Genomic DNA, 44584 nt, shown 5'->3' on the forward strand with positions numbered 1-44584 from the left:
AGATGCTTCTCCTCCAGATTATTCTACTCTTGGGTCTTTACTACACTGGGTCCATCACTTCTTAAACTTCACATCTCTAGGCAAAATAACACTCGTTCTTTCAGGCTTGTTTAAAAGAAGGGCATAGTCTTACCCTATAACAATTACCACCAAGTAATTTTAGATGAAGCAAAGTCAAGAAGTTGTAAAATCAGGTTCAGAAAGCAACCAGGACTAGTGGAGCCTATGCAAAGGAAGTGAAATAGACCATCAGCGGAAGTTCCACCAGAGCGTTTGGTGCCGTCCAAGCTGCTGATAAGGGAGTGTTCGCTTACATGTTGCGGGGCTTATTTAACTGTTAGATGCTTATCTGCGTAAACGAGAACCGCACCTAATGTTCGTAGTCATTAGTAGATAATTATGAATAAATCTAAAACTTATGTTCAGTCCCCCACAGTTGAAGGAGGTGCTGCATGAGCGTATGGATTTGGGTCCTTGTCTTGATTGCGGCCATATGGGCAGCGCAGTGGGGAGCAGAACATTTGGCAAAGCCCCTGAAGAAGCTGCGGAAGCAGTGGGGCTTCTCCGTAGCGGCTGGAGGAGCCTTGGTGGGCGTGGCCGCCGCGAGCCCTGAGATCGGCATCAACATTGCCAGCGCTGTTACAGGCGTAGCCGATATCGGCCTGGGGACTATGTTCGGATCCAATGTCATTGCTATTCCCTTCATGGTGGTAACCGCCTACATTGCCACCCGCCACCTTAAAAAGGGAAATGCGGGCAAAGACCATGAGCAGCATGTGAAGGAGCACCTGCTGAAAGTAGATCACACCGCCGTAACCGTACAGGCACTCCCTTACCTGGTAATAGTCGCCGTAGTGGCCATCCTCACCGTGCCAGCGCAGTGGCGTGGGCTGCAGCCCACGGATGGCTGGATCATGCTGGGCGTGTACCTGGTGTACCTAGCGCAGGCCCTGCTTCGGGGCAGGAAGGAAGGGGAAAAGGTGGAGTGGAAAAAGAAGGAAATTTACCTAGCAGTGGCTGGCCTTGTCGCCCTGGGGCTGGGGGCTTTCTTCACGGTAAAGGCTACCGAGAATATCGTCGCCGCTTTGGGTATCTCCAAGATAGTAGGCGGCCTGTTTATTACAGCTCCCATGGCCGCCCTGCCGGAGATATTCGCCACCTGGAGTGTGGCTAAAACTGGGCAGATCACCTCTGCAGTCACCAGTGTGATCGGGGACCACGCCGTCACGATGACCGTCGCCTTCCTGCCCCTTGCCTTGGTGACCGTGCCTGTTAAAGATCTCACCCTGTACATCACCATCCTGAGCTTTGCGGGACTAGTGGGCATTCTGTACTCCGCCTTTATCCACTGGGGTGGAAAGAACGGGCGGCACGGCTTTAACCGCTGGCAGGTCTACACCCTGGGGGCTGTCGTGCCGGTGTATGTTGGGGTCATGCTGTTTGGGGTGCTCCAGGTGTTTGGCGGACCGTCTGGTGAAGGAGCTAACCTTTTTAAGGTGTACAACGAGGATAAGAACGACTACCTGGAGGACGGGGAGTTCTACAAGGCCGTGGCCAAGATAGGTTACTTCGAGACCTGGAACCAGGACGGCGATGCGTCCCTTAGCGAAGAAGAGTGGCGGGCTGGCATCAGCGAGAACCTGGGCGGGTACAAGGTTAACCAGATAGAAGAGCTCGGTGAGTGGGACCTGAACGGCGATAGCCAGATTTCGGAGGAGGAGTTCAGGGAGGGCCTGTTCGAGGCTGTAGACAAGGACGGGAACAGGCAGATAAGCGAAAGCGAGTTTGTAAGCCTGTATAGGGAGGGTATCAGGTCGCAGAAAGGGAAATAAAGCAAAAATCAAGAACTCTCTGTTGATAAAGCTGAACCTATAATCTTTATTAAACAAGTGTTTCATAAAACCTCTCATGCTATGAAAAAAGAGTTATATGGCTTGCCTTTTTGGATACTGATAAGCCTTTTTAGTTTAGGTCTTTCTGCCTGTAACCAAGGCGGCGAAGGAAAAGAGTTATATAAGGCCTACAATAAGGACAAGAACGACTTTTTAGATGATAAAGAGTTCTACAACGCGGTTGCCGAAGAGAAGTACTTTGAGAGGTGGAACCAAGACGGAGACCGTTCTTTGAGCGAAGACGAGTGGAGGGCCGGGGTAAATAATTATCTGGGCGGGTACAAGGTTTCCACAGTGGAAAAGTTCGGTGAGTGGGACCTGAACGGCGACAGCCAAGTTTCTGAGGAAGAGTTCAGGGAAGGTCTATTTGAAGTGGTGGACAAAGACCAGAACAGACAAATAAGTCAAAGCGAATTCACAAGCTGGACCAAAGAGGGAGGCGGACAGGAAAGCTAACAGAAGAGCCTAAGCAACGGTCTTCTGACATGTGAATGTGCTAATGAATATTCCGGTGACGCTCAACCTTTTTTACGCATAGGTTTCAGCTTACTGGTAGCAGGGACCACCATTTCTTTTAGTCCGTGCCGTTCCACTCTATCACCGTCTTAATGTCATCCACAGACCTGAAATTGAGGGCACTGCTGAACTGCTGATAACTGACACGGGTAGTAATAATATTTGTAGTCAGGTTCCCCCACCGCTGCTTGGCCCGCTGCAGGTCCTCAATGGCCAGCTCAAAATGCTGTATTCCCGCGTTCACGCTCCCAAGGATAATTTGGTTCTTCAGAACCATCTGTTTTATGAGCTCTGCTCCAAGTATGCAGACGGGGCGGTCGCCGTGCGGAATGCCTGTCATCACATATATTCCGTTGACTCCCAGCGCGTCGATCAGCTCAAAGCCAAGCTTGGCTATACCCGTGGCCTCAAAGATAAAGTCAACCTGTCCGTACCGTTCATCTATCTCCAAGGCACTCACCTTTCGGCCATCTAAATACTGGCCTCCCAGTTCCTTCAGTATCAAAGGCCTCTTCGTAGTCTCGTCTACGATGTCCATTCCGATCACCTCGGCGCCACGAAGTCTTAGGGCTACCGCTGCAAGCAAGCCGATGGGACCAAGACCGGCCACCAGCGTTTTTTTCCCCGCAAGCCACCCTTCCCCGGCGACCTCTGGCAGGCGCGCCGCTTGCACATTCTGCGCCTCGTCGATTGCCTTTTCTGCCACAGACATCGGCTCCGTCAGCACGCCCAGCTCCCTTATACTTTCCGGAACCTTCACCACGTAAAGCTCCTCCTCCACCACGTACTCCGTCTCATAGCCATTCAGGCCTTTGATTCCCCTTTCCTTATAGAGACCCGTGTAGCACATGTCGCTGCGGTTATTCCTGCAGGGCTTGCACAGCCCGCAACCCCTCCTGACTGTTACCACGGCCAGGTCCCCTACGCGAACGCTTCTTACCTCTGTGCCTATCTCCACCACCTGCCCCAGCATCTCATGCCCTATCACCAGCCCTTGGGGCCCGGCAGGCTCTTCCACGTTCTTCTGCACGACCTGCTCCCTGTCTGTGCCGCAGATACCCACCTCCAGTACGCTTAGTTTAACCTGATTAGGGAAAACTATCCTGGGCTCAGGCACATCGATTAAATCCAGCTGCCAGGAATGAGGTGTTAGGGACAGTGCTTTCATGGTATCTTCCTGTTATATTTTTTACTTTCCCGACTCTGCCTGTTCAGGCAGAGGTATTATTCCGCTCATCGTTTAGCTGCTCATTAAGAGACAGAGCGGCAGAGATGAGCCCTAAGTGGGTGAAAGCCTGCGGGAAGTTGCCCAGGTGCTCCCCCTTCAGGCTAAGCTGCTCGGCGTAAAGGCCCAGATGGTTGCCATAGCCCAACATTTTCTCAAAGTAATGCCGCGCCTTGTGCAGCTGCCCCGCGCGGGCCAGGCACTCCACATACCAGAACGTGCACATGGAGAAAGTTCCCTCGCCCCCCGAGAGCCCCTCTACCTCCTCATTAGGCCGGTAGCGGTAAACCAGAAAGTCCGAGACGAGCTCTTTCTCGATCCTGTCGAGGGTGGAGAGCCAGCGAGGGTCCTTGGGACTGATGAACCTCACCAAAGGCATCAATAGGGTGGCCGCATCCACCGTCTTTGCCCCCTTAAACTGGACAAAGGTCTGCAACTCTTCGCTCCAGAAGTCTGTGTGGATGGAGAAAAAAATCCTGTTCCGCTCCTTCTTCCACCTTTTAGGAAAGGGGTAGGAGTGCCTGCGGCCGATTTTCATGCCCCTGTCGATGGCGACCCAGCACATGAGCCTGGAGTAGAGGAACTCCCGCTTCCCGCCGCGCACCTCCCATATGCCCTCGTCCTCCCTGTGCCAATTGTCGCACACCCACTCTACCTGGCGCGAAAGGTCCTGCCAAAAGTGGTAGGAGATGCGCTCCCCGTACTTATCGAACAGGTACACCGAATCCAGTAGTTCGCCGTAAATGTCCAGCTGTACCTGCGCATAAGCTGCGTTCCCTATTCTCACTGGGCTGGAGCCCTTGTATCCCTCCAGGTTCGGAAGGATTGTCTCCTGCAGCTCTTGTCTGCCGTCCAGGGTGTACATCAATCCGAGGGCGCCGGCGTTGCCTATGTCATGGCACTGCCGCTCCACCCAGTTTACAAAGCTTTCTGCTTCCTTGGTGTACCCCATGCGCAGGAGGGAATAGACAGTGAAGGAGGCATCGCGGATCCAGGTAAAGCGGTAGTCCCAGTTGCGCGAGCCTCCCAGCTCTTCCGGAAGGCTGAAGGTAGGGGCCGCGACCATAGAGCCGTACTTGCAGGAGGTCATCAGCTTCAGCACCAGGGCTGACCGGTGAACTGTCTCCACCCAACGCCCACTATAGGAGCACTGCGCCACCCAATCCTTCCAGAAGTTTACCGTCTCAAACAGTCTTTCCTCCACAAATTCGGAGAGATCATCCAGCGGGGTATTCGGATCGGTTAGCAGTTCCAGTGTAAAATCCACATGCTCATTTAGGTTCAGCGTGAACTCTGCGCAGCCGTCGTCCGCACGCACCTCAAGGGGAACTGAGCTGACCAGCCGGAGCACAACACCATCCGGACCCTCGCTGCGAAAGATAAGCTCCCGGTCGTTCTGCTCCAGCCGATGGGCGCTCCTGCCGTAGTTAAAGCGCGGCGCGCACTCCATTCTGAACTTCATGCACCCTGTCACGCCACTGACGCGCCTTATGAGTACATGGCCAGGGTACAAAGGATCCACGGGCATGAAGTCCGTGACCTCCGCCACGCCCTCATCCGAGAGAAAGCGGGTTAGGAGCACGTTCGTCTCCGGGAGGTACACCTGCTTGTTCCTCACCTCGCCATCAGTAGGGCAAATTCGGAACGCACCGCCTTTCTCACTGTCGAGCAGGGCGGCAAAAACAGAAGGCGAGTCAAAGTTAGGGAAGCAGAGGAAGTCGATAGACCCGTTCAGTCCGACGAGGGCAACCGTGTTAAGGTCACCGATCACGCCGTAGTTCTCAATAGGCTGGTATTGCATTCAGTTGTATCGTTAACAGTACATGACAGATGAGTTTAAAGCTTGACGCAGCTTACATTCCAGAGGGCGGTTCCGGTATGCTGGGATACCCGCCTAACCTGCTGGTGGAGCGGTAGGAGGCAATGTACTCGTTCGGCCCGAACGGGTGACCGCCAAAGCCGTTCCGCATCATGGCAATGGCCTTGGCCCATACCTTGTCTTTTTCGCGGGAGGCAATCAGTTGCATAACCGCCTGCGAAATGACGGGCACGGGCACCTCCATGTGCATGGCATCGTTTACCAGCCAATTGACCTCCCCGGTATCCTCCACATAACCCGGCACGTTCTCAAAGCCCCCCCGCTCGTGGTAGATTTTCCCGAGCAGCTCTATCAGCCAGGACCGGATGACAGAGCCATGATTCCATGCCTCTATGATACCGGGCAGGTTTAGTTGCTCACGGTAGCTGGCAAGCAGGTCCACACCTTCCCCAATCGCCTGCAGCATCCCGAACTCAATCCCGTTGTGCACCAGCTTTGTGAAGTGGCCGGCGCCCGGAGGGCCTGCATGGACATAGCCCCCCGGGTACAGCAAGGCTCTTGAACAGGGGCTCAAAGAGAGCTACCACCTCCTGCTCACCTCCGACCATAAAGCAGGCCCCGTTGCGAGCGCCCTCCACTCCGCCGCTCGTGCCGCAGTCTATGAAGTTGAAACCCTGTGCTTTTAGCCATTGGTGCCTTCTCAGGGAGTCGCCCCAGTAGGAGTTTCCACCGTCCACAACTGTATCACCCGGCTGCAGCACCTTGGTGGTTTCCGCTAGGATGTCCTCCACAATAGGGCCGGCGATGACATAGATGAAGATCACACAGTTTGCAGGCAGGTTCTCCCGCAGCTCCTGCAGGGAGAGACAGTTCTTCAGGCCAGCGGCGATCAGCTCGTTGGTTGCGCCCGCTTTATCGTATCCAACTACTCTGTAGCCTTTCTCCAGGGCCTGCAGGGCAAGGTTCCCTCCCATTCTGCCCAGCCCTATAATCCCGATGGTTTCTGTTTCCTTCATGTATGCTTTTTATCTAAAGCTTTCCGTTTTACTTATAAATAATTCGCTCACACACCACTATACTACAGGTGTGTCTCATTTTCCTCATACCCTCTGCTCTCCAGCTGAACTGTCGTGTGCGAGATTTTGAACCTGGAAGTGACGTCTTGGCTTATTCTTTTAAGCATCTCATTATTTAAGGCACTGTTGTCAGTGGCCACAACGACATGGGCACTCATGGCATTGACACCTGATGTCAGAGACCACACATGCAAGTCATGCACTTCCTCAACTCCCTCCAATGCCGCAATGCTTTTGCGCAGCTCCTCTATGTTCACGTCTGAAGGGGTACCTTCCAGCAATACTCCCACGGCCTCTTTTAGCAACACCCACGTGCGGGGCAGAATAAAAAGCCCTATACCAGCTGATAGAATGGGGTCAGCATAGTACCAGCCGGTCGTCCACATGATGACACCCGCTATAATAACCCCCACAGAAGTGAGCATGTCTGAGAGCACTTCGAAGTAAGCCCCCTTCATGTTCAGGCTCTCCTGAGACCCCTTGCGCAGGATATACATGCCTGCCAGATTTACCACCAAGCCAATGGTTGCCACAAGCAACATAGCTTTGCTTTCCACCTCGGGTGGGTCCAGAAAGCGCTGGTATGCTTCATACAAAATGTAAAGAGAGATACCGATGAGTATCACCGCATTAGCCAGCGCAGCCAGAATCTCTGCGCGATAATACCCGTAGGTGCGCTCAGGAGAAGCCGGCCGTTCGGCCAACATAATGGCAATGAGGGCAAAAGCCAGTCCCCCTACGTCGGTTAGCATGTGACCGGCGTCAGCAAGCAAGGCAAGGCTACCTGTTAAAAGGCCTCCAACCACCTCGGCGATCATATAAAGCAAAGTAAAGGTCAGTACCAGCTTGAGCCGTCCTTTGTTTTGGCTACTTGCAGATACAGCATGTCCATGTGCCATAAACTCATCTTTCATTGTACAGATAAGGTTGTACGGGGTGCGCTTTCAATATGTTAAGTGCAGACTCACGGGAACACACGAAGCAGTGTATACGTACAGGTCCAAGAGCAAACTGCGTTATGGTACAAGCTATAGAAACAGGTAAATCCGACTTGGTGGCCTTGAAGTTTACAGGCTCACTGGATAAAGAAGACTATACCCTAATCGTTCCGTCAATGGAGGAGAAGATCGACCGTTTCGGGAAAATCAGTCTTTACTGGGAGATGGATAATGTGGAAGGCTGGGAGCCTGGGGGGCTGTGGGAGGACCTTAAATTTGATATTCAGCACACAAACAATTTCAACAGAATCGCAATCGTCGGTGACAGGAATTGGGAAAATTGGATCACAAAGCTAATGAAGCCTTTCACGAGCGCAGAGGTTAAGTACTTTGACCTGCAGCAAAGGGAGGAGGCCATGGCATGGGTGCGTCAGTGATCTGATTTTCGCATAAGACCTCCTTCAGAGTCGGGTGGTGTATACTGTGCCCGAGCTTAAATTACAAATAAATGTATTGTCGCGGATGCAGCCCCAATTAATCTAAGAAACGGCATATCCTGTGGCTGCTCCCCTGATCGTGCTACATGCCTTAAAGGGAGACCGGAAGGCTTTATATAACGGCAGGAAGATCAGTTAGGCTTAGGCGAACAAAATTCCATTTTGCAGTGCAGCGTTAGGCTCAGACAGGTTCTTACTTGTGCGGCAGCTTTTACTGGTACTATCTGAAAAATTTATACTTAAGCTTTATATGTATACGCTGCCTTAACCATTCTCGGCAACTGCTCTTAAGCACATGCACAGCCAATAGAGTGGACGGTTACTAAGTCGCTGGCGAGCAATTCTGCAAATTATTTTTTTCCGTTCCCCTCGTCTTCCCCTGCATTTATATCCTCCTTCATATCCTCAATAGACTCCACGTTCTGGCTCCTTCCGCCCGCCACAACATGTGGTTTGTCACCTGTACTCGGGGTATGGCTGTCTGCGTGCGTCTCTTCACCTGCATGTGTCTCTTTATTTGATTTCAGCTGATCTCTTTTATTGTTTTGCTCATTCATACACTTGGCTATTTTGTTTGCTCTTCTCCTATACGTATCAAGGCCAAAGCATGACTGATCGTTATTTATATTTGTTGAATAAAAACCCAAATATTAAATTCTAAATACATACACATCTGTGCCTGTTCTAAAATCGCTCAGTATTTTTCCTTAAAGTACTATGTGAAGTCGGGAGCGGCTACTTGTTTGGCTCTGGCTAAAAGGAAACAAGCCACTATGGTGCGGTCTTCTCGGCTGTCTCCAGCTGCTCAGCATCCTAACTATTCTCATCTTAGGTCTACTTCAGAAAACAAGCCCCTTTCTTAAATGGAACTTGTAAAGACCTTCCTGAAATCTGGGCTGGAATGTATAAGCCTATGCGAGGCATGGGCATTTGATGAATTAACTGGCGCTCTCGTCGGAGAATCCCGTACAGAAAAATATTAATCAGGAAATTTATTCCCCGAAACTATTTCAAAATAGGAAGAAACACTATGGGAAAAGCATTGCCTCTTCAAATCGTCATCCTGTTATGCCCAGAGGGTAGCACGCATTTGCCAGCATGTTAAGCTCTATCTCAATCACCACATTCGCCCCTGTTAAGTGCTATTCTTCCAAATAAACTGCAAGTAACGTAAACAAGGCAAAACCTCCTGCCAGAGCGAACGCTGCCCACTTCGAGTCCGGCCTGTCATGGGCCTCTGTTAGCATCTCTTCGATAGATACCGTCAGCAGGATGCCCGCCACAAAAGCCAAAAGACTCAACTTTACCACTTCCTTGCTGTCTTTTACGCCCCAGTACCCCACAGTTGCCCCCAAGAAGATAGGAATGGCAAAAGAGGCGGAGAGCAGCAGGCGCTTCCCTCTCTTCACCCCCTTTGATTTAAAGGTGGCGATGGTGGCGAAGCCTTCTGGAATGTCTGCCGGAACCTGCCCAATGGCCAGCAGCAGTCCCAGGCTCGCGGCCACCGTGGAGCCCGTGCCAATCATAATGCCGTCGCTGAACAGGTCAATCGCCACGCCGATGTAGATGGCTATCGCCGCACTCATGCCTTTTTTGCTTTCCCCGCCAAACCTGCTCTGCACGTAGCCAACGCCCTGGTCCAGAAAGACAAAGAACACGCTCCCGGCCACAAACGCCAGCACCGGAATGAAGGGTTGCTCTGCCTCCAGGGCTTGCGGCATCAATTCCAAGCCGATCACAGCCAACACGATGCCTGCGGCTGTATGCAAGGCCAGGCTCAGAGTTTTCTCCGACACTTTAAATACTTCTGCCAGCACGCCTCCGAAAAAGTTCCCGAGAGCAGGCATGGCCGCGTATAGTAGCACCTGTAGGTAATCATTCATGGCGACTTAGCAAAGGATTTAGCCTCTATACTGGATTTGTACTTTACAGGTTCACATTACAACTGGGGCCGCGTTCCTTCCAGGCACAGGAGGAAACACATGCTGCCTAAGATCCTGTGCATGCTCAAGAGTGCATCGCCCTGTTATCCACGGCCAAACTGGCTTCTTTCACAGACTCATAAAAAGTAGGGTGCGCGTGAGAGAGCCTGGCGATGTCCTCTGCCGCCGCCCTGAAGGCCATGGCTGTCACGGCCTCCCCAATGATGTCCCCTACGCGAGGACCTATCATATGAACCCCCAGCACTTCATCCGTATCCTTGTCAGCAATCACTTTTATAAGACCCTCCAGGTCGTTGTTCATACGTGCCCTGGCGTTGGCGCGGAAGGGGAAGGAACCTGACTTATACGCCCTACCTGCTGCCTTAAGTTCCTCTTCGGTGTAGCCCACACTGGCTACCTCCGGCCAGGTGTAGACCACGTTTGGGATAAGCAGCGGATTAAGCTGTGGCTTCTGCCCTGCCAACAGCTCCGCTACAAAGACTCCCTCCTCTGAAGCCTTATGGGCCAGCATAGGGCCTGGTATCACATCTCCGATAGCATATACTCCCTTTGCGGTTGTCTCCAGGTTCCCGTCCACTACAATCCTTTCTTTGTTATCTAACGCTACCCCGGCTGCTTCCAGATTCAAGCCGCTGGTGTAGGGTTTTCTACCTACGGCCACCAGGCAAATGTCCCCCTCCAGTTCTAACTGGCCTCCTGTAGCGTTCTCTGCCTGCACCAACACCCTGTCCGCGTCTGCCAGTACCGACCTGACCTTGTGCTGCAGGTGGAACTTAATGCCCGTCTTGGACAGCGCGCGCTGCAGCTCCTTTCCCATAGTCCGGTCCATGCTCGGGATGACGGCATCAGCAAATTCCACAACATCTACCTTTGACCCTAACCTTGCATAAACAGAACCGAGCTCTGCTCCGATGACGCCTGCCCCTATAATAATTAGGGACTTGGGTATCTCCTTTAATGAAAGGGCCTCGGTGGAGGTAATCACCCGCTTCTTGTCTAGTTGGATGAATGGCAGGGAAGAAGGCTTTGATCCGGTGGCAATGATTACTTTCGCCGTGTCCACCTCCACAGGTGCACCTTCCCCCTTTACCTGCAACCTGCTGGGGTTTATGAAGCTGGCGACCCCCTGAATAACGTCCACCTTGTTCTTTTTCATCAGGTAGGCCACTCCATCTACTGTCTTCTGCACAACGTCGGCCTTATGGGCAACCATCTCCCCAAAGTCCACCCGGAGGTTATCCAGCCCAATGCCGTGCATCCCAAACTTGTGCTTTGCATCATAGAAACGCTCCGAGCTATCCAGAAGCGCTTTGGAGGGTATACAGCCAACGTTAAGGCAGGTTCCGCCAAGCGCGCTGTATTTCTCTATAAGGGCAGTCTTCATTCCTAGCTGGGCACAGCGGATAGCGGCCACATACCCCCCGGGGCCTGACCCGATCACAGTTACATCATATTTCATAATTTATCGCTTTGTTGTTTCTGTCCTTTTGCTCTTTTCCCTCCAGAGTAGGCCATTCTCTATGTCAGGCCCTGGTTTAACTAAACCCATTCCGCCATGGTGCGCAAAGTGTGCCACATTGTCGCCTCCCACACTGAGCACTTATTTATTATTACTAAGGACATCATACCCTCCGTTGACATAAATAGTTTGGCACGGCCCGAACTGCCTTGTAATAACTGCCAACACCCTAGCTATCACTCAAGATAGTTTCATAGAAATAATCTACTTCGGTCCAATAGAGATACCTTCATCGAAGAACAGTTTAAATTTTAGTCAAACTTCATCCGTTGGATTCTTACGACATTTTGGATAGGCAGAAAGGCAATGCTCCATCGGCAAACACCGTTACTAACTCAATAGCTATGCCTTCGAATCCTACAACCAGTACCATTGCTCTTCCCGCCAACCCTTATTCGCCAACCTACTCCTGTGTTAAAAACATGAAAGGCGCACATATACGCTAGAAAATACTACACTGCCTTTCAGGAAACTGTAAAATGGAACAAACAGATTAGTTCTACTTGTTCTGTTATTAAAGAACCATATGCAAAGAAAATATTTCATCCGATCCGTAAGTTTTATTTTAGCTGCCTTTGTTGTTTACTTTAGCATGAGCTTTATCCTCAAAGGCAGTGAGCCGACCTCAGTTAAGGCAGCAACAATAGAGCCAGTTAAGGCAGCAACAATAGAGCCAGTTAAAGTGAGCAAGATAGCAGGGTACGTACCTGCTAATACTTACAAAGCAGATGCCTTCCCTTTACAGACTTTTGAGCGATATGTAGAGAGCAGTTACCAAGCAGCTGGTTTAGCACAATCGGGGCTTTCGCTCGAAACATTTCGGGAAGCGGTAACGGGTTACCACAATATGATGTCTGCTGGCTTGCTATCTAAAGAAAAACCTTTGGTTACAGTTATCGATTTCAATCAGTCCAGCAAAAAGCGTCGCCTCTGGGTCATTGACATGGAAGCACGCGAGGTGTTGTACAATACCTGGGTGGCCCACGGCCAAGGCAGCGGTGGCGAATTCGCCACTACTTTCTCGAACACACCCGGTTCCTACCAGAGCAGCCTCGGCTTTTATCTTACCCGAGGCACTTATGAAGGGAAGAATGGTAATTCTTTGAAATTAGAGGGGCTTGACACGGGGTTCAACACCAACGCCCTGCAAAGATACATTGTCGTGCATGGGGCGGCTTATGCAAACGCAGATGGGATCAAGGTCAACGGACGCCTTGGGCGTAGCCAGGGCTGCCCTGCTCTGCCTTTGGATCTTGCTCAACCCATCATCAAGACTATAAAAAATAAAACACTGCTTTACATTGACGGCCCCTCTAAAACCTATTCTTCTTCCTATTTAGATATAGAGCAGGCAGCCCTTTGCCTCAGCATGGACAAAAAAGGCGAAGATCATCTTCAGGCATAACATAGGGCACAGAGGTATAAGTTATAGGCTAAAGTAGTAGACATTGATCAGCCTTAATGTACTGCCACCCATTGGTTTACTTAGGCTACTTCTGGCAGGAAAGTTGCACTAATTAGTGTATGGAACGGATAAAGCTAAAAGCGACGTTAGTACGACTTTAACTTCCTTCTTCTTTGTAAGGTGGAACGTTTGAGTCGGATAACATATTTACCCTAAAAAACTTAAAACAAAACCCAGTAGACTGTTAGCAAGCTTCAAATCCAGGAACTTCTTTCGACTCGAAGCATGGTTTTATTATTTGCCGCATTTTAATTACCAAAAAGTATGAAAAGAATATCAAACTTGATTTTTACTTTAGTTGTAGTGTTACTTTCAGCAATATCTGTACACGCGAAAGGAAATCACGGGCACCAGCCAGCCATTGAAAATTTGGAAGATAAATATAAGGAGATCGGGGCTACGGCTACCTATGTTGTCGCAAATGGCGTGCCGGTAGCTCAGGAGTTGCGTTTCTTGGAGGAAGAGGAAGTGGAGCTGCCTGCAAACAGCAGCCTTCGGCAAATAGCGCTGGTTCGCCATGGAGAGCCTGACTTGCTGAAAACAGGTAAATTTTCTTATAACCAGGCCAGGCAGTTCGTTCAGGACTATGATAGCGTGGGGATAGTAGTGCCGGATACTCCCTTTTTAAAAGTTGAGAACCCGGATGACATCGCTGTCTTCGCCAGCTCTATTAATCGCGCCAAGGCAACAGCAAACTATATTTTCGGGGCAGACAGGGAAATGACTGTTTCACCCGATTTTCGGGAATTTGAAACGGCTATGGGCAAGCACAGCCCCAACATGAGCATGCCCATTAATTTTTGGACCACCACAGCCCGTATTAAATGGATGCTGGGCATAGACCGGCAAGGAGCCGAGAGCTTTGCTGATGCCCGAAAACGGGCACGGAAGGCAGCACAGCAGTTGGCCAGTGCAACTGAAGAAACGTCTAAAGTGGTTCTGGTAGCACACGGTTTCCTAAACCGCTATATAAAGCAGAACCTAGAAGAGATGGGATGGCATGTCGTGCAAGACGGGGGAAGTGGTTACTTGTCCAAAATCATTTTAGCCAAGATAGAGCCGCAGGAAAGGGGGAGTGAAGGCGCTTCAATCGCAACCCGCTGAAATAACCGTTAAGCATTTTCGCAAATAGTTCGAGACAGAATAAGACTGAGGCTGGGGTACCGATTCTCTTCTCATTAATAGCGACAAGTAAAATTTCTACAACTAAGGCAAGCCTAAGTATTGTTAAACCTGTTTAAAGTTTTCGAAGACTCATTTCAGCTTTGGTGATGCCCCTGATAGCAACCTATACAGTTTGTAAATTGCCTACGTCGATTTCATCTTCATTGCGGCATTTAGGATACAGTCCCCTTATTTTTACTCTGATACATACTTTAAATAGGTTCTTCCAGTTGCAAGTTAATGCCATCACTACTACCGGTTCTGTTGGTAAATTTTCAGAGTTGATAATAAGCTGTAGTAGGTGCCAACTTTGGTGGTTCGCACGCGACCATTTGCATCAGGTTTATCTCAATCGTGTTTGCCAACGCTGTAACAGGTGTATCCGTGGGCATGTTCTCGAAAGGGTCTTGCATGAATATGGCCGTTCTTTCTATAAGCAGGAATACTCCCGCAAAGAGGGTAGTAACCACTACTTCCATCGCAATAGAATAGTCGCTAAGGCCAAGAGGCAGCAGTGTAGCAAAGATGTAGATCAGAAAATGTAGCAGCATACTATAATTCCCGGGGAAAACAGTGTTTTTGATACGCTCACATTTCCCCATGGAGTCGCATAGCCTTGCAATGGTGCTATCAATCTGAATCTGCTGAAATGGATTTAGCTGCCCATCCAGATAAAGCATTCTGACTTCCTCAGAATGCTTTGATAGTAGCGCATTTGGGATATTAGCATGATTTTCATAACCTTCAGCATACTGCTTTACCTTATCAGAGAATGGAAGCTTTCTCAGGGCTTCTCCTAAAGCATAGCACCAGGCTGCCTGTCGCTTTGCAAAGGAGTTGACCATATTATCTTGGGGAGACACAAAGGTTTGCAGCTGCCTTATGAGTGTGCGGGAATCGTTGACAATGGCTCCCCACACAGTTCTTGCCTCCCACCACCGGTCGTACGATTGATTGATCCTGAATGCCAGTAACAAGGACAAAGCCGTTCCCAGTAATGTCGGAATTGTCAACGGGAGGGATATTTCCTCCAGATATGAATGGTGATCGAGAATTCCAATTGCAACCGAGTAAGCTACGATAGCCAATAGCTCGTACTTCGTCTTACTGAGCAGCAAGCCAAGAGGTACTTTATTTGTTATTAACATTGTCTATTTTTTCTTGTACGCCAGCAGCCTGAGCGCATTAAACACCACCAGCAAAGTAGAGCCCTCATGTATTAATACTGCTACGCCGATGTTGGCGAGCCCCAATATGGTGGAAGGGATTAGTACTGCAACGATACCCAAGCTTACCCATAGGTTCTGTTTAATGATACTTTTGGACTTGCGGCTCAAGCCGATGGCAAAGGGCAGGTTCTCCAGTTTGTCCGACATCAGGGCGATATCGGCCGTTTCCAGGGCCACATCCGAGCCCGCAGCTCCCATGGCTATGCCGACGGTGCTATTGGCCATAGCCGGGGCATCATTTACCCCATCCCCTACCATGGCCACCTTACTTTCCTGTTGCCGAAGCTCCTTAATGGCCTCCACTTTCTCTTCGGGCAACAGGCTTCCCCATGCATCAGTGAGGCCGATCTGTTTGGCCACCGCATCCGCCACTTTCTGGTTGTCGCCGGTCAGCATAATCATCCGCCTGATACCAATCTTTTTCAGCTCTTCCAGGGTCGCTCTAGCCGCTGCCCGCGGCGTATCCATTAAGGAGATAATGCCGATGTAACGGTCGTTTTCACGTACTAGCATGGTGGTGTTGCCTTCTGCCTCCAGCAACTGCACTTTGCCAACCAGTTTCTGTGAGGGCTTGGTGGCATCCAACTCCTCAAAAAGCTCCAGATTACCTATATACACCTTGTTACCAGCCAGAGAGGCCTTGATGCCCTTCCCCAGTACAGCCTCTAGGTGTTCCGCATCAGGAACAGGAATATCCTTCAGCCTTTCTTTCCCGTCCCTGACGATGGCTTTGGCCAAAGGGTGGTCACTCAATGCCTCTACAGCTACGGCTTTTTTCAGCAGGCCATCTTCTGGCTCATTGTTCCAGGGAATAACATTGGTGAGTTTAGGTTTGCCTTCTGTCAATGTTCCCGTCTTGTCAAAGGCCAGGGCGGTCAGTACGCCCAAATCTTCTAGGGGCCTTCCGCCCTTGATGAGCACACCGCCACGGGCAGCCCGTGCCACTCCGCTCAGTACGGCGCTTGGCGTGGAAATGGCCAGGGCACAGGGACTGGCGGCCACCAACACGGCCATGGCCCTGTAAAAGCTGGCGCTGAATGGCTCGTCAATCACCAGGAAAGCGAAGTGCAGCAGCACAACGAGTATAAGCACGGAGGGAACGAAATACCTCTCAAATTTATCCGTAAACCGCTGGGTAGGCGATTTCTGGGTCTGCGCCTCGTTTACCAGTTTTACCAGCCGCGAAAGGGTGGAGTCTCTGGCTTCCTTGATCACTTTCACCTCCAAGGTGCTGTTCCCATTGATAGTGCCGGCGAACACGCGGTTCTCATCCTTAATCTCGCTTTCCGCATTATACGTTTGCTCCGGATCACCCACCGGCTCCTTATCCACCGGCACACTCTCTCCGGTAATAGGTGCTTGGTTTACGCTGCTCTGCCCTTTAACGACCACACCGTCAGCCGAGATTTTGCTGTTAGGCCTTACCATGATCACGTCGCCGAGGCGCAGTGTTTCGATGCCCACCTCCTCGGTTTTACCGTTCTTTTTGAGCAATGCTGTTTTGGGTGCCAATTCCGCCAGCGCTGCAATAGACTTGCGGGCCTTATTCATGGCATAATGCTCTAAGGCATGTCCCAGACTAAAGAGGAAAAGCAGCAACGCCCCCTCGGCCCATTCTCCCAAAATAGCGGCCCCAATAGCCGCCACCAGCATCAGGAAGTCGATCTCGAAGTTCTTTTTAAGTATCTCCTCTACCGCCTCCTTGGCCGTGAAGAACCCCCCGAAGAAGTAGGCCCCGATATAGAGCGCTAGGCTTACCCCGCCAGGCACCCCCTCTACAAAACTCAACCCGAAGCCAGTGCCCAGCAGAGCGCCGCAGGTGATAGAAAAGATGAGCTCTGTATTTTTTCCAAGGATCCCGCCGTGTCCATGTGTGTGCTCATGGCCGTGTTCATTATCTGGCTCCAGCTTTTCTTCTAATCTTTCCATCTCTTCCGCTACGGCCCCGTCCTGTCGTTCGCCAGTGCGGCTTGCATAATCTGCTGCGCTCAGGGAAGTATCCGTAATCCTTAATCCTTCTTCCCGGATGACTGAGAGTATCTTTTCTTTATTGGTTCTGGACCTGTCATACTCCAGGCGCACCATCCCCGAGGCGGCTACCGAGGCCTGCAGCACGCCATCGGCCTGCAGCAGAGTTTGCTCCAGGTGGCGGGCATGGCGGGCATGGCGTATGCCATCTATGGCGATAAGGCCATGCCCAACTTTTTCGGTAAGTGAAGCCCCCGTTTGCCTAGCCAGTGCCTCAATGCGGGCCATGGAGATCTCATCCGGATTGTAGTGAAAGCAGAGCTGCGGCACGCCGTCCTCCTGCCCGGTGGAGACATGTACGCTTTCTATGCCTTCCCGGCCCTGTAGCCGGCCCATTAGCTCACGCACACAGCGGTCTTTTTCATCCGGCACTTCAGGAAGAATGAGAGGTATTTCTATTTTAAGCTTTTCCATTGATCTTATACGTTTTATACAGCCTACGTGAATACCTTCTTGCAAATTACCTATCAGCCTGCAATGAGGCAGAATTTGGGTGGACTCAGGAGCGCCCGCTCTCTTCCAGCCAGGCTGTATGGCGCTTTACTGTTCTTAAGGCAAAGGCCAGTACAGCTGCCAAGAGGAGAATCGTGTAGCTCCCTTGGCTCAGGCCAAACCGGCCTGTAAGGAAATACTGCCGCCACATCTCCACATAAGCAAAGCCAATCACAGCGTTCAGCGCCCCCGGGTACTCCCGCCTTAAGACCGACTTGACAGAGAAGGGGATAGCGGTTGGCCGGTAAAGCCTGAGTGATGGTACAAAGGCGGGTGTCTTCTGCGCCCAGTGCAGGTAAGTCGCCCCAAACTTCCGCTCCAGGAAGCGTTCTTCTGCAAACATGATGCGCTTTTAATAAATCCAGAATAATAAGCTGGCTATCAATATAAAGCAAATGTTTCCGGCAAAAACGACTATCCCGATCCACATGAGGTAGTTGCCCAGGTAAAGCGGGTGCCGTACCATGGAATACATGCCTGCCTGGTTGAGTTCCTCTGCCACCTGCCCTTTGGTGTTTCTGCCGGAAGTGCCCCGCGGGGTCGTGCCAATCACGTAGGCCCGTATCAGAAATCCAACAAGCGAGAGCATAATCCCTCCCCAGCTTAGCAGGAGGCGGGTAGATGGGGCATAGGTAGAATAGGGAGTGAAGTACATAGCGGGCAAAACTAGCGCAAACAGCAGGACAGGTAGCCACCCTCTGCGCTTAAACAGAAAGTTACCAGTAGCTTCCAATGAAAACACAAGAGCCATATAGGAGATGTAATTGTTGCGAATTATTAAAATTGTTGTGAAATTATTTAAACTTCATCCGCTGTATCCGCACGGCATTAAGTATAGCCAGGAAGGCAACGCCCACATCGGCAAATACCGCCTCCCACATCGTGGCTAGGCCACCGGCACCGAGTATCAGCACAATCGCCTTCACGCCAAAGGCCAGCGAGATGTTCTGCCACACAATCTGCTTTGTTTTCTTCCCGATATTGATGGCCGTGGCGATTTTGGAAGGATGGTCTGTCTGGATCACGACGTCTGCTGTCTCAATAGCCGCATCTGAGCCTAAACCTCCCATGGCCATGCCTACATCGGCCAGCGTGATTACGGGCGCATCATTGATGCCGTCTCCTACGAATGCCACCGTGCGGCCTTCCGCTTTGAGCTTCTCCACCTGGCTTACCTTATCCTGCGGCAGCAGGCCGCCGTGTGCCTCGTCCAGTTTCAGCTCGCCAGCCACCTTCTGCACAATGGAGTCCTTGTCACCCGAGAGCATCACCAGTTTTTTCACGCCCAGTTCCCGCATTCGGCTCACGGCAAGCGGAGCATCTTCCTTTACCTTATCGGCAATAGTGATGTAGCCGGCGTAGGTACCACCCACAGCCACAACCACGATCGTTTCCACGATCTCCTTCAGGCTTGGGTCATAAAGAACACCAAACCTCTCCAGCAACCGGGTATTTCCAACTAGCAGCTCTTTGCCGTCCACCTTTCCTTTCAGCCCATGTCCGGATATTTCCTCCACCTGGCCAACTGTGTGCTGCCTGTACGTATCTCCGGCCTCGGCCACGATGGCCTGCGCGATCGGGTGCGTGGATTTACTCTCGAGCGCAGCAACCGCTGAGAGAAACCATCCCTTATCATCCAGAAAAGTTTCCACCTGCCGCACCTGAAACACCCCCTCCGTCAGGGTGCCGGTCTTGTCCATGACTACCGTGTCCACCTGGGTCATCAGGTCCAGGAAGTTAGAGCCCTTAAAAAGCAGGCCGTTGCGCGAGGCTGCCCCGATACCGCCAAAATAGCCGAGTGGAATGGAGATCACCAGTGCGCAGGGGCAGGAGATCACCAGGAAGATTAGCGCCCGGTACAACCACTGATTAAAGTCGTAAGCCTCCACGAAAAAGTACGGGATGAACACAAGGCCCACAGCCAGGAAGAAGACGATGGGCGTGTACACTTTGGCGAACCGGGTGATGAACTGCTGTGTTTTGGCCTTGCGGCTGCCAGCTTCCTCTACCAGCTTCAGTATTTTTGAAAGGGCGCTGTTCTCATAGGCAGAGGTTACCCGAAGCTCGATCACCCGGTCCAGGTTGATCATACCCGCCAACACTGTCTCGCCTTTCTTTTTTGTATCGGGCTTTGATTCTCCGGTAAGCGCGGCGGTATTGAAGGAGGAGCGCTCGGAGAGCAGCTCCCCGTCCAGGGCCACCCTCTCGCCAGCCTTCACCTGCACCACCTCGCCTACCTGCACTTCTTTGGCCTTCACCGTCACTATACCATTGTCCGTCACCAGCCCCACCTCATCAGGCCTGTTGTCGATCAGCGCTTTGATGGAGCGGCGGGAGCGCAGCACAGCCGCCTCCTGAAAGTGTTCCCCGATCACATAGAAAAGCATCACGGCTACACCCTCTGCATACTCCCCGATGTAGAAGGCACCCAGCGTGGCCATGCTCATCAAAAAGAACTCGTTAAAGAAGCTACTGCGAAGGCTCTTGATGGCGTGCCAAACCACACGCCAGCCCACCAGCACATAAGCAATGGCGTAGCTCAGGAACCGCACAGAGCCGGTGAACCAGGGCGTATCGAGGTAATCCAGGAGGATACCCCCCAGCAGTAAAACAAGGCTAATAGCCGTAGGAACATACGAGGACTTTGCCTCTTCTTCGGCATGATCATGCTCATCGGCTCCTGCAAACTTTGCTTTACCGTCTGCTGAGCAACACTCTGTGCCTACATTGGGTCCAGAAGCTTCGGCTGTTCGGGGCGAGGTGATCTCCAGGGGCTTAAAGTCCTCTTCTATATTCTTGCTTTTATTCCGTTCCTTTTTCATAGTTTATTGATTAGTTATTAACACAACCTTTTATAAGTCAATTGTAAGCGGACAGTTCGTGCAGCTTATTTTATTGAGCCTGTTCACTTTTGTGGTTATGTAATATATATGTGCAGGCCCTTTCCTGCATACGCCTCTAAACTTTCATTCAACTTGAGGCTCAATAAAACACCTTTTCAATATACTCCAGCACCTCCCTGACATCCAGTTCCAGTATACGCTTCTCTGCACGTATGTAAAAATGCGCCCGCTCCCCCACATGCACGTAAACAGGCGAGGGAGAGCGTTTCACCTGAACGCGGCATATATCTTTCCCACTAATTGTGTAAAAGTTAACCTTTAATAAAAGACAACAGCTAGGGTCTAGCATATCTTGCACCGCCTTCAGGAGATACTGATTAAAATGTTTCTGATGTGGCTTTCCCAACTCCTGATAATCCTCTTCCAGTCCACTGCATGTGCCTTCTTTGTTCACACCAATAAAGAGGTACCCTCCTTGCGTGTTCATCAGTCCGGCAATAATTTTGGCTACCGCCTGTTCAGGGCTTGAATAGGAGCTTTGCTGTCTATCAGGCCCCAACAGCCGTGGCAGTAAGGCTACCATTTGGCTTTCACCTTTCGTGAGGAGGGTAGCCATCTGGTGTGTGACATAAAGCTCCTTCATTGCCTGAAGCTTTTTATTGCCGATCAGCACTCTTAATATAAAAGCTGCTATTAGCAGTCCAATTAATACCCAGATTAGATACGGCTCTGATTTCTGAAACGGGGAGCTGCCTTTAAGTGTCAAGGCAGCTTTGCCCAGCCAGGATACTTCCTGATGTTGCGCCTCAACACCACCTATGGAAAGTATTAGGGGAAATAAGGACAACGCAGCTACAGCTATCCACGCCCCTATCCACACAATAGTCAGTTTTCTGCTCATTTTACCCTAATATCTATTTTGATAGACAACACCCTTGGAAATAACTCTTCCTGGTATATATTTCTGCCTATACATGCCTGGTAAAGCCCACATCTGTTAAACTGGGGAGAAGACTGCTACACCCTTAAGTGACACATTGGTCACAAATGCCTTTCACCACCATGTTTATCTCCTCTAACCGAAATCTGTGCGGGAGCTGTATACCAGGCACTTTAACCTTTGGAAGGCAGTAAGTTTCTTTGCAGGAGTTGCAGTAAAAATGCACATGCAGGTCCTCCATCGCACAAGTGCAGTCTTCCTGGCACAAGGCATACTTGGTTAGTCCCGCTCCGTCAATAATCTGATGTACCAGCCCTTTCTCCTCAAAGGTCTTGAGCGTGCGGTATAGCGTGACACGGTCCACTTGCTCAAAACCCGCTTCCATTTCACTCAGACTAACGGCTGTTTGCTGCTCAGTGAGTTTTTCCAGCACCAGCAGGCGCATGGCCGTAGGCCGGATGCCCCTGCTTTTCAGCCTAATTTCAAGATCTTCCGGCATTGCTTTTATCTGTTTACAACCAACCGAACCATATGTTTTTCAATCAAAGCGCTTTATCGATTCTCCCGTCTTGATGCGGTAAGCGCTTTCAATTTCAGTCGTGTAGATGATGCCATCGCCTGGTTCCGGCGACCGGCCGTTGTCGCTAATTAACTGCACAGCCCTGGCCGCTTCCTCATTCTGGCAGACAAGCTCCAGTTTCACGATTTTGCTGTCCGTGAAGCGAAAGTCGAGTGAAGGAAAGGCATCCTGGCGGCTGTAGGCCCCGGTGCCTTCTCCCTGAGAGAGGGTAACGCTCTCAAACCCGTTTTCCCGCAGCGCCTCCACTACCTTCTGTACCCTGGATGGTTTTATAAATGCTTTTATTTCTTTCATTATGTTGAATCTTATCTATGCTATAATTTAATTTCTGTCTCCTAGCGTATCATTTCTATTCTCCGAACCTTTTCCAGGCAATCGCCTGCCAAAGACATGGCCGCACACATGTGCGCGGCCATGCTCATCACTTAATCTTTAATGGCCGTGTTCCGTGGCCCCTTTATTCATTTCAGAAATAAGGTTGTAAGCACCGGTGTAGGCTATCTGTGCATTATCAGGAAGGGGCTGCAGCAGCTTTACCTCTATCCATCCGTTACTACTGGCTCCTGTTACAACAGGAACCTGCTTAAACACCCAAACCTTTCCAGCTGTTTGTTCTCCTGTAGCTGGTGCTTCTTCCTCTGCATGATTTTCTTCATCAGCATGGGCCTCGGCATCTGCTTCTCCTGTCTTCACAAAGATGAAGGACTGCTCTCCCTCCTGCACAACGGCTGTCTCTGGAAGGGCTAGCGCTGTTGTGGTATCCGTTGCTATACGGCCCTCAATGTACATACCAGGTATGAGGTTTTCCGTACTACCTTCTATGTCAGCATGCAAATGCACGGCTCTGACATCTTTCTCAAAGGCGGGGCTCATATTATATATGGTAGCCGTATACTCCCTACCTGCCGCGTTGGCAACACTAAATATTACTTTTTGTCCTACCTTAACCTTTGAAACGTCTTTCTCAAACACCATAAAGTCTGCATGAAGCTGTGACCGATCCACCACGGAAAACATCTGCTCCTGGGGCGATACATACTGCCCGTTGGTAATATTTACCTTCTGCACATAACCACTGATGGGTGAAACGACTGGAACTGACTGGAATATCTTGCCTGAGAGGATGCTGCCTGTGTTGAGCCCCAGGATGCGAAGCCTGGACTTGAGGCCTTCCACCTGGGCCTTACTGGTGCTATAATTCGACGTGGCCTCCTGCAGGTCCCGCCCAGAGCCCACCTTCTGCTCATACAGCCGCTGCTGACGCTGATACTCCTGCTCCAGGTACTGTAGCCTGCTGGCTGCCTCCTGCAGGTCTACCTGCATCTGCACCAACTCGGGGTGTGCCAGCAAAGCAAGCGTCTGCCCTTTCCGCACCTTGTCACCTTCAATAACTTTAATTTCCTGCACGTTCCCCCCAACCGTCGCACTTACGTTAGCCTCACTCTGAGGCGGTACCTCCAGCTCTCCTGTTACTTTTATGTTACCGGACAAATTTCTGCTCTGAAGCGTCCCCAGCTGAAGGCCAATAGACTCCATTTGCTGAGGAGACATGCGCACAGTACCTTCCTCCTCTGCATGTCCTTCAGCTTCCTCGCCTTGGGTTTCCTGCTCCGCCACCGGCTCTTCCGGAGAGCCACAGGCACCGAAAATTGATAGCAGCACGAATAGCAGCACGTTTATTTTAGATTTGATATGCATCGTCTTTAGTTATTTTATTGATTGGAAGATTGAAGAAAATAAATCAGGCGCGCCTTCGTATCCAGGTAGTTCCCAAGCGCCTCCTGGGCATTGAACTCCACCTGTATGGCATCCCGAATGATTTGCAGAAAACCAATGTAGTCGATGGCTCCTTCGCGGTAAGCAATGATGGCCCCGTTGCGCTGCTCTACGGCCAAAGGCAAGGCCTCCTGCTGGTAGTATTGCCAGGAGTTAAGCCATTTGCGGTGCTCCTCCAGCAGACTGCCGTAGCCAGCCTGCAGCTCCAGCTGCGTACGGCGCAGGTTCTGCTCTGCGATTTCACGCTCTATCTTGGCTGACTGGGCCCGGCCACGCTCCGCAAAAGGGAGTAGCGGGAAGTTTATCCCTATTTGGTAACTGTAGAACCCTGACTGGCCCGCTATCTTCTGGTCAGCGTACTGCCCGCTCAGGCTCGGCAAGTAAGCCGCTTTGGCCACTCGCAGGCGGGCCTGGGCCACCTCCACCTGCTGGCGGGAATAGTCCAGCAATGGGTGCTGGCTCAGGGTGTCTGCTATACCTGGTAGAGGGGCTGTCAACTGCTCAGGCTCTGTCAGTGCCGCAGTTAAGGGCGTGTCGTTTACCAGCCACTGATTCAGTTGGCGCAGGGCCGCCTGATAGTTACGGAAGGCCTGCTCCTGCTGTACCGTTATCTGCCGGGCCTGGTTTGTCGCTGCCAGATACTCCAAGTGGGAAATGGCCTCTGTTTCGTAACGTACCTTTGCAGCTCTGGTGAACTCTGAAAAAATAGAGTCCAGTCGCTGGTAAAGCAGGTACTGGCTTCTGGCCGCGTAGGTGTTGCTCCAGGCTATACGCACCTCACGCGCTACCTCCAGCGAGGTCAGATTCAGCGCCGACTGGGCCAGGTTAACCTGCTTTTGCTGCAGATTGAGCCTAGGCGCGATACTGAATACCTCTATATTCTGCTGCTGAATACCGATACGGTTCTGAACACCCTGGCTCTCATTTCCTACCTCTTCTTTTCCTGTGAAGACCTGGGTACTCCCCAAGTTCCAGGCCGTGCTTTTCAGCGCCTGCTGGTTTTCTATGCCAAGTCTGGCCGCTGTAACGGAGGGGTAATTGGCCACCGCCCGCTGCACGGCCTCCTCCATGGAGATAGCCGGCATGTTGTCCGGAAGCGCTTTTTTATCCTGTGCCGTGGCTGCGGCCGGAGAAAAGAACAACCCGGCACCGATTACCAAAGGTATAACGAGTGAGGGGGCCATGGCCATATTCCCTTTGCCTCCGCTTTTTCCAACCTTAGACTCAACAAAGAAGTACAGAATAGGCACCACCACGAGCGTGAGGAACGTCGCGGTAATCAAACCGCCGATCACGACTGTTGCCAACGGCCGCTGCACTTCAGCCCCAGCGGAGGCAGAAAAGGCCATCGGGATAAAGCCCATGATGGCGGCCGTGGCCGTCAGCAGGATAGGTCGCAGCCGTTCTTCTGTACCGATAAAGATACGTTGCTTCAGGTCCGTAATACCTTCTTCTTTTAAGCTGTTGAACCGGCTGACCAGGACCAACCCATTCAGTACAGCTACCCCGAAGAGCACGATAAACCCTACCCCAGCAGAGATACTGAAAGGCATCCCTCTAAGGGCCAAGGCAAATATCCCGCCGATGGCTGCCAGCGGCACCGCCATGTAGATCATGATGGACTGGGAAAGCGACTTTAAGGCAAAATACAGCAAGATAAATATTAAGGCCAGTGCGATAGGCACCACCACCTGCAGGCGCGCTTTGGCCCGCTGCAGGTTTTCAAAAGACCCGCCGTAGGTTACATAGTAGCCGGGCGGCAGGTTCAGCTGCGCATCCAGCTTTTGTTGTATTTCATTCACCATGCTCTCCACGTCACGGCCACGCACATTTACCCCCACGTTTATTCTTCGGGAAGTATTGTCGCGGGATATCTGCATGGGGCCCGGCTGATAACTGATGTCAGCCACCTGCTGCAGGGGCACCTGCTCCCCGTTAGGTAAGTCGATGTATAGGTTTCTGAGGTCCTCGATGCTGCGCCTGTTCACCTCCGAGAGGCGAACGGCAATATCAAAGCGTCTCTCCCCTTCAAAGACCACCCCGGCTACCCCACCTGCAAAGGCGGCGCTGATATAGTTGTTGAGCTTTTCGATGTCCAGCCCATACTGGGCTATTTTCCCCCGGTCAAAACGAACCGTCATCTGCGGCAGCCCGGATATAGCCTCCAGGTTCACATCACCCACGCCCGGCACGGTCTGGATAATTTGCGCCATCTGCTGACCTTTAGAAGCCAGTACGTTCAGGTCCTCCCCGTAAAGTTTCACGGCCACATCCTCCCGCACGCCGCTGATCAATTCATTAAAGCGCAGCTCCACCGGCTGGCTGAACACAAAGTTGATGCCCGGCAGCACCGACAGCTTTTCTTTGATCTTCCCGATCAGTTCTTCTTTTGAATCCGCGCTTTCCCACTTGTCCATGTCCTTTTCCAGGATAATGAAGGAGTCCAGGATATCCATCGGCATCGGGTCAGTAGGAATGGCCGACACCCCGATGCGGGCCACCATCGTCTTCACCTCCGGGAAGTTCTCCAAAACGATCTTTTCTATCTTCTTGGACTGCTCAATGCTCTCAGAAAGAGAGGATCCCGGGCGCAGCAGCGCCTGCATGGCAATGTCGCCCTCATCCAGACTTGGGATAAACTCACCGCCCATACGGGAGAAGGTAAGGACTGCACCTACCAATAAAACCACTGCAGACATCAGCACCACAACTTTGTGGTTAAGGGACTTGCGCAGCAAAGGCAGATAGCCTTTGTTTACCCCACCCATTAGCCTATTGCTAACATGTTCCACTTTGTTTTCAAATTTGCTGAGCAAGTTCTTCTTGCCGTGAGATGGCTTGAGAAATAAAGCCGACACCACAGGTACATACGTTAGACACAGAATAATGGCCCCCAGCACGGCAAAGCCGAAGGTATAGGCCATCGGCTGGAACATCTTGCCCTCCACCCCAGTCAGGAAAAGGATAGGGGCGAACACGATCAGGATAATGATCTGCCCGAAAAATGCGGAGTTCATCATCGTGCTACTCGACTCGTAGGCAATCTCATCCATCTGCTGCCCAAAGTTCCCCTTCCCTTCCTTCATTCTCTTTTCTATCATGTGCACAGTGCCTTCTACAATAATCACAGCCCCGTCCACAATTATCCCGAAGTCGATGGCGCCTAGGCTCATCAGGTTGGCCGATACATTGAAGATGCGCATCAGGATGAAGGCAAACAGCAAAGCCAGCGGAATCACCGAAGCGGTAATAAGGCCGCCCCGTAGGCTACCCAGCAACAGCACGAGCACGAACACGACAATCAGCGCCCCCTCGGTAAGATTTTTGGAAACGGTGCTGGTGGTACGCGCTATCAGATTGCTTTGGTCAATAAAAGGCTTAATCACCAGCCCCTCCGGCAGCGACTTTTGTACTTCTGCCATACGCTCCTTCACTGCATTGATGACTTTGTCCGGGCTCTCGCCGCGGAGCATGAGCACCATACCGCCCACAGCCTCCCTTCCGTCCTGAGTAAAGGCCCCGTAGCGTACCTGGCTGCCGAACTGCACGGCATCCGCCACGTCTCTGATCAAAATTGGTGTGCCATTCTCGTTCCGGACAACGATGTTGCGGATGTCATCCAGCGAGCGAACCAGGCCTTCTCCCCGGATGAAGTTGGCCATGCTGTTCCGCTCGATATAGGCGCCCCCGGTGTTGACGTTATTTTTCTCCAGCGCCTCGAATACCTCAGAAATCGACACGTTCATGGAGTTAAGCTTGCCGGGGTCCAGCGCGACTTCGTACTGCTTGATGTTTCCGCCAAAGGCATTTACCTCCACCACACCTGGCACTAGCGCCATCTGCCGTGCCACGATCCAGTCTTGTATGGTACGTAGTTCTGTGGGCGTGTACACGCTGTCATACCCCGGCTGTGGCTCCAAAACATACTGGTATATCTCCCCTAGTCCAGTACTGATGGGACCCATGGAGGGCTCCCCGAACTGCTCAGGGATCTCTACTTCGCTGAGCTTTTCCTGCACCAACTGCCGGGGCAGGTATGTGCCCATGCCCTCATCGAACACAACGGTCACTACGGAAAGGCCAAAGCGGGAAATGGAGCGAATCTCCTCCACCCCCGGAAGGTTCGCCATGGTCAGCTCGACTGGATAGGTCACAAACTGTTCGATGTCCTCTGTGGAAAGGTTCTCCGATGTTGTGATGACTTGTACCTGATTGTTGGTGATATCTGGAACGGAACCCAGATTAACGGTGGACATGGCCCAGACGCCCGCACCGATCCAGGCGACGATCATGAGGCCAATAATGAGCTTGTTCCGAATGGAAAAAGCGATGATACTGTTTATCATGTTGGGTTATTTTGTGTGAATAGCGAAGAAATGGTACGCCTTGGCTAGGACGGCTAAAATGCCCAGAAGGGTGACAAGTATCAGCACGGCTATTTTTAACCGCTTCTGCCACTTGGACTGCCGTCCCCGCCAATGGTACTGCCGTTTTCTCCTTTTGGATTTCTTTTTACTACTGGTTTTTCTTCTGTTGTTTTTCTTCAATTCCCGATAGACAAAAAGTTTTTTAAAACTGCTCTCGTCTGGTTCTTGTTTTGAATGGAGTAGGTAGGAACAGAAAGGCACATACACGCCGAGGCCGGCTATGTACGGGTCTGTCCACAAAAAAGGAAGGGGAAAGGGGTTAGGCTACCTTCGGCGGTTGCCAGATGGAATAGGAAAGGGAGGAGACAAAACTACTCTTGTACAGATCAACCTCTTGAGGCACCTCCTGCAAATCAGCGTATTCGGATACATCCGTACTTTGTGGCTGAAAATGAGAATGGCAGCAGTGACAGGCGCAGAATGGGGAACACCCGTCTGCAAAGTCATCCTGATGGTCCTGGTGTCTATCAGCTGTAGCCACTGCTTGTGCTTCACCTGGAGCCGCATTTGCCCTGTCCAGGCACGGTTTCAGGGAAAGTGTCAGCAAAAGCAGGATCAGTATGTAGAGTAGAGACCTCATGTGAGACAAAGATAATCAATAATTACGTGCAATGCTATTGCATATCCAAGACGTGTTAAGAAGATAATTTTCAATTCAGCAATCACAACGACGTTTACGACTACTTTGTTACTGATTATGCTCCTGCAAATATTAAGATTACCAACGTACCTCCTACATAATCACCACCTACCTTGCCTCAACTGACCTATGACTGAAATTATCAATATTTTAAAGATTACATACTAGCTAAGAGAAAGAGCTGAAGGTATGGGAAGTGTCTAAACCAGACCTATATCTATATGGCTACTACTTTTTGGAAACTTTAAACTTCAATAGCAGACCTTCTATTTTGAACAGATGTGTAAGGAGCTGTGACATAGGAGCAGTGCCACAAATCTTACAGCCAACAGGAATTTGTTTTATTTCACAAACTCAGCTTCTTCATCGATGTTGAAATGTAGAAATGGCAGCCGTGCTATATTCGTTTAATTCTCTTACTCTCTTGCATAGCTGGCTCTAGAGCTCTCCTAGGCTTAGAGGCCTCATTTTCCCACTCGGCGCTGCTTTCGCTTCCTGCCCTCGTGCCTCGCAATCACTCGTCACCGGAGCCTCTCGAGGCGCCTCCCGGTAAAACTGGAAGAGCTTTTACTTCGATTTGGTAGGCAAACCTATGTGCAGCTATCGTTCAAATGTTGATTGATTTCAGAATTCACATTATTAAAGCACTTTAATTCTTGGCAATCCTTTAAACACGTATTGACATGACAGTCAAGCTATTATGATGTTCGATCCTTTTTTATTAACCTTTCAGGTATACTAAATGGTATTACAAAGTTGGCTTCGGAAAGAAAATGCAGAATTATGGAACATCCAACAACCGTATCACCTCCTCAATTTGCGTGGAAAATTCACTTTGGACGAGCTTCAGCTTTTCAACGGCAATGCTGTTGAGGCTGTGGCTGTTGGATAGCTTTTCGTGCTTCTCCAGGATGTCGAAGTTGTCGGAAAAAAGAAGGTCAACGTGAAAGTGATTGCTGAAGAAGCTGAACAGAAGCAGAAGCAGTTCGATCGTCCCTCCTACCCCGTTCTCCAGCCGGGATATCTGGTTCTGGTTCACCCCCATAGACTCTGCCAGGCTCTCCTGCGATAAATCAAGCCGCTTTCGCAGCAGCTTTAGCCTTTGGCCTAACTCCTGTATGCTTACGCTCATACCTGTAACGCTGTGATTAGTGTCTTAACCTCATTTCTAATTTTATTGTAGTTTGCTCTCAGGATTTGGTCTTTTTGGTCGGGGGTACCAAAGTTATAAAATTTTGGCAGGTCAAGATACTGCTTTTCTTCCTGTTGTATGTTATCAAGGTCAAGATTAATTTTACAGTGATAGGTACTGGCAACATACTTCCCGCTATACTTTTCACTGTCGGAAGCCACCTGTCCTACCAGTTCACCAGCCTGCAAATTGGCTATTTTGGATGCCGGAATAAGCGGTCCCATCTCCTCATTCATGTTCACCGAGGTACGGTTCCGGTCCACACTGAGCCCCTCCTTTAGCTGCCTCACCCTGCCAAACAGTTTTTCCAGCCAGTCAAGGGTTTCTTTATGACGGGCAGAGCCCGAGAGCACATTGGCCGCTACCGAGCAAATGGTGTCGGCTGTTTCCCTGCCATACTGCTGCCGCAGCTGCGGTAGTTCCTGCAGGCCCAGCAGCACAGCTATCTTATTACTCCTGGCGGTGGCGATCAGGTTCTCCACCCGGTGTATGTAAAGCGTAGGAGACTCATCCACGATCAGCCCACATGGCAAGTTCCCCTTTGTATTGATCAGGCGTGTCATGCGATTGAGGATAAGCGCATTGCAGGCGCTGTTAATACTCTGGGTGGCCGGGTCATTTGCAATCACCAAAACAGAAGGGTTTTCCGGGTCCGTTATCTTTAAATTAAAGTCGTCTCCTGATAGTACCCAGAATGTTTCTTTTGTGGCCAGCCGGCCAATATTAATCTTTAAGGTGCCAATCTGCCCTTCCAGCTGCTCAAAGGCTCTGTTCTTATAGGCTGTGGCAAAAGGCGAAAGCAGACTCTCCAGCTCAGGTTCGGAAAAGAGCACCTCGAAAATCTGATCATAACTTAGGTTAATGAAGGAAAGTACATGCGGAAACGAAGAATACCGCCCCCCTTTGTGGCGGCTCAGAAAGTAGATGCAGCTAGCCAGGAAATTAACGGCTGACTGGTTGAAGAATTGCGCAGTCCCTGAGTCCCTGTCTCCTTTCCGCAGCGCCTCCAGCAGCGCCTCAGCCGTTTCGGTGGCATCAGCCAGGGTAGGCAAGTATTCCGGCTTTAAAGGATTAAACCTCCTGCTGTGCTCTACGCTGCTAAAATTGATGACATGGAACCTTTGGTTTTTCAATACCCCTCTCTTTCTATTGACCAGATAATGGTAATAAGTCGTTCTGGCCAGGTCTGGAAACTTGAAGTCGTAGACCATCATAGAGAAGCCTTTCCCCAGAAGCTGCTTGATAAAAGGCAACACCACCGAGAAAGACTTTCCAGAGCCAGGTGTACCGATCAGCAGTGTTGCCCGAAAGGGGTTCACCACATTAAGCCACCCGCGGTGTATCCGCTTTTGGTAATAGTAAAGCATCGGGATATTCACCGAGAAAGGCGTATGCACCAATTTCCTGGACTGCTCAAAGGACTCATTCTCCACGTTAAATTTGTCCTTCATCAATCGGTGCTGTATATGCTTGGAGATATTATCCAAGGCTATATGAATCATCATCGCACCTAAGAAGGAGAGCAGGATGTAAGCCGCATCAGACAGGGACACATCCCAGAAAAGAATACGGCTGCTTTCAAAGAAATAAAAGAAACCCGAGCCAAAGAAAAAGGTACAGCCGATGAGCAAGGGAAGGAAGATATGCCGGAGCGGGTCGAGGTTCAGGTTCTTCCTAGCCTTTGTGCCAATGCTCACGATCAGAATCAACCCGAAGGTAAAAGCTTTGGAGAAGTAGATGTGCTCATAAATAGCCATGCGCTTTACCTTGCGCAGTACAGGCTGCAGCTCATACATACTGCCCGAATCCATAAAGAGGAAAACAGCTATCTCTACCACAATAGTGAAATAGATAAGCCCCTGCAGGAAGGAGTAAAGTTTTTTGATTTCGCTGGATTCTTCCATATCGTTACTGACAAAGGTTATCCAATATTATCAGGTAGATGTGAGGGAAAGTCTTAGCAGAATTTCTTTCCTGTGGAAATTTCTGTCGACTAGCCAAATCCTGCTCACAATGGAATTTTGATGCCCGCCAGCAAACCAGCTCTGAAGTTGTGGTTTACCCGGAGTACACCCTCGTTTTTCTGTTGGAGCATCAGCACCAAATTTCCCGGCAGCACATAGCCCAGCTCCAGGCCTGCCTGTAGGGCTCCTATGAAGTGCTCGGTGTTAGAGCCAATGCCTGCTCCCAGGCGCAGCTTGAGAAACGTGTTTCTGGAACGGGTAAGCATGGATTTGTAAGCAACCCCCACTAACCAGTTTTTGCTGTCGTCCACGTTGCTCTTATAGGCATCACCGAAGATCTCATAGGAATTATAGTGGCGTTTGCTGAACTCCAGGGCAAGGTTAGCAGTTAAGGCATCCTTGTACATCCAGCCGCCTGCCAGGTTCAGGTGGGTGTAGCCCTCTTGCGCTCGGCACGGCAGCACAACTAAGAGCAGTAAGGAAAGGAGTAACGACTTTCTCATAAGGTGTCTGCATGAAGGATATCGGAATAGTCAATTTTAAGGGAGATGGTGCGTCCAGAAATCTGCTCCTCGGCCACTTCAATATTGAACACCTTTTCCTCCGGGAAAGTAAACTTCCTGAACACAAACACGTTCCGGTACTGGCGCTTGAAGTGACCCGTGTCATAAAGCTGGAAACTGGGCTGTAGCTCCACCTGCTGAAAGTTAGTGGCCTTCACGACCCTTTTATCCTCAATCTTAAACCGTATTTGATCGACCGTATAGGGAATGTTAGTGTCATTTCTAAGGGAGAGATCAATAAAGAAATAGTCTCCGACAGTATAGATGTTGTTCAGCCTTGCCCGCATCCCCTGCCCTTTCGTAGTCACACTGTTGAACCGGGATTTTCGCTGGAGAGTCAGTAGCGCAAACCGTGCCATGTCCTCCCGGCTCATGGCCACAGCTGGGTTCAGGTAATCATCCACCTGGGTAGGGTCTATACGCACCTCCGTGTCTGCCTGATCCGCTCGGCTATAGGCTAGCTTATACTGCACAAGGAAGCGTTCCCCAACGATGGTGATAACACCCGGTTTTGCGCCACCGTGCTTGGGTTTGACCCGAAGGATGTTGGCGACAGGTATGTCCCCGGCTACATCATCTGTGGAGATATCTACATACTGTATCGGCTCAGGGCTCACAATATGCGTGGAGATGCTTTCATGCACGTGCACTACCTGAAGGGAATCCTGTGCCGAGGCTGAAAACAGCAGGACAAACAACACATATAGAAGGAATAGCTTTTTCATATTACAGGGCTTTGTTATCTATCAAATAAACAATGGTGTTGTACTTCAACTTAGCTTTGTTCTTCCGGATGGCTTTGCCTGCGGCGCGGGTGGTGGTCTGAGAAACCCTTTCCAGCATAGAATAAAGCATTTGACTGCTATTGTCAGGTGAATCCTCAAAAGTAAATGACTGACCACTGCTCACATTCCCGGCAAGCTCTTTTGTAAAGTCCCGGAACTGCGAATCCGGGACATACAGACCAGCCAAGCCGTCGTTGTCGTAGACACTCAGGTCTACCGGGATGATTTGGTTGCCGTAGAGTATAGAGCGGATGGCTATCTCAATTCGTTGGGCACTGAAACCGGAGACCGTGCCGTAGAGGTAGCTGCCTTTCTTTATTTCGTAATCCCGCACATAGATGTCATCCAGCAAGCGAATCCTGATCCTGCCGCCTTGCATCACCTTCAACCCTTCGTCCAGAATAGCTCTGATAAACTGCTCCTCACTGTCGGCTGTAATGGTATTGAAAAAGGCTTTATTCGTATTTCTGCTTTTGGTCACGGGTAACGGTGTCGGCTCTTGCTTCTCGGAAGCCGGTGTATGGGCTTTCAGCGGCTGTGGCCCCCTACGAGAAGGCACAGGTTCCTCTCCTGCCCTGCTCAGGCTGTCAATAAACATCATCTGCTCCCGGAACAGCCGCATCTCCTCTTCATATGCCGATTCAACTTTTCGCATAGGTCGGGTTGACCGTCCAGGCACAGAGGCAGTAGCCGATGCATGGCGCTCTGAGCTGAGGCGCTGCCGCTGGCTTACCCGCTCCAAAAACCCCTCCGGCTGCTGATCCGATAGGATACGGTTATTGAGACTGTCGAGCATCCGCCGCTCCTGCTCCGTGTACACGCTGCCATAGGCAATGTCCCTGGGATCTACCCTGTCCTCCCCGATTTCCTGCATGGCCGAGTAGTCGGTCCTATACTTAAACTCGTCCCGAAAAGCCGAGAACTTATCCTTCATTTCCCGCTTTCTGAGGCTAGCATCCGGAAGGGAGGTATTAAGGGCTGTTGTCTCGGTGAGTTCCACTTTCGCTTGTGCGGCGGTGGCCGCCGGTGTCATGTCCAGCCACAGGTAATTAAGCAGGACAAGGAAAGGGAGTATGATGAGCGGGATGGCATACCTGGGATGCCGAAAGTTAATTCTCTTCATGGATGATTCGGTTTAAACGCTGATCAATATCTTTGAGAAAAACACTGTCTTGGGCACGCAGGCTGTCAGGATTCAGCTGCCTGGCCGTGTTGTAGAGCTTTATCAGCTCCAGCATATCTGCGGTAGTCGACCTGCCTATAGTCATCTTGTCGCCAGAAGTATCAAGTTGCCTGTACAGCTTGCCAGCCGACACCGCATAGTTTCCCTGGTGCAGGTGCCGGTCGACTAATAGCCCCATGACAGCCACAGACAGTGAAACCAGCATGGCCAGCAACACTGCTTTAGGATTCGAGGCACAGTAGTCCCTGACACTTTCCTTGAGGTATGAAACCCTTTGCTTTATGTTACCGCTAAAAGGATTTCTTTTCGACATACTCCAAGTCCTTGTTCATGACCGTTTTCCAGTTCTTTATCAAAAGTCCATGGGGGTTGTTCTCTGTGCGCGGCACTTCCTCCAAATCCCCCTCTGTGACAAGAAGTCTTTTCATCACAGAGGTCTCCCGCTCAATGCGCTGTGTGGCGTAGTAGGTAAAGTGCCTGTTTTCGTCCACTTTAACGCTATCGGTTTTGATCGTCAAAACCGCAGAACTAGCCAGGATCTGGTTGTAATAGCCCTTCTCCTTCAGGTTGTTGTATTGTGCCAGACCGGACTCATCCACCAGGTACATAGCCTTGGAGATGTTATTCTTGATGTAGGCGTCATCTGGAGGTAGTGTGAAGAAGAGCAGGTGAAACATGTTCACGTGCGACTTGTACTCTACTGTCCGGTTTACCCCCAGCTCGGTCTGCTCCACCAAGAGCGGCACCGAGTGGTCGATCACATAGATCTTCTTCCGCTGCTCCTCGGCATAACGAAAGGCAAAGGCGCAAACCGTACCTACTATAATGATGGAGGATATAAAGCTGCCGATACTCACGGCAAATGCCAGCTTCATTTTCTTTTCGAGGTTGTGTATCATAGCAAGCGCTTTAAGGTTTATTTTAGAATTCCTCCGGCCGCCTTCGCAGCTCCCCCTGCCATTGTACCAATGGCATTACCCACACCCGTGGTGTGCACGATCCAGGTGGAAATAATAGGAATGGTCAGCATGGCCAATCCTCCCACAATCAAGGAGACGATGTAGAAACTGATGCCGCCAGAGGGGAAGGAAACGTAGGCAATGAACATCTCTTCGTTGCCCAGTACTGCCTTCAGGATATCTATTTCCTTCATCAACCCATACTTGACCAGCACAAAGGAGATGGACATAACGATATAGCCCAGTCCCGAGTACAGCCCCACGGAGACATAGCGGGCAATCCAGGTCAGGTAGGAGTCTCGAAAGCCCGGCAGCACGCTAAGGGCAAAGGAGAAGGGGCCCAGGATCACCAGAATGCCGGCAAAGATGATCTGCAGGAAATAGATAATGTAGGAGCATACCTGAAAGATGCTGATCACCATCCACTCCACCACCATCATCGCCGTAAAGTGCAGCTTGGCCATCAGCATCAGGTAATAGCCTTTCATTTTGTTAAACAGGGGTTGCAGGTCAATCCCCATCGTTTCGTACCAGCTCGCGTCACTGGCCTCACTCTCAATCCGCTCAAACTCGGCGCTGCTCTCAGAGAGCTTTCTGGCCACACTGTCCACCAGCGCGAGGCGTTCCCGGTGCAAATCCTCCACCTGGTCTACCTGTGCGCCGTACATGCCTTTTGCCTGATCATTGACTAGCTGCAGCGGCAGGTTCACCGCGTCGATAAACCCTGGCCAGAAAACAATCACCAGTGTCAGGGCGAAAGGGCGCAGCAAAGGCATGATGCGAAGCGTTTCATCCCCGGCCATCATTTTGTAAGCCTCCAGGCCGAAGTACAGCAGCATGCAGATGGCGCAAAGGGCCTGTGCATCATACAGAAAAACACTCACCAAATCCTGTATATTGAGAAAGAGCCCGTCGAACAGGTCAAATATGGCTTTATCGATCAATTCACGCATGGCATCAGTCGGTTAAGTCCTGACTCGTTTTAAAGAGAGAGATGAGCCGCCTGAAATCATTCCTCAAGGCCGTAAGCTCCCCGATGTATACCCGCAGCTGCTCCCCTTTTTTGGCATCGTCCAGGTAAGCGTCCAGGAGGATCCCGATGTCGGCGTTAATTCTGTCCCGCTCGGCATGGATGGCCAAAATATAATCTGCCTGCACCCCGGCCTGCACCGCCTCTGCATTCATCCCCAATAGGGCAGTGTTGAGTTCATCGATCTTCTTTTTATACAACAGGTGGTATCCTTTATTCAGGGACCTGTCGGCAAACTTGAACATCTCCTGCTCATATACCTGGCTTACTGCTTCCTCCTGTGCCTCTGCCTTCACCCTGTTCTGGTTCAGCAAAGCCATGGTAGGGGCAAGCTGCAGCATGTTCCGCCTGTCAGGCCCTTTCCTGTACTTGTTATGAAACAGAATAAAATACCATTTCGGGTTGAATTTTCCCCAACGGGTAACAACTTCCCGCTCCAGCTGGTACCTTGTGTTTTTACTGTTAACTGGCTGCACGCCCTGCCCCAGGGCATCTGTGAAGAGTATAGGAAGCAGGGCCAGGCATAAAGTGGGTACAAATATTGAATTCATAGCCATAGAGATAATTTACTTCTTGATTGCCTTGTACTCATCCATCAGGGAGCGGATGATCGCCTGGCTGTTGTCAGGGTAGGCAAGTCCCATCGGGTTCATGGTCTTCAAAAGCCCCGCGTACTTGGCCACACGCATCTTGCGGGTAATGGAATAGGCCAGGCCCCGCATCACCCGCAGCTCGTCCACCACGTGGCGGATAAGGGTGAGCCTGTCGGCATTGTTCATCAGGTTCACATCCGTGCCGATGACAGCGACCTGGTAGATATAGGTAAACAGATCGGATGTACGGTTGAGCAGCTCCAGCTCTGTCTTGGCAGCGATCAGGAGCAGCTCGTTATCACCGCGCGCCAGTTCCATCATTTGGTTTTGGTAGCGGCCTATGTCTGCGGCAATTTGGGAGGCGTAAATAATGTTTTTACTCTGCCCGATAATGGATTGCACGGATTTAAGGGAGTTGTACATCTTTTCCTCCAGCTCTTTGATCTGCGTCATCTTCAGGCTAATGGTAGTCTGCAGGGCCGCAATCTTTCCTTCGTTTTCCTTGATGTCGTTTAAGGCTGCCTGCTGGGCCGTGTGGTTCACAACAAGTGTGGAGACGACCGCTGGGTCAAAAACAACCTGTTGAGCTAGTACATGACCTGTTACCAGGCTCATGAAGCTAAGCGTGTAGAGGTACTTTTTCATAGCTGCGTTGCAAAATCAGTTGAACAAATTCATTTAGCTTGAGCCCCGAGGCCCTGAAGTCTGCGACAAACCTTTCCAGGGCCTCCCTGAAATCCCCATACTTGCTCAGATACACTTGCATGGCTTCTTTTTCCTGGCGCTCGGTGGTGAAGGTCAGGTACTCTTCCAGCGATACCTCCACGCCGTACACCTCACCGGTGGCCCCGCGCTTGATGTAGACTTCCTTGAAGCGGCCCCGCCCCTCTTTGTTGTCGAGGCTGTTGATGGTAAATATCTTCTTGCGCTCCACCTCATTGATAGAGAGCAGCGCGGCGATCTCATCGAAATTGTCCTTGAACTTGGTCTGGTCCAACAGGCAGATCGTGTCGGAGTTGTTGATGATAGAGTTCTTAACCACAACATTGCCGATGATATCATCCAGCTCCTGTGTCACAACCACGGCCTCCCCCCAGAATTTGCGGACCGTTTTATAGACGTAGAGGATATAGCCGGCCATCAGCGGAGAGGCAATGGCCTTCCAGGCCTCCTCAATGATGAGCGCCTTACGGTTCTTCTTGTGGCGCATCTTCTGAAGGAACACATCCATGATGATCAGGGTGGTGATCGGGAAAAGTACCTTATGCTCCTTGATGGCATCTATTTCGAAAACAATAAAGGGCTCATCAAACAGGGTGGTATCCAGCTCGTTGTTCAGGATCTGTCCATACGCCTCCCCTTTGCAGAACTTCTTGAGGATAAAGCGGTAACTGGTCAGGTCAAAGCTAATAGACTCTTTTTGCGTGATCTCGTCGATCTTTCTGATGGAGAAGTCATAGAAGGACTGGAAGGAAAGGTAGCTGCTCTCCAAGCCGTTTTCAAAGTAGTGCTGGTAATAGGAAGTGATAACGGAGGAGAGGACGCTGTCCTCGATTTGGCTGACAGTGCCCTCGGCACCTTTCCAGAGCAGGCCCACCAATGACTTGAGAAACTCCCGCTTCTCCTCGTTGAATTCGGCAGCAGAGATCCGGAAGGGGTTCATGGTGATCGGCTGCTCTTCGGAGTAGGTAATGTAGCGGCCCTTGTAGTAGGCACACAGGCCGGAGTAACTGTGTCCGGTATCCACCAGAATAACATCTGTGTGCTGCAGGGCATACTGCCGGATCAGGTGGTTCATGAAAAATGACTTCCCCGCTCCCGAAGGTCCCAACACGAACTTGTTACGGTTATTCATCCGGCCTGAGAAGATAGGCGCATCACTTGTGTCAATCGTGATAGGTATCCCCTGCCGGTCCGTGAAGTATACCTGAAAGCTGGATGACTCACTTTGCAGCAACCGTTCTTTAAAAAGCAGACATAAGGCCGCGTCTGAAGTAGTCAAAAACTTATCATATACTTTAAGCTCCGAACAATTGCCGGGCAAGGCACACCGGAATAGCTCAAGTTGGTTATATGCGTTTCGGGAGGGAATAATGCCAATGGAAAACAAAGCGCTTTCCAGATAGTTAGCGGCACGGTCTATCTCCTTTTCTCTGGCTGAAAGCAGCACGCTGTAGTGTCCGTACACGAGCAGCTGGTTATCCTTGGCGATATCGGCCATCACCTGGTCAATATCCTGCACACTCAGATCATTGGCCGGGTCAGGCATGGAGAGGTGTTTTTTTCTTTTGGCCTGCAGCCTGACCAATTCATGGCGCTGATCAGGGATTTGGATCACCTGGTTGTACACCAGGCAGTCACAACCTGGCACCTGGTGCAGAAAATGCATCAGGTCTACCGGGAGGCTGTACCCTATGTGAAGCGCTGTGTTTGGCTTAAGGTTGGACGGAAAGTTGATCTCATCTATGTCCACAAGCGAGATACATCGGATAACGCTGTCACCGACTTGCAGGCCTTCATCTGAGGCAAGAAGGTTATTGAGCGCATAAACCTCATCGGAAAAGTTGAAGGCAAGCATGCGTGAAATAAACTTCTTCACCTCTATCTCTTTCAGAGCATAGGGCTTGAAAGACCTGCTCTCCAGTATGTCCAGCACTTTGGCAACGTTCCGCTGGAATGCTTTGAAGTCTTTCTCGTCATAGGTAAAGAAGCTGGAGCGCCGCACATCCCTTGTTATAGTCAGATATGTAGAGACGTCCAGATACTCTCTTCCTGCAAATGTCTCCTGAAATTTCTGACTCAGGAGGTCATCCGTTTGCTTCGGCACATAGCACTTCCTGGCTAGTATGTCCGTTTTCTGAAGGGTGTAGCCTGCGCCTAGAATCTTGACGATGTTGGCAAAGGTCTGGTGGAAGAGATGGTAAGCCTCCACGTCTGCGCAGTACTGCAGGGCAGGATTTTGTACTTTGATGATAACCGAATAATCTCCGCGCTCATGATATAGAATATCATGGGCATGACGGTCTATGCCAATGTATGGCAGACCAAACCGCTGCTTTTTCATGGCTGAGAAAAGTGATGACGTTAAAGTTGTGCTGCCAGGGCCAGGCTCCTATCTTCGTGCAGAACGCCTCCATTGTGCGGGCATGATGTATACCCCTTTGGACTTCGTTTTATGATGCAACCCTTTCTTCTGCTGCATAGCCGTAAACCCCATACCGCCGAAAGTCACGATCACCAAGGCTACCAGACCTGAAAAGAAGTTGAGCGAAACAGATATAACAACTGCCGCAAAGAAGCCAGTTAGAACGGAGGCCAGACCCCAGTAGATATATCTACCTTTGAAGGATTTAAATACAAGGGGTTTTTGCAGCCCCTTGTAGACATTAAATCCTCTGTTATCTTCGGGAGCCACGGCTTATAAGCCGAAGAAGGCTTTGATCACTACCCCCACCACCATCAGGAATACGCAGGACCCCATCCATCCCATGACAGCCTTTTGTGTGTCCTGGTCTCCGGAGTTCCACTTGATGTACACCCTAACTCCCCCAATCAGGCCAACAATAGCTCCGATGACCAGGATTAGGTTGCCTACAGGGTCAATGTAAGTTTGGAGTTCAGAGGCTCCGGCATCAATGCCTCCGGCCCCTTGAGCAAAGGAAGATGGGACAGCGAGGACTACCAATACGAGCATAGCAAGTAACTTTTTCATAATCTCTGTCATTGAGTTAAAAATTTATGAAGAAAAAGGTATTGCGTTTGAAAGTCGCCTGGCGTTCTGAAGGAACTCCTCTAGGGGTATCCCCTGCCCTATCACGGGCATGGCGACACTATTCTCAGAGGCCGTCTGGTGCGCAAAGGCATGCCCGTCGGCTGTAACAGGATATTCTTGGAGACCACTACCCAAGGGTTGCTCCTCCTGCTCGTAATCCTCATAATCCTCCTCGAATTCTTCCTCCAGGTAATCCTCGTCCACAATGTCTTGGGGTGCCTCTGTAGTGTCTACTAAATCTGAAACACTGTACTGCGCCACCATATCTGCGGCTACGCCTTTTGCATTTCGAAGGTACAGGTCAAACAACAGGTTACCTGCATAATAAAGCACATAGAGTACTGCTACCGTAGCAAAGAAAACGCCCCAAGACATAGCTATATAATTTAAGTTAAAACATCAATTTACAAACTAGACATTCCTACTTTAAATATATAATCGATATGAAAAACGGTTTTATACTTATACGTATATTTTAAGATTAGATTATTTATTTATATACTTTTTTACCTAATGTTATAGATTCAGCTTAGTTCAAGAACTTGTTATCCGTTCTATCACGGAGCCTTTGGATCTCCTCTTTATGCTCTTCAATGAATTTGGCAAACAGGTAGCTTGCCAGCACATTGATTTTGATCCCTCCTTTTTTCTTCAGCAGGTCTAGCACTTCGTGTATATGCACGTCCACATAAACTGTTTTGGAGGTAAAGGTAAACTCATCCTTCGCACTATCGAGCTCAGCAAGCAGTTGTTCAAAGCTCAAACCTGACGCTGCTTTACCCGAAGCCTTTGCAGCTGTCTTTTTCGAGGAAGGCGCCTCCTGCTTTTTGCCTGCTGTAGCGGTAGAAGAAGCCTTAGGCTTTTCACCTTTTTTGCCCGATTTTGAAACTGCGGGCGCCATCTCTTCTTTTTCCTCAGGAACTGGTTGAACAGCTTTCTCTTCTGCGTTTTTCTGCTGAGGAGCCTGTCCTATGCTTTGCTTAAAGCTCTTGATGTCAAACTCCTTGTTACCTGCTGTAGCCATGAATATTATACGTTATTTAATTAAAATGTTTCAATTATTGAATATTAATATAAATTTTATTTAAAGAATCTTCTATACTGTCTCTAAATACTCATTATATATATACCCAAAAGACTTGTCGAGCACCCCTCGGATATCCGAAGAGATCGATACGGTATCTATGCGTTGAAATCCTACCCGGTCTGGCAGTGCCGGAGCCACAGTGCCGAATTGCGCCAGCTGCTCATCCACGGCAGCTTTCAATTCATAGTTCACGGAGGACTTCAGGCGGTTTGGCAGGAACACGATCCTTACCTGCGCGTTAACATGCTTGGCCACCTGAACAAAGAACATGGTGGACTCAAAAGTCATTTTTTCATAGGAAAACGGACAGACGATTACTTCAGCATCCTGGTATACAGCAATAAGCTCGTTCGTGTCCAGCCTGCCAGGCATGTCCATAATAACATGCCCCCCTTGCAGACTGTCAATATGCACCTTGTATTTCGGGTACTCCTCTACCTCCATCTTGATAACCTCGTACAGTGGGTCATTGGCATACAGCTCCTTCTCCTTCTCCCATCTGGAGTAGATGGAGTCCTGAAAGTCCATATCCAGGATGATTACATTGTCCTTTTTCTCCAAGGCCAGATAGTTAGCCAGCAGTATACAGGTGGTGGACTTGCCTACCCCTCCTTTTTGGTTTGCTACTACAATTTTCATGTATTAATCGTCTATGTATATTATCGTTTTCGTTGATTCTTTCTCTTCCTATTCTCTCCCTGATCAGGTCCGAGGTTCGACTCCATAAGGTAAAGCATAGAAGCTGCCAGTTGACCGATGGCCCCGGAAGACTGGGTCCATGCGTCCTGCAGCCTTTCCTCTCTCGCCCGATCACTACCCTTATCGAGCTCAACAACCTTCACAGCATGAAATTCAGGCCTCTCTTTTGTCAGATCTACCCAGGCATATACCTGTTTCTGCTGATGATCAACCAGGAAGTGCTTTCCGTCTGAATGAGCGATGCTCCAGCCGCAACTGTCCAGGATTTCCTGCAGCGGCCTGCCGCTGGCAAGGCCGCTGTGCAGCTTGGCGGCCACCACCTCCTTCTCCAGAGGGTCAGAAGCCTTCGCAACCGACAGATCCGACTGCTTTACAAAAAACAGCCTGGAAAGCAGCTTTATATCCTTATCGCTCGCCACGGTGTACTGCCGTGCCTCCTGCAGCCTTTCCTGGTAAAGCAGCTCCCTGACACGGGCCTTATCAAGCATCAGAACAGGGATGCTGCCTTCTTCATCTCCCTTGATGCGGATCTCTCCCTTTTTGTTGATCAGGAGCCCAGTTGCCTCCAGCTGTCTCTTGAAGCCGGTGTAGCACAGCCCCCTGTCTGCAGAAAGCTTGGCTATAAGCTCCCGTCCAGCCTGTATTTTATCTTCTCTGTTAACACCAGAAAGCAGCTCATCGAGCTTCATCACCTGGGAACCCTTCAGCACCTGTTTGCTGGCATGGTCGAGAATCGTGTAGCCATAGGGAGTGCTCTTCCCCTTTGCCTGGTGCACCACCAGCTCTATCCCGAACTTTTCCTTTAATAGCCCGGAGAACTGCTCCACCGTTAGGCCTCGTTTATACTTGCGGAATATGGCTTTCAGCTGCCCTACACGCGCATTTGGTGCTTTATACTTTGCTATCCTGTCAGCAACTTCTTTCCTTGCAAAGGCATGCACCATTGAACCGTACTTAATGAACTGGTACTGCCCCTCCTTCTCCGTGACCTTCACGCCTTCCCTTTCGAGCAGTAACTTAAACTGAGCTTCAGAGGAAAATCCATATGCCAGCGTTTTAGTCAAGTATGCTTTTACCTCGTATGCCACATCCTGCATCAGAATCTCCTGCATCACTTTCTGAGACCTTACGTTTTCATACTTGTCGTTTACCTTCTTCCCCTCTTTGCTTACCCTGGTAGACACCATGTGTACATGGTTGTGCGCAGTATCTGAATGAAAGTAGATAAGGTAGGGGTTGTCATGGTACCCCATGCGCTGGAGGTATTCCTCCGCGATTTCCAGGAGTTCCTCCGCACTCTTCTCCCTTCCCTTACAGGAAATAATGGCATGGAACTGGGACTTTAGCACTGACTCGTTTGTGTTTGCCACCAACGTCATGTACCTGATGTAATCCTCCTGCTTCAGGCTTCCCGCAGCCAGGTTCAAGAAACCGAAGTTCTCAGCCTTGAGCAGCTGAGCTGCACCCTGTGCTCTTTTCTCTTCATTGTAAACAACGCCATTGAACCCGGCAGCGGCAGAAAGGATTTTCACGATCATAGCCCACTCATTAACGCTTCAAAAATATAACAAATAATAACTTTTGCATAAAAGCTACTATATATTATTTAACAATTTTAAACTATTACATTTTAGTTAATAGTTATTATTTTTTATTTATAACATAAAGCTTAATATTTAACAGTTAAGACTTATTAAATCTTACTTATTAAATCTTACTTATTAAATCTTACTTATTAAATCTTACTT

41 protein-coding genes are annotated in these 44584 nt (G+C 50.3%); 5 read left to right on the forward strand and 36 right to left on the reverse strand.

Annotated features, from left to right (window positions below; all coding sequences use genetic code 11):
* Positions 1-452 precede the first annotated feature (452 nt).
* Together WG943_RS18790 and WG943_RS18795 are read left to right on the forward strand one after the other, a co-directional pair.
* Entirely contained in the window at positions 453-1832 is a 1380-nt protein-coding gene (locus WG943_RS18790; RefSeq protein WP_025603812.1) for a sodium:calcium exchanger, read from the forward strand.
* An 81-nt stretch (positions 1833-1913) separates the two neighbouring features.
* Entirely contained in the window at positions 1914-2348 is a 435-nt protein-coding gene (locus WG943_RS18795) for a hypothetical protein (RefSeq protein ID WP_025603811.1), read from the forward strand.
* 118 nt (positions 2349-2466) lie between these two features.
* Here WG943_RS18795 and WG943_RS18800 read toward each other — a convergent pair whose 3' ends face one another.
* From WG943_RS18800 to WG943_RS18820, 5 genes are all read right to left on the reverse strand, one after another.
* The gene (locus WG943_RS18800; RefSeq protein WP_025603810.1) at positions 2467-3576 is read right to left on the reverse strand and encodes a glucose 1-dehydrogenase; all 1110 of its coding nucleotides are present in this window, start codon (positions 3574-3576) and stop codon (positions 2467-2469) included.
* A gap of 43 nt (positions 3577-3619) precedes the next feature.
* Positions 3620-5434 carry a glycoside hydrolase family 15 protein gene (locus WG943_RS18805; protein WP_025603809.1) on the reverse strand — a complete coding sequence of 605 codons (1815 nt, stop codon included), beginning with the start codon at positions 5432-5434 and terminating at the stop codon, positions 3620-3622.
* A gap of 52 nt (positions 5435-5486) precedes the next feature.
* Complete coding sequence (locus WG943_RS18810; protein WP_211233371.1) at positions 5487-5942, reverse strand: hypothetical protein; 456 nt, start codon at positions 5940-5942, stop codon at positions 5487-5489.
* Positions 5926-6468 (reverse strand): NAD(P)-binding domain-containing protein, encoded by a 543-nt coding sequence (locus WG943_RS18815; protein ID WP_211233370.1) that lies wholly within the window; start codon positions 6466-6468, stop codon positions 5926-5928. The genes WG943_RS18810 and WG943_RS18815 overlap by 17 nt, the downstream gene beginning before the upstream one ends.
* A gap of 62 nt (positions 6469-6530) precedes the next feature.
* The gene (locus WG943_RS18820) at positions 6531-7442 is read right to left on the reverse strand and encodes a cation diffusion facilitator family transporter (RefSeq protein WP_237151225.1); all 912 of its coding nucleotides are present in this window, start codon (positions 7440-7442) and stop codon (positions 6531-6533) included.
* Positions 7443-7546: 104 nt separating this feature from the next.
* On the opposite strand from WG943_RS18820, the gene WG943_RS18825 reads away from it, so the two are divergent.
* Entirely contained in the window at positions 7547-7903 is a 357-nt protein-coding gene (locus WG943_RS18825) for a SpoIIAA family protein (RefSeq protein WP_025603807.1), read from the forward strand.
* A 410-nt stretch (positions 7904-8313) separates the two neighbouring features.
* Here the strand turns inward: WG943_RS18825 and WG943_RS18830 are convergent, their stop codons facing one another.
* From WG943_RS18830 to lpdA, 3 genes are all read right to left on the reverse strand, one after another.
* Positions 8314-8520 carry a hypothetical protein gene (locus WG943_RS18830; RefSeq protein WP_025603806.1) on the reverse strand — a complete coding sequence of 69 codons (207 nt, stop codon included), beginning with the start codon at positions 8518-8520 and terminating at the stop codon, positions 8314-8316.
* Positions 8521-9105: 585 nt separating this feature from the next.
* A complete protein-coding gene (locus WG943_RS18835; RefSeq protein ID WP_025603805.1) occupies positions 9106-9846 on the reverse strand; it encodes a ZIP family metal transporter in 741 nt (246 codons plus the stop codon).
* A gap of 124 nt (positions 9847-9970) precedes the next feature.
* Positions 9971-11365, reverse strand: a complete 1395-nt coding sequence (lpdA, locus tag WG943_RS18840) for a dihydrolipoyl dehydrogenase (protein ID WP_025603804.1) — start codon at positions 11363-11365, stop codon at positions 9971-9973.
* 652 nt (positions 11366-12017) lie between these two features.
* On the opposite strand from lpdA, the gene WG943_RS18845 reads away from it, so the two are divergent.
* Positions 12018-12830, forward strand: a complete 813-nt coding sequence (locus tag WG943_RS18845) for a murein L,D-transpeptidase catalytic domain-containing protein (protein ID WP_025603803.1) — start codon at positions 12018-12020, stop codon at positions 12828-12830.
* A gap of 324 nt (positions 12831-13154) precedes the next feature.
* Entirely contained in the window at positions 13155-13994 is an 840-nt protein-coding gene (locus tag WG943_RS18850) for a histidine phosphatase family protein (RefSeq protein ID WP_025603802.1), read from the forward strand.
* A gap of 335 nt (positions 13995-14329) precedes the next feature.
* On the opposite strand, the gene WG943_RS18855 is transcribed toward WG943_RS18850, so the two are convergent.
* The 28 genes from WG943_RS18855 to WG943_RS18990 all read right to left on the reverse strand — a co-directional run bounded on the left by WG943_RS18855 (position 14330) and on the right by WG943_RS18990 (position 44374).
* On the reverse strand, positions 14330-15202 hold the full coding sequence (locus tag WG943_RS18855) for a bestrophin family protein (RefSeq protein ID WP_025603801.1): 873 nt from the start codon (positions 15200-15202) through the stop codon (positions 14330-14332).
* 3 nt (positions 15203-15205) lie between these two features.
* Positions 15206-17770, reverse strand: a complete 2565-nt coding sequence (locus WG943_RS18860) for a heavy metal translocating P-type ATPase (RefSeq protein WP_340411369.1) — start codon at positions 17768-17770, stop codon at positions 15206-15208.
* 40 nt (positions 17771-17810) lie between these two features.
* The gene (locus tag WG943_RS18865; RefSeq protein ID WP_025603799.1) at positions 17811-18146 is read right to left on the reverse strand and encodes a hypothetical protein; all 336 of its coding nucleotides are present in this window, start codon (positions 18144-18146) and stop codon (positions 17811-17813) included.
* A 9-nt stretch (positions 18147-18155) separates the two neighbouring features.
* Positions 18156-18554, reverse strand: coding sequence for a methyltransferase family protein (locus WG943_RS18870; RefSeq protein WP_025603798.1), 399 nt, complete (start codon positions 18552-18554; stop codon positions 18156-18158).
* Between the two features lie 43 nt (positions 18555-18597).
* The gene (locus tag WG943_RS18875) at positions 18598-20625 is read right to left on the reverse strand and encodes a heavy metal translocating P-type ATPase (RefSeq protein WP_025603797.1); all 2028 of its coding nucleotides are present in this window, start codon (positions 20623-20625) and stop codon (positions 18598-18600) included.
* Between the two features lie 160 nt (positions 20626-20785).
* Positions 20786-21547, reverse strand: a complete 762-nt coding sequence (locus WG943_RS18880; RefSeq protein WP_025603796.1) for an AlbA family DNA-binding domain-containing protein — start codon at positions 21545-21547, stop codon at positions 20786-20788.
* A 124-nt stretch (positions 21548-21671) separates the two neighbouring features.
* The gene (locus WG943_RS18885) at positions 21672-22085 is read right to left on the reverse strand and encodes a Fur family transcriptional regulator (protein ID WP_025603795.1); all 414 of its coding nucleotides are present in this window, start codon (positions 22083-22085) and stop codon (positions 21672-21674) included.
* A 39-nt stretch (positions 22086-22124) separates the two neighbouring features.
* Positions 22125-22460: a P-II family nitrogen regulator gene (locus tag WG943_RS18890; RefSeq protein WP_025603794.1), complete on the reverse strand. Its 336-nt coding sequence runs from the start codon at positions 22458-22460 to the stop codon at positions 22125-22127.
* 138 nt (positions 22461-22598) lie between these two features.
* On the reverse strand, positions 22599-23864 hold the full coding sequence (locus WG943_RS18895) for an efflux RND transporter periplasmic adaptor subunit (protein ID WP_051364246.1): 1266 nt from the start codon (positions 23862-23864) through the stop codon (positions 22599-22601).
* 14 nt (positions 23865-23878) lie between these two features.
* Positions 23879-28288, reverse strand: coding sequence for a CusA/CzcA family heavy metal efflux RND transporter (locus tag WG943_RS18900; RefSeq protein WP_340411372.1), 4410 nt, complete (start codon positions 28286-28288; stop codon positions 23879-23881).
* Positions 28289-28628: 340 nt separating this feature from the next.
* Positions 28629-28949 carry a DUF6660 family protein gene (locus WG943_RS18905; RefSeq protein WP_340411374.1) on the reverse strand — a complete coding sequence of 107 codons (321 nt, stop codon included), beginning with the start codon at positions 28947-28949 and terminating at the stop codon, positions 28629-28631.
* An 841-nt stretch (positions 28950-29790) separates the two neighbouring features.
* Positions 29791-30141, reverse strand: a complete 351-nt coding sequence (locus tag WG943_RS18910) for a helix-turn-helix domain-containing protein (protein WP_340411376.1) — start codon at positions 30139-30141, stop codon at positions 29791-29793.
* Complete coding sequence (locus WG943_RS18915) at positions 30138-32105, reverse strand: type IV secretory system conjugative DNA transfer family protein (RefSeq protein WP_340411377.1); 1968 nt, start codon at positions 32103-32105, stop codon at positions 30138-30140. Before WG943_RS18915 ends, WG943_RS18910 begins: the two co-directional genes overlap by 4 nt.
* Positions 32106-32209: 104 nt before the next feature.
* A complete protein-coding gene (locus WG943_RS18920; protein ID WP_340411378.1) occupies positions 32210-32668 on the reverse strand; it encodes a hypothetical protein in 459 nt (152 codons plus the stop codon).
* Positions 32665-33453, reverse strand: a complete 789-nt coding sequence (traN, locus tag WG943_RS18925; RefSeq protein WP_340411379.1) for a conjugative transposon protein TraN — start codon at positions 33451-33453, stop codon at positions 32665-32667. The genes WG943_RS18920 and traN overlap by 4 nt, the downstream gene beginning before the upstream one ends.
* 1 nt (position 33454) lies before the next feature.
* A complete protein-coding gene (gene traM / locus WG943_RS18930; RefSeq protein ID WP_340411380.1) occupies positions 33455-34636 on the reverse strand; it encodes a conjugative transposon protein TraM in 1182 nt (393 codons plus the stop codon).
* The gene (locus WG943_RS18935) at positions 34623-35009 is read right to left on the reverse strand and encodes a hypothetical protein (RefSeq protein WP_340411381.1); all 387 of its coding nucleotides are present in this window, start codon (positions 35007-35009) and stop codon (positions 34623-34625) included. Before WG943_RS18935 ends, traM begins: the two co-directional genes overlap by 14 nt.
* Positions 34987-35595 (reverse strand): conjugative transposon protein TraK, encoded by a 609-nt coding sequence (traK, locus tag WG943_RS18940; protein ID WP_340411383.1) that lies wholly within the window; start codon positions 35593-35595, stop codon positions 34987-34989. Before traK ends, WG943_RS18935 begins: the two co-directional genes overlap by 23 nt.
* A 17-nt stretch (positions 35596-35612) precedes the next feature.
* Positions 35613-36608, reverse strand: a complete 996-nt coding sequence (locus WG943_RS18945; protein ID WP_340411385.1) for a plasmid transfer protein — start codon at positions 36606-36608, stop codon at positions 35613-35615.
* Between the two features lie 4 nt (positions 36609-36612).
* A complete protein-coding gene (locus WG943_RS18950; RefSeq protein WP_340411386.1) occupies positions 36613-37236 on the reverse strand; it encodes a hypothetical protein in 624 nt (207 codons plus the stop codon).
* Positions 37237-37251: 15 nt separating this feature from the next.
* Positions 37252-37923: a hypothetical protein gene (locus WG943_RS18955; RefSeq protein ID WP_007661346.1), complete on the reverse strand. Its 672-nt coding sequence runs from the start codon at positions 37921-37923 to the stop codon at positions 37252-37254.
* Positions 37898-40342, reverse strand: coding sequence for a TraG family conjugative transposon ATPase (locus tag WG943_RS18960; protein ID WP_340411392.1), 2445 nt, complete (start codon positions 40340-40342; stop codon positions 37898-37900). Before WG943_RS18960 ends, WG943_RS18955 begins: the two co-directional genes overlap by 26 nt.
* A gap of 48 nt (positions 40343-40390) precedes the next feature.
* Positions 40391-40693, reverse strand: a complete 303-nt coding sequence (locus WG943_RS18965; RefSeq protein ID WP_340411394.1) for a DUF4133 domain-containing protein — start codon at positions 40691-40693, stop codon at positions 40391-40393.
* A 3-nt stretch (positions 40694-40696) separates the two neighbouring features.
* On the reverse strand, positions 40697-40972 hold the full coding sequence (locus WG943_RS18970) for a DUF4134 domain-containing protein (protein WP_106219179.1): 276 nt from the start codon (positions 40970-40972) through the stop codon (positions 40697-40699).
* A gap of 42 nt (positions 40973-41014) precedes the next feature.
* Complete coding sequence (locus WG943_RS18975) at positions 41015-41425, reverse strand: hypothetical protein (protein ID WP_340411395.1); 411 nt, start codon at positions 41423-41425, stop codon at positions 41015-41017.
* A gap of 154 nt (positions 41426-41579) precedes the next feature.
* Positions 41580-42074, reverse strand: a complete 495-nt coding sequence (locus WG943_RS18980) for a hypothetical protein (RefSeq protein WP_340411396.1) — start codon at positions 42072-42074, stop codon at positions 41580-41582.
* Positions 42075-42146: 72 nt separating this feature from the next.
* On the reverse strand, positions 42147-42776 hold the full coding sequence (locus tag WG943_RS18985; RefSeq protein ID WP_340411397.1) for a ParA family protein: 630 nt from the start codon (positions 42774-42776) through the stop codon (positions 42147-42149).
* Positions 42777-42796: 20 nt separating this feature from the next.
* Complete coding sequence (locus WG943_RS18990; protein ID WP_140455371.1) at positions 42797-44374, reverse strand: relaxase/mobilization nuclease domain-containing protein; 1578 nt, start codon at positions 44372-44374, stop codon at positions 42797-42799.
* Between the last annotated feature and the right edge of the window lie 210 nt (positions 44375-44584).

This window comes from Pontibacter sp. H249 (assembly GCF_037892465.1).
GTDB lineage: Bacteria > Bacteroidota > Bacteroidia > Cytophagales > Hymenobacteraceae > Pontibacter.

Coding starts and splice junctions, on each gene's coding strand:
- WG943_RS18880 (WP_025603796.1), bottom strand. CDS start 21,547: ATGAGCAGAAAACTGACTATTGTGTGGATAGGGGCGTGGATAGCTGTA.
- WG943_RS18905 (WP_340411374.1), bottom strand. CDS start 28,949: ATGAGGTCTCTACTCTACATACTGATCCTGCTTTTGCTGACACTTTCC.
- WG943_RS18920 (WP_340411378.1), bottom strand. CDS start 32,668: ATGAGAAAGTCGTTACTCCTTTCCTTACTGCTCTTAGTTGTGCTGCCG.
- WG943_RS18990 (WP_140455371.1), bottom strand. CDS start 44,374: ATGATCGTGAAAATCCTTTCTGCCGCTGCCGGGTTCAATGGCGTTGTT.
- WG943_RS18885 (WP_025603795.1), bottom strand. CDS start 22,085: ATGCCGGAAGATCTTGAAATTAGGCTGAAAAGCAGGGGCATCCGGCCT.
- WG943_RS18830 (WP_025603806.1), bottom strand. CDS start 8,520: ATGAATGAGCAAAACAATAAAAGAGATCAGCTGAAATCAAATAAAGAG.
- WG943_RS18815 (WP_211233370.1), bottom strand. CDS start 6,468: ATGAAGGAAACAGAAACCATCGGGATTATAGGGCTGGGCAGAATGGGA.
- WG943_RS18875 (WP_025603797.1), bottom strand. CDS start 20,625: ATGAAAAAGGAACGGAATAAAAGCAAGAATATAGAAGAGGACTTTAAG.
- WG943_RS18865 (WP_025603799.1), bottom strand. CDS start 18,146: ATGTTTGCAGAAGAACGCTTCCTGGAGCGGAAGTTTGGGGCGACTTAC.
- WG943_RS18985 (WP_340411397.1), bottom strand. CDS start 42,776: ATGAAAATTGTAGTAGCAAACCAAAAAGGAGGGGTAGGCAAGTCCACC.
- WG943_RS18890 (WP_025603794.1), bottom strand. CDS start 22,460: ATGAAAGAAATAAAAGCATTTATAAAACCATCCAGGGTACAGAAGGTA.
- WG943_RS18895 (WP_051364246.1), bottom strand. CDS start 23,864: ATGCATATCAAATCTAAAATAAACGTGCTGCTATTCGTGCTGCTATCA.
- traM (WP_340411380.1), bottom strand. CDS start 34,636: ATGAAGAGAATTAACTTTCGGCATCCCAGGTATGCCATCCCGCTCATC.
- WG943_RS18835 (WP_025603805.1), bottom strand. CDS start 9,846: ATGAATGATTACCTACAGGTGCTACTATACGCGGCCATGCCTGCTCTC.
- WG943_RS18915 (WP_340411377.1), bottom strand. CDS start 32,105: ATGGAAGAATCCAGCGAAATCAAAAAACTTTACTCCTTCCTGCAGGGG.
- WG943_RS18950 (WP_340411386.1), bottom strand. CDS start 37,236: ATGAATTCAATATTTGTACCCACTTTATGCCTGGCCCTGCTTCCTATA.
- WG943_RS18790 (WP_025603812.1), top strand. CDS start 453: ATGAGCGTATGGATTTGGGTCCTTGTCTTGATTGCGGCCATATGGGCA.
- WG943_RS18855 (WP_025603801.1), bottom strand. CDS start 15,202: ATGTTAATAACAAATAAAGTACCTCTTGGCTTGCTGCTCAGTAAGACG.
- WG943_RS18900 (WP_340411372.1), bottom strand. CDS start 28,288: ATGATAAACAGTATCATCGCTTTTTCCATTCGGAACAAGCTCATTATT.
- WG943_RS18800 (WP_025603810.1), bottom strand. CDS start 3,576: ATGAAAGCACTGTCCCTAACACCTCATTCCTGGCAGCTGGATTTAATC.
- WG943_RS18955 (WP_007661346.1), bottom strand. CDS start 37,923: ATGAAAAAGTACCTCTACACGCTTAGCTTCATGAGCCTGGTAACAGGT.
- lpdA (WP_025603804.1), bottom strand. CDS start 11,365: ATGAAATATGATGTAACTGTGATCGGGTCAGGCCCCGGGGGGTATGTG.
- WG943_RS18870 (WP_025603798.1), bottom strand. CDS start 18,554: ATGGCTCTTGTGTTTTCATTGGAAGCTACTGGTAACTTTCTGTTTAAG.
- WG943_RS18795 (WP_025603811.1), top strand. CDS start 1,914: ATGAAAAAAGAGTTATATGGCTTGCCTTTTTGGATACTGATAAGCCTT.
- traK (WP_340411383.1), bottom strand. CDS start 35,595: ATGATACACAACCTCGAAAAGAAAATGAAGCTGGCATTTGCCGTGAGT.
- traN (WP_340411379.1), bottom strand. CDS start 33,453: ATGAAAAAGCTATTCCTTCTATATGTGTTGTTTGTCCTGCTGTTTTCA.
- WG943_RS18980 (WP_340411396.1), bottom strand. CDS start 42,074: ATGGCTACAGCAGGTAACAAGGAGTTTGACATCAAGAGCTTTAAGCAA.
- WG943_RS18825 (WP_025603807.1), top strand. CDS start 7,547: ATGGTACAAGCTATAGAAACAGGTAAATCCGACTTGGTGGCCTTGAAG.
- WG943_RS18845 (WP_025603803.1), top strand. CDS start 12,018: ATGAGCTTTATCCTCAAAGGCAGTGAGCCGACCTCAGTTAAGGCAGCA.
- WG943_RS18945 (WP_340411385.1), bottom strand. CDS start 36,608: ATGCGTGAATTGATCGATAAAGCCATATTTGACCTGTTCGACGGGCTC.
- WG943_RS18805 (WP_025603809.1), bottom strand. CDS start 5,434: ATGCAATACCAGCCTATTGAGAACTACGGCGTGATCGGTGACCTTAAC.
- WG943_RS18820 (WP_237151225.1), bottom strand. CDS start 7,442: ATGAAAGATGAGTTTATGGCACATGGACATGCTGTATCTGCAAGTAGC.
- WG943_RS18960 (WP_340411392.1), bottom strand. CDS start 40,342: ATGAAAAAGCAGCGGTTTGGTCTGCCATACATTGGCATAGACCGTCAT.
- WG943_RS18970 (WP_106219179.1), bottom strand. CDS start 40,972: ATGCTCGTATTGGTAGTCCTCGCTGTCCCATCTTCCTTTGCTCAAGGG.
- WG943_RS18935 (WP_340411381.1), bottom strand. CDS start 35,009: ATGTCGAAAAGAAATCCTTTTAGCGGTAACATAAAGCAAAGGGTTTCA.
- WG943_RS18975 (WP_340411395.1), bottom strand. CDS start 41,425: ATGTCTTGGGGCGTTTTCTTTGCTACGGTAGCAGTACTCTATGTGCTT.
- WG943_RS18910 (WP_340411376.1), bottom strand. CDS start 30,141: ATGAGCGTAAGCATACAGGAGTTAGGCCAAAGGCTAAAGCTGCTGCGA.
- WG943_RS18850 (WP_025603802.1), top strand. CDS start 13,155: ATGAAAAGAATATCAAACTTGATTTTTACTTTAGTTGTAGTGTTACTT.